This window comes from Chryseobacterium gwangjuense (genome assembly GCF_021311115.1).
Lineage (GTDB): Bacteria > Bacteroidota > Bacteroidia > Flavobacteriales > Weeksellaceae > Chryseobacterium > Chryseobacterium gwangjuense.
Genome location: NZ_JAJTNP010000008.1, coordinates 57,672 through 115,342 on the forward strand (window position 1 = coordinate 57,672; position 57,671 = coordinate 115,342).

Consider the following 57,671-nt stretch of genomic DNA (forward strand, 5'->3'; position numbering starts at 1 on the left):
ATTTGCTGTACTTAATGTATCTGTAATGGTAGGATTTGCCACGGTAGGTACAATAGTCTCCGCATTATTATTGAGTGGACTCGGCGGTGAAGGAGCTGTAAAGGTAAATAACTCATTCAACGCCTGATCGGGAGTTTTTGATGCAAAGTAATTGATTCTTGCCTTCGTGATGTTATAGGTCGTTCTTCTCAGCAGATGATATGCATTGAAAAAACCTAAGGCAGATGTTTTAGGAGTTAGACTTGGCATTACAAAGATTTTAGTGAATCAAAGTTAACCAATTGTACTACATAATAGTACGCCTTATTCAATAAAATTATTAAATAGTTAACAATTCATTTATACAAAAGAAAAAATCCCATCTTAAGACAGGATTTTTCATATTTCAAACAATGAAAACAAATTATTTTACAATTCTCTTCATTGTATAAGTCACAGATTTATATACTGTAGGATCAGTTCTATCTTCAATAGCAAGATTCAAAGTAGTTTCGTTAAGAAGAGTTACTTTACCTTTATCCGGCTCTACTGTTCCCATATATTTTATTTGGATACTTTTATCTTCATTATAGATATAGGTAAATGTACGATCAGGAGACACAATACATTGTCCTGCGTTCACCGGATCATCATCACTATCTTTTCTTTTACCTGTAGAACCTTCGTTAAAAACCCATCTAGAGGCTTTTTCACAATCAGTATATGTGATCTCATCCGAAACCCCACCTCCTGAAGCAGGAATTGTTGTTCTTACCTCCTTAATCGGAGACCATGTTCCAGCCAAGGGAAACACTTGTTCAGAATTATCATCCTTACAAGCTGAGATAGACAATAATGATAAACCTGCAAATAGCAATGCTAATTTCTTCATATATCAAATTTTTCAAGGTCTAAAATTATGATTTTTTTTAAAAACTTCATCATTTTTTTTAGCTTTCGTAATTTAATTTTCAAATTATTAAAAATACCATTGTCAGAACCTTATATTTTAAGCCTTATATTTGTATAAAAACATGAGATGCCATTAGTTTCTATCATTACTCCATGCTATAATTCTTCCAGATTTTTGGAAGAAACCATTGCATCTGTAATGAACCAAATATTCACAGACTGGGAATGGCTGATTACCGACGACTGTTCTTCAGACAATTCTGTTGACATCATCAAAAAAACAAATGATACGAGAATCAAGCTCACCATTGCTGAAGAAAATGGGGGTGCAGGACACGCAAGAAATATATCCTTAAAAAAGGCATCGGGAAGATATATTACATTTCTCGACGCCGATGATTTTTGGGAACCGGAATTCCTCAACGAAATGGTTCGTTTTATGGAAAAGGAACAAGCAGAAATTGCTTACTCAAACTATGCAAGATGCAATGCAGAGCTTATTCCTCAGCTCGAGGATTTCAAAGCTGATAAAGAAGTTACTTTCCAAAATCTCTTAAAAACATGCAGGCTTTCCTTATTGTCTTCCATGTATGATGCTCAAAGAGTAGGAATAGAATTTTTCCCAGAAGGGAGCAAACGCGAAGATCATGTAATGTGGCTGAATTTATTAAAGAAAATTCATTCCGGAAAACCACTACCCAAAACCATGGCGAAATACAGAATGCATTCAGACAGTATCTCAAGAAAAAAACAAAACATTATAAAAGACCAATATCTCGTTTACAGGGAGCACATGCAATTTTCTACTTTAAGATCTTTGTATTATACCGCAAACTGGGCAATTAACGGATTTTTAAAATACTCTAAAATATTCAATTAATGGAATACTCAAAAGAGTTCAAAGCAGCAATCAGTAACTTTTCTTCTCTGGAAAAAGACAGATTAATTTTCAGATTATTAAAAAAAGATAAATTACTTTCAAAAAAATTATATTTTGAGCTTATTGATCCGGAAAACACAGATCAGAAGAGGGCTCAGATGGAAGAAAACATCAGTGAAAAACTAATCCTTTTAAGTAAATATTTACTAAATCATAAGTATTATCTGATGCATATCCGAAAAATAAGCAGCGAAATTACAGAGCATGTAAAGGTAACAACAGACAAATACGGAGAAGTTTCTTTGAATCTTTTTCTTATCAATGAAACTTTAGAAAACAATGACAAGCTGAATACGCAGAGATTTGACAATGTTTACAAACTTTACCTTTACCTCATCAACAAAATCATCAAAAGTTTTATCCTAACTAAAAAACTAGATGAAGATTACTGGATGGAAATTGACGAATATTTAAGGGAAATACAGCAAAAAATAGAAGACAATCATTATTTGAAAAAACTTTGTATCAACAATGGCTTAGACTTTAAATGGTTCGCCACAGAAAACATCCCCACAAACATTGATCAGATTGCAAAAAACCTTAAAAGCGAAGGTTTTTTACGATGATAGTATTTTCTTTATAATCAATTCCGTAGAGTTCGGTTTTTCCGTAACAAAATTGGCAGCGTTGTCCGACATTTCTTTTAAAATCTCTTGGTTAGCAATCAAAGAAAGCACAAACTGTGTAGCTACGTTTTCACTTTCAAATGATTTCCCTCCATTTGCCTGGATAAGATCATCTGCTTCAGGATTCTTTTTGTAATGATTCCCGAAAACTACAGGAATACCAAATGTTGCAGCCTCTAAAATATTGTGAAGTCCTGCATCATGAAAACCTCCACCAACAATGGCAATATCAGCATAAGAATACAATTTGGAAAGCAACCCAATACTGTCAATAATAAGAATTTGAGCGTCTGAATTTTTAAGCGCTAGAACGTCTTTAATTTCGCTGTAAAGAATTGACTCAGGGAAAATCTGCTTTAAATGATTTACCCTTTTTAAATCATGAGGAGCAATGATCAGTTTAATATCATTGTTTTTGGCAACGAGCATTTCAGCTATTTTCTCTTCTGCATGCCACGAACTTCCAAAAATAACGGCTTTTTCTCCCGCTATGAAATCTGTTATAAAATCTACATGATTGTTTCTATCTCTAAGCTGTTTCACTCTATCAAACCTCGTATCTCCCGTTACAGAAGAATTCATAAGACCTATACTTTTTGCTAAAACATACGAATGTTGATTTTGATGAAAAAACCAATCTACTGTGTTTTTAAGCTGTTTTACAAACCATTTTCCATACGTTGTAAAAAAAGCTTGTCTTTCGTAAAACAATGCCGAAATCACGTATATTTTTGCGTCTTTCGTCTTTAATTCATATAACAAATTATACCAAAAATCATATTTCACCGTAAAAAATAGTTTAACACTAAAAGCTGATACAAAATCTTTTACATCTTTCTTTCGATCAAACGGCAAATAACAAATCACATCGGCAATATGTTTTTTCTTAATCACATTTTCATATCCGGAAGGAGAGAAAAATGTCACTAAGATTTTATAGGTTGGAAATTCATTTTTTAGTTGCTCTAAAACCGGCAAACCCTGTTCATACTCTCCTAAACTGGCAGCATGCATCCAGATGACTTCATCAGACTCGCTGAAAGCAGACTTCACCTTCTGTAAAGATTCTTTCCGTCCTTCAACGCCTTTTTTAGTTTTATCATTAAACAATGAAAAAACCTTCATTCCGAAGATGAGTAAATTGATAAATATTGTATAGAAAAAGGACATCTGATTGTATTTTTAAACTTCTGTTCTATCGTTATTTGTTGAAGGAACCGAAACGACTAAAAATTCCAGTTCTTCTTCTGATTCATTAGAAATATAATGCTTTGATTCTGGCATAACTGAAATGCTTTCTCCTTCCTTTACAAACAATTTCTTTTCATTGATATAGAAAACTGCTTCTCCTTTCAAAATATAAAAAAACTGCTCTGCTTCTTTATGAAAATGTAGTTTTTCTGCTGTTCCGGAAGGCATTATTTCCTGTTTTACAGAAAGGTGTTGAGTATCTTTCTGAATCCAGCTATCACAGCCATTTCCCCAGATATAATGCTCAGAACTTTTTTTGGATTTTATCATTTGAAAATACCTATAAAAATAAATGAAACAATCAGGCTTCCAATTACCGCTAACAGAGCCATAGCCAATGGAACTCTCGGTTTCACATTCTCATCAAATGCATACCTGAACATATAATCCTGGCTGTTAAAAAAAATCAGCGTGATCAGGATATAGAGCCATCTTATAAAAATTTCCATGATCAGAAATTGGGCATCTTTATTTTCCTTCGTAATTTCTACAGGATAATTCGCCGATTCCGGATTTCTTAGTACAAAAGCAAATAAAACATAAAATGCCGTCGCAAAAACCGGCATTAAGAAAGAATATTTTTTATTTCCGAAGCCATCTGCTTTTCCGTCAAAATCAAAATGAACGGGAATGGTTTGCGGCAATGTTTTGTAATGTTTTATCGTAAACCACCACAAAAAAACAAGCAATCCAAAATTGAAAACATCAAAAATTATAAAGAGTGTATTTTCCATTTCAGATTATTTTAACATTATAAAATGCTTTTAATAACTCTTAATTTGTGAGTATGTTTGTTCAGTTCTTTATTGAAAATACCTGTGGAATCCAACGTATCTATTCTCACCTTTCCTGAAGCATGAATAATTTTCTGTCCATCAAGCATGATTCCCACATGAATAATTTTTCCTTCCGGATTTTCAAAAAACGCAAGATCTCCCGGCTGACTTTCTTCTACAAAACTCAACGTCTCCCCCACTTCTGCCTGTTGATAGGTATCTCTTGGAATTTTAATATTATGAACTTTATAGACAAGCTGCGTAAACCCAGAACAGTCTACCGCAAAAAAACTTTTGCCACCCCATAAATAAGGAACATTAAGGAATTCTTTAGCAGTTAGAGCAATACTTTCACGTACATCATGACTTCTGCGTGATGCCACAACAGGAAATTCCACTTCCGAACCCATAGACAAAAGAGTTTTACCATCATTCATCAAAACAGAAGAAAAATCCTCTGTAACCACCGTCACCTTTCTTTTAGCAAAATCTTCATCAGAAATCGGCTTGATTTGCTTGGTATCCATCCAGCCTTCATATTCGTCATAATGCATTTTTATTTTGGTCCAGTTTTTATTCACTTCCAAAATATCTGCACTTTCTCCGAAAAGTATTTCTGTAACAATTTCCGCTTTATCTGAGCCTTCTGCACGAACCGGTGCTACCGTAACAATACAAATTCCTTTATTCATTTTTTAAATTTAGAGATTGAGAAATTTAGGAATTAAGAAAATTACACGTTTTCTAATTTCTAAATCTCTGAATTTTTTACTCTTTTAATTACTTCCTGCGAAGCAAATTAACCCCATCACGCAAAGGTAAAATAAGATTCTCAAAATCTTCATCATTTGCGGCTAAATCATTAAGTTCTTTAATAACCTGAGTAGATTTTTGCTTAGGGTTTTCTTCTAAAACTTTTCCGTACCACAATACATTATCAAACATCACAACAGATCCTGATTTTGTCTTCGGTTTTATCAAACGGAAATATTCCGCGTAATTTTCTTTATCGGCATCTATAAATACAAGATCGAAAACCTCATCCGTTTCTCTTAAAAATTCTTTGGCATCCTGAAGTTTAAAATTAATTTGGCTTGAATATTCACTTTCTGCAAAGTATTTTCGGGGCAGATAAGCCAGATCTTCATTCACATCCAATGTGGTAATTTTCCCGTCTTTTGCCAAACCTTCCGTAAGACAAAGTGTAGCGTATCCGGTAAAAGTTCCGATTTCAAGAATATTTTTCGGCTGCATCATTTTAGAAACTATCGTCAATAATCTTCCCTGCTGATATCCCGAGATCATATGAGGCTGTGTTGTTTTCTGGAAGGTTTCCCTTCTCAGCTTTCTCAGAATTTCAGGTTCAGATGAAGCATGCATTTCTAAATACCTGTCCATTTCCGGATTTGTCTCTTCAAAAAAACTCATTCTATTTTTTTATTGAGTCAAATTTAGCTAAAAATATTTAGTCTTTATAAAGGGTACAGTAAAAAACACGAGGTAAAAAACCGTAAAAACACGGATGTTTTTTTGTTGGGTGAAACAATACCTTTGCAAAGAAGGTAAAAACACACACTTAAAATGAATACCGGAGAAAATCAAATTAGCAAGACTAAAGAACCAAAAGCACACATCATTAAAGTGCGTGCTTCAAAAAAAACTAAACCGGAAATATCCAATTCATTTTTACAACGAATTATTTCTTTATTAAAACAAGAAGATGTAGTTTAAAACAAAAAACTCCCGAAAATTCGGGAGTTTTTTGTTTATGCTATTATTATTTATTTCTTTGGAGTAATATCCATAAGCTTCATAAATTCATCAAGCTTAGGCATGATAATAATTTCCGTTCTTCTGTTTTCCGCTCTTCCTGAAACGCTCATATTCGTCGCTTTAGGATTGTATTCCGAACGTCCACCTGCTGTAATTCTTGCAGGATCAACTCCAAACTGAGTTTGTAAAATTTTCGCAACCGCAGTTCCTCTTAATGCAGAAAGATCCCAGTTGTCTCTTGGTAAATTTGCAGAACTTAACGCTGCATTGTCTGTATTACCTTCAATCAATACTGAATATTTATCATAATCATTGATTACTTTAGCTACTTTACCCAATACTTCCTGAGCTGCAGGAAGAATATTGTAATCACCTGTTTTATATAACATTTTATCTGAAAGGGAAATCATTACCACTCCTTTCAATACTTTTACCTGTACGTCCTCATCCGCTACATTATCCAATGTTCTTTTTAATTTGTTTGACAATGCAAGATTCAAGCTGTCATTCTTAGCATTACTAGAAATTAATTGCTTGATATAAGAATTAGAAGCATTGATCTCTCCTACCAATTTATCAATATTTGCAGAACTCTTTCCTGTATTTGACAAACAAGCATCCAAAGATGATTTCAATGCATCATGTTGGCTTTTTAATAAGTTATTTTCACCTGATAAAGCTGAGTTTTGAGATTTCAAATCCTGAATCTCGCGCTGTCTTTCTCCAATATTTTCAATACATTGTTTGTAATTGGAACTCAAAGCTTCATACTGCTTTTTACTAACGCAAGATGTCAATCCTAACACCATTGCAGAAACTGCTAAAATTTTAAAAATCTTCATAAATAATCATTTTTTAGACGAACCAAAGGTAGGAAAATTGAATTGAATTATAAGGATTATCTTTGCCTAAAAGAAATTCTCAACACAGCTATTGAAAAAGTCAGACTTAAATAAAGAACTGGAAAATCTCATTTGTTCACCCGAAAACCACTCCTACCTTTTAGCAGTGAGCGGAGGTGCTGATTCTATGGTTTTGACATATCTGTTTAATGAGTTACGCAATTTGGATTGTGAATTTCAGGTTGCGCATATTAATTATAAACTTCGTGGAAAAGATTCTGATCTGGATCAAAAAGTAGTTCAGGATTTTTGTGAAAAGAATGATATTAAATTTCATCTCTACTCAGTTTCGGAGAAAGATCAGCAACCGGAAAATTCGATTCAGCTTTGGGCGAGAGAACTGAGATACAATTTTTTTAAACAGATTCAACAAAAAGAAAAGCTGGAATTTTTAGTTACCGCTCATCATTTGAATGATCAGTTGGAAACTTTCATTATCAATCTTTCAAAAGCAGCAGGAATCAAAGGATTGAGCGGAATTCCTTCTAATGACAATAAAATCCTTCGTCCTTTTTTAAATTTCACCAAAGAAGAAATTTATCAGTTTGCTAAAGAAAATAATATTGAATATCGCGAAGATCTTTCTAATAAAAAGAGCGATTATTTAAGAAACAAAATTCGTCTTGAAATTACACCTCAATTATTAGAAACCAACGATCATTTTCTGGAGAATTTTAAAAAAAGTATTTCTTATTTAAACCAGACAAAAGATTTTGTACAGGAACAGATTAAAGAAATAGAAAACAGACTGACCCTATTTAACAACAGTCAAAAAATTTTATCAAAAGACCAGCTGAATAAGGAAAGTGATTTTGTAAAATTTGAAATTTTAAAAAAATATGGTTTTACTCGAGAAGAAGAAATTGCAAAATTTTTTAAAGCTGAAACCAACAGTTCTTTTTTTTCTAAGGAATACCAATTAATTGTCCACCGTGACGAATTGATTTTAAAACAAAAGACAGAAAATGAAGAACTCAATGAAGAAGATCATATTCTGCTGATAGAAAAATTTGATTTTTCTGAAAACCAAATTACCCTTCCGCTCAAAAATATAATTGAGAATATAGAGGAAATCAATAAGGGGTTTGAATGGAGTTTTGATGCCGAAAAGCTTCATTTTCCCCTACGATTGAGAAGACAGCAAGATGGTGATGAATTTTTCCCGACTGGTTTTTCGGGTAAAAAGAAAGTCTCTAAGTTTTTTAGGGACGAAAAATTATCTATTTTAGCGAGGCAAAAAATTTGGGTACTTACCGACAACGAAAATTCCGTTCTCGGAGTCATCCCACTCAGACAAGACCGACGAAACGCAAAGAATGAGAATACCAACAAAATTCTCAAAATTTTTAATGAAAAGTAATATGAAATTTAGAAATTGGTTTTTATTAATTCTGCTGTTTATAGCAACAGGAATTAATGCACAAATCAAAAACCCTGTAAAGTTTAAATTTACAATCAACGATTTAGGAAACAATCAATACGAAGCCGTTTTGAACGCTACGATGGAGAGCGGATGGCACATTTATTCCAAAGACATTCCTGAAGACACGGGAATTCCTACAGAGTATAAAGTTTCTGGAAAAAACATCGAACTGATCGGAAAATTTACGGAAGTTGGAAAAAAGCACGAAGAGTTCTCTGAAGCTTTTGGAGGAACCATTGTTTTTTATTCTAATTCTGCAGGTTTCAAACAAAAATTCAAATTAAAGGACGGAACAAAACCCGGAGATGTAGTTGCAGAAATTACTTATCAAACTTGTGACGACAGAGTTTGTCTGGCTCCAAATACCCTGGAATTTAATAAACAGGTTACCCCAACAGGCACAACTGAAGAGGCTTCGACTGATGAAAAGACAGATGCTACAAAGGATTCTGTAAAAGCTATTGAAACTGTTGTAGAAAACCCTGCTAAAGGAGAAATTACTGTAACGGAAACGTCAAAGCTAGACCCGAAACAATTAAAAATAGAGTCCATTGATTTTCAAAAGCCTTTAACGGATTGTGGAACAGGTACTACGAAAGTTGAAGAAAATTATTGGACCTACTTATTCTTAGGATTTATCGGGGGATTAATTGCTTTGTTGACACCATGTGTTTTCCCAATGATCCCGTTAACGGTTTCGTTCTTCACAAAGGGGAATAAAAACAAAGCAAAAGGAAAAAGAGATGCCTTAATCTATGGCTTTTTCATCTTGCTAATCTTTGTATTATTAAGTATTCCGTTCCATATTATTGACGGAATTGCAGGAAATATTTTCAATGAAATTTCTACCAGCGTTTGGCTGAATATTGCATTCTTTATTATATTCATCTTCTTCGCAGGAAGTTTCTTCGGATACTACGATATTACTTTACCTAGCTCAATTGCCAATAAATCTTCAAAAGCAGAAGAAGCGGGTGGAATTATCGGAATTTTCTTCATGGCATTGACGTTGGTAATCGTTTCTTTCTCTTGTACAGGACCTATTTTAGGAAGTTTATTGGGAAGTGCGGTAACCGGTTCTGCAAACGTTCCGATGCTCCTTACCTTTGCTTTAGCAGGTTTCGGATTAGCGTGGGCAATTATTTTCGGATTATTGGCATTATTCCCACAAGCTTTGCAAAGTCTTCCAAAATCTGGAGGCTGGATGAATACGGTAAAAGTAGTTTTAGGTTTTGTGGAATTGGCTTTAGCATTGAAATTCTTATCCAAAGCAGACTTAGTTTCTAAAACATTCTTATTGAAAAGAGAGCTTTTCATTGCAATATGGATTGTTATCGCATTAGGATTGGCTTTATATTTATTTGGATTAATAAGATTTCCACACGATGATAAAAAACCGAAGATTTCTATTACAAGAAAGATTTTAGGAGCTTTAGGTTTTGGTTTTGTGATTTATTTGGTTCAGGGATTAATTCCTTCTGAGCGTCCGAAACTTCAATTATTAAGCGGTATTTTACCTCCATTGAATGTAAGTTATTTTCACGATGAAAAAGATGGAATTCTGGGGATGCACCCGGAACATGATTTCTTTAAAGCTGTAGAATTAGCAAAAAAAGAGGACAAACCTATTTTAATTGACTTTACAGGTTATGGTTGTGAAAACTGTCGAAAGATGGAAGAATTCGTTTGGAGTGAAGCAGATATTTTACCAATCCTTCAGAATGATGTTGTTCTAGCTTCTCTGTATGTTGATGACAAGGAAGAACTTCCTGAAGATCAAAAAACTAAAATTGATTTAGGTGACGGGCAGGTGAAAAAAGTAAAGACAATCGGTGACAGATGGAGCTTGTTCCAACAGGTTAATTTTAATAATAATTCTCAACCGCATTATGTATTGATAACTCCGGACGGAAAGGTAATCAACACTCCGGTTTCAGGATATATGCCGAAAGAGGATTTCAAAAAATTCCTTGAATGCGGAGTAAATTATTACAAAAAGAATAAATAAAAAATTCAAAATATAACAAAGAACTCATGTCGAAAGGCGTGAGTTTTTTTATTGCCATTCTTCAACCAATTGATTCTTATTATTCAAATTAATTTTAATTATATTTGAATAATTAACAAAACTAAACACAATACTATGAGATATAAATTTATTTTCTCGTTACTTTTCATCTATTTCAGCAATACTCTTTCTTCACAGACTCCTTCTATACAATGGCAAAAATCTTATGGAGGCATTGGTTTTGATCAGGCTTATGATGTAGAACAGACTTCTGATGGAGGATATATTACCGTAGGATATACCTCTTCTCCTCCAAGCGGAGATGTTACTCTTTCTAAGGGAGGGAATGATGTATGGGTTATAAAAACTAATGCAACCGGAGGAATTCTGTGGCAAAAAACAATCGGAGGACAAGGCTATGATATGGCAAAAGCCGTAAAACAAACAACCGAAGGCGGATATATTATAGCAGGAATCACCAATTCCACAGACGGCGATGTCTCTGTAAACAAAGGCACAACAGACGTCTGGGTAGTAAAATTAGATTCTAAAGGAGATATCCTGTGGGAAAAATCTTATGGAGGATCTGGCGGAGACGACGCTTCTTCTATTTTTCAAACTCTTGATGGCGGGTATATTGTTGCAGGTCAATCATACTCTACTGACGGCGACATTACTGGACATCACGGAACCCTGAATCACGATGCTTGGATTATAAAAATAGATGCAGCAGGAAATTTACAATGGGAAAAATCTTTTGGAGGAACAAGTCAGGAGTTTGCACTATCTGTAAAACCTACTTCTGATGGAAATTTTATAATTGCAGGAGGATCTTCCTCTCCCAATGGAAACATTACCAGTGTTTTTGGTGGAGAAGATTGTTGGCTCATCAAAATAGATATTTTAGGAAATATTATCTGGCAAAAATCTTATGGAGGAAGTGCACATGAATATTTTGTAGAAGCTCAACAAACTTTCGATGGAGGATATATTGCCATTGCTACCACCCAGTCTTATGGCGGAAATATTTCAGGACAACACGGTCTATCCGATTATTGGGCAGTAAAATTTGATGCTGCCGGGAATATACAATGGCAAAAATGCTTAGGAGGAAGCGACACAGATACAGCAACCTCCATTTTTCAGGATTATGACGGAGGATATATTGTCGCAGGATTCACTTATTCTAATAATGGAGATCTATCAACACATATTGGACTTGCAGATTATTGGGTTATAAAACTTAATCCTTCAGGAAATATAATGTGGGAAAAAACTTTTGGAGGAACATTAAACGACTGGGCAAGAAAAATAAAACCCACCTCTGACGGAGGATTGATTGTAACAGGAGCTTCAAAATCTAATGATGGTGATGTATCCGGAAATCATGGCGACCACGATGTCTGGTTGGTAAAATTATCATCCTCAAAAACAACTTTAAATACCCATGAAAATAATAGTAAAAACAATATTTCAATTTACCCAAATCCTGCAAAAGATTTTGTCACAATAGATCATCTTCCAAACGAAGCAACAATAAGCATTCACGATATGTCCGGAAGAAAAATTTTCAGTAAAAAACATGCTGAAACCAAAGTTTCAATGAATACTTCTCAACTGACCAGCGGAACGTATATTATTCAGATTAACGATAAAGAGAAAATTATTTTATCTGAAAAACTGATTATTAAAAAATAAAGAACATTACAAATAAAACACTGAAAATCTATGAACTATAAATTTATTTCTTCATTACTTTTCATCTATTTCAGTAATCTCTTTTCCTCACAAGCTCCAGCTATGCAGTGGCAGAAGAATTACGGAGGAAGCCAGCCGGAAATGTTTCCTGATATTGCCTTAACCTCAGATGGCGGATATATCCTTGCAGGCAGTTCAGCCTCAACCAATGGAAATGTAACCGGAAATCATGGTTTAAATGATTTTTGGGTAGTAAGAACCAATTCCACAGGAGATATTCTCTGGCAAAAGTCTTTAGGGGGCTCAGCAGGAGATGCTGCTTCCTCAGTAAGACAAACCTCTGATGGAGGATATATTGTTGCCGGATCATCCAGTTCCAATAACGGAGATGTTACGGGAAATCATGGCAGCAGTGATTTTTGGATCGTAAAGTTAGATACTTCAGGAAACTTACAATGGCAAAAGTCGTTCGGAGGAAGCAATGAAGAAATCGCCCAAAGCATCCGACAAACAACAGACGGAGGATATATTGTAGCAGGTTATACTGCATCTTCTGATGGAGATGTTGCGTCCGGAAATGGAGGATATAGAGATTATTGGGTGATAAAACTCAATGCTACAGGAAATTTACAATGGGAGAAAACTTATGGCGGCGGAAGCGGCGATCAAGCGTATTCTATAGAACAGACCACCGATGGAGGGTATATTATTGGAGGGTATTCCAACTCAATCGATAATATTGTCACCGGAAATCACGGCAGCGATGATTATTGGATTGTAAAAATAAACGCCGCAGGAGTGCTTCAATGGCAAAAATCTTTAGGGGGTAGCGGTACAGATAGAGCTTTCTCTGTGAAACAAACTTCAGATGGAGGGTATATAGCTTTTGGACAGTCCATATCAACCAACGGAGATATTACCGGAAGCCATGGCAATGATGACTATTGGCTTGCAAAGCTAAGTTCTACAGGAATCTTACAATGGCAAAAGTCTTATGGTGGCTCTCTTTACGATCGCGGCAGAGATGTTTCCCAAACAGCTGATGGAGGATACATTATGACAGGAGTCTCATTTCCTCTAAATGTAGAAGGAACAACAAGCAATGGAGCTAATGATTATTTGATTGTCAAAACAGATGCTTCAGGAAATATGGAATGGCAGCAAACGTATGGCGGACTTCAGGATGATTACGGAACGTTTGTTAAACAAACTTTAGATGGTGGATATATACTTTGCGGATATTCAGACGCCATTACCAACAGTTCTTCAAACTATGATTACTGGATCATCAAGCTTGCAGGAAATCAATTAAGTACAGATGAAAATATTCTAAAAAATAATATTTCAATGTATCCCAACCCCGCAAAAGATTTTGTTACGATAGATCATCTTCCTAACGAAACAACGATAAGTATTCTTGATCTATCGGGAAGAAAGATTTTCAGTAAAAAATATACTGAACCCAAAGTTTCAATTCATACTTCTCAATTGACCAATGGAACATATATTATTCAGGTTGATGATCAAGAGAAAACCATTTTGTCTGAGAAGCTTATGATAAAAAAATAAATTCATATTTAAAGCTATACAAAACCTCATGAAATTAAAAATTCATGAGGTTTTTTTTATTAAAATACCATCTTCGTAAATAATTTAACAACAATTTAACAAATTAGGTATAAACTTTGTATTTGTTCAAATATAAAACGCAAGCACAGAACTTATTTCATCAACATTGTTTAACATCTAAAAATATTAATTATGGCTGAAGTAATTGCACAAGAGAAACAGGGAGGAAGCAGACAAAGAAAAAAAATGGTTAAAATTGATATGACTCCCATGGTAGACTTAGGGTTCTTATTGATTACCTTTTTTATGTTTACCACCAATTTTACAAAACCCAATGTGATGGATTTGGGATTACCCGCAAAAGATCCTGTTCATAAACCCAACGACAAAGTAATTGATGTTAAAAATCAGGTTACCTTTATTCTTGGAAAAGACAATCGGGTTTTTTATCATCAAAGCAGTAAAGAAGATTTAAATTCAAGTAATTTAAAAGAAACAAACTTCAACGGAATTAATATCTCAAAAATCATTTCTGAAGCGTACAATCATGCGCCGGTAAAAGAAAATTTCACGATTATTATTGAACCCACTGATGATGCTAACTACAAAAACTTTGTAGATGTTTTGGATAATATTGCCATTTCAAACAAAGAACGTTATGGAATCACCGATATAAAACCCTGGGAAAAGAAAGTTTATGAAGAATTAATTCAATAACATAAAAGGGCATTTTTGAAATGCTCTTTTTTTGTTTACATTTGATATATAATTTTTTTGATGAAAAACTTTTTAGCCGCAATCGCCATCTCCGTTTTAATTGTTTCATGTTCCAAAAAAGAAACAACACCCGTTTCAGCCAAGACAGATAGTACAAAAATTGTTGATTCCATCAATGCTGTAAGGACAAAAATAAATGACAGTATCCGAAACAAAAATCAATTCAAAGATTTTAGCGGAGAACATAAGTTTACTCATAATTTGATTCAAAACTCCGGAACGGTTGATTTTAAGAAAATTGACGGTGAAAGAGATCATTATACTGTTTCAGGGAATATTAAATCAGGGAAAAATTATGTTGAAATAAAAGGCTTTATAGCTGTTGTTTCTGACAAACACATGAATTTTACTGGGGAAATCACCCAAAGTATTTCTGAAAATGACAACGGAAAACCTTACACCAGAAAAGGAACAAAAACTTTTGCTTCCAAAGACGGCGGAAAAACTTACCTACTTCAGGATATGGTAAATGGTTCGGGATTTGTAGACTATATAGATATCCATTTTTAATTTTTTGAAATATGCTCAACTTTGAAAGAAAAGGAAACGGAAAAGAAACTTTAGTGCTTCTCCATGGATTCATGGAAAACATCTCGATATGGGATGATATGGAACCTCATCTGTCTGAAAATTTTTCACTTTTAAAAATAGATCTTCCGGGACACGGGCAATCAGAAATTGTAGCAGAAGTTCAGACCATGGAACTCATGGCAGAAGAAGTAAAAAAAGTATTGGATACACTGAATTTAACTAAAGTTCATTTATTGGGACATTCGATGGGAGGCTATACTTCTTTAGCTTTTGCCGAAAAATATCCTGAATATCTTACAAGTCTAACCTTGTTTTTTTCTACTTATTTTCCGGATGATGCCGAGAAAAAGGAACAACGCATAAAAAGCTACAGAATCATTAAAGACGCCTTCGCACATTATGCAAGAGCAGGAGTTCCGAATCTTTTCAACCCCAACGAAAGAGACACTCTGGAAGGAAAAATAGAAACCGCTTTAAAAATTGCTCTTTCCACGAATAACCTAGGAGCTTTAGCTTCTGTAAAAGGTATGGTAGAAAGAACCGACAAAAAACATGTTCTGGAAAATCTTGAGGCTAAAATTTTAGTTTTGGCAGGGAAACATGATAATGCTGTAAAAACTGAATTGATGATCAAGAATCTTCCGGACAGAACCAATATAAAATCTTATGTTCTTGATTGCGGGCACAACGGACATTGGGAAAAACCAAGCATCTGTGCAGAAATCATCAATACGGAACTTCTTCACCATTTACCAAAAAATTTGATCCTTTAAAAAACATCTATGAGAATTTGGATTTCATCAATACTGCTTCTTGCTGCATTGAGTTGCACAAAAGAAGCTACAACTTCCAGAAATACCGCTTCAAAAGACTCTGTTTCTACAACAGAAGCTCAAAAAGACAATCTGAAAACAGGTCAAGATAAACAAACTTTCAATTTTGTCACAGAACTTTGCGACAACAAAGGTCTATATGATGCCAGTAAATATTCCCAAGAAGAAATAGAGGGAACTTACAAACTTTGGTTTCAATACAGCGGTTTATTGCTTAGTAAACCATCCGTTTTTAAACCGGAAACCCTACAGGAAGTAAGAAGAGATAAAGATAAGATTTTAGCAAAGCTTGCTCAAGATTTTGCAGAAAAGAAAAAAGCGCTTGAAAGCTTAAAGGTCGTTAACGATCCTTATTGGCAAAATAGTAAAGCTCAGAAAATCCAGGAATTGATTCTTGAGTATGAATTTGATAAAACGGAAATTTTAGCATTCTCCGATCCTTCCATACTACTCAACAGCAAGTTTTCTAAAAATTGCGAAAATTTTGTACGAGCATTAAATTCTGATGAAGATGTAATGATCGACGAATGGAGAAAGCTGAGAATACAGATGAGTAAGAAGAACGGCAGTCCGGAAAGAGTGATGGATGAGTTCGAAAACAATTTACACGCTCAAAACAGAAATGAATATGCCATCGTTGACCTTATTACTTTTGGATGGGGAAATTGTGCCAATAATAACATAAAAAGAATAGAGCACGACGAAAAAATGATGAAGGCATTCAATTCTTTATTCATTAAAATTGATTCGAAATGTGACGAGCCTTAAATCACAGAGAAACTACAAAAAATAAAAGAACACCAAAATTTAAATAGATCCATGAGCTTATTCTCTGCTCCCAAAAAGAAACCCATAATCGGCTTAACTCTTTCCGGAGGCGGAATGCGTGGAATAGCCCATATTGCAGTTTTAAAAGCGTTGGAAGAATTTGATCTGAAACCTCAGATTATTTCAGGAACAAGTGCAGGATCCATTATTGCAGCATTTTATTCTTTAGGAAAAACACCGGATGAAATGATGGACATTGTAAAGCAAACCACATTTTTCTCCAGATCCTACTTAAGACTTTCAAAAAACGGAATTTTCAGCTCTAAATTTATTTTAAAACTTCTTGTCGATTATTTTCCTGAAGATGATTTTAAAGTCTTGAAAATCCCGGTATACGTTGCCGCAACAGAAATGACCCACGGAATTGTTGACTTTTTTTCAGAAGGTGAACTTTTCGGGCCACTATTGGCCTCTTCAAGCGTTCCTTTTGTTCTCCCTCCCGTTACCATAGGAGAAAAAATATATGTAGATGGTGGTGTACTGGATAATCTTCCTATAGAACCCATCATGGATAAATGCGATTTCCTGATTGCTTCGCATGTCAACTCTCTCAGCTACGACCCTCTTCCCAATATGAGTTTAATGAAAGAATTTGACAGGATTTTACACTTAGCCATTGCCAAGTCGGTCTATTCTAAAGCTGACTTTTGTGATATTTTTTTAGACCCTCCCAAAATGACCAAGTTCAGTTTATTCAATAAAAAGAATCTGGACGAGATGTTTCAGGAAGTATATGAATACACCTGTAAAGAATTGGAAGATAAAGGATACAAAAAAATACAGTCTTCTTTATAACTGTTCTCCTGCTACCCTGTTCTTAAACGTTTCAAGGGTATCCATCAAAGACTCCATCGATTTTCCTCCTGCTGCATTGATGTGCCCTCCCCCACTAAAATATTTTCTTGAGAACTGGTTTACATCAACATCATCTTTACTTCTGAAAGATATTTTGATAAAATCATCATACAGATCTTCCATAAAGAAAGCCGACATTCTTACGCCGACAATACTCAAACCGTAATTTACAAAACCTTCCGTATCTCCTTTCTGGAAACCATATTCCTGTAGCTCCTTTCTTGTAAGATATAAAACAGCAACTTTACCATCATTTACCACTTCTATTCTTCCTAAAATAAGCGCTAACAAATGAAGTCTTGAAACCGTATTCGTATCCCATGTATTGGAAGTGATTACTGACGGATCTGCTCCTTTCTCAATAAGGTTGGCTACAATTCTATGGGTAGTTGCACTTGTAGAACGAAAACGGAAACCTCCTGTATCAGTCATGATTCCTGTATAAAGACATTCTGCAATATCTTTGTTGACCAGATTTTCATCATTCATTGCTTCAATAAAATGATAAATCATCTGACACGTCGCAGGAATTACCGTATCTGAATACACAAAATCGAATTGTTCCGGTTGCTGGTGATGATCAATAAGAATTTTCTTCGCCTTAGATTTAGTCAGCCAATCTCCTAAAATCCCAATTCTGGATGGTGAGTTGAAATCCAGGCAGAAAATAACATCTGCTTCATTGATAAGATCAAAAGCTACCTTTCTCTTATATTCTGCAACGATATTCTTTTTGGCTTCCGGCATCCATTTCAGAAACTTCGGAAAATCATTCGGCACTACAACTTCAGCATGTATACCTTTTGCCTGCAAATAATGCTTTAGCCCCAAACTCGACCCAATAGCATCTCCATCAGGATTGTAATGCGTAATGATGACGATTTTATTTTGAGGAATAAGAAGTGAATTGATTTCTAAAATTTCTGCAGGTGTAAACATCTAAGTTTCTTTAAATTTGAGTTTCCAAAGATAGAGCTTTTAAATAAATCCTTAGTATTATTTTTAAATGTTACCAATTTCGCCTGTAACAGGACTTTTATAAAAATGGGAATAAAAAACCTTTATAATAATTTCAAAAAAAAGAGCTGAAAGTTTGTATCTTATAAAAAAATCTATATCTTTGCAACCTGAAAAATTAATAGATTAATTACGATTTAAACATATAGTAATGAGTAAAAGAACATTCCAGCCATCAGAAAGAAAGAGAAGAAACAAACACGGTTTCAGAGAAAGAATGTCTACGCCAAATGGAAGAAGAGTTTTGGCTGCAAGAAGAGCTAAAGGCAGAAAGAGTTTAACTGTAAGTGCTGCACGCGCTAAGAGATAATTCTTTAATTATCATATACAAATCATGCTTGAAAATAATCTTTTCAGGCATTTTTTGTTGTTAAATTTTACTAAAATTCAAGGTTCTTACATTTCTTTTTTCTATTTTTAAAAATTGAAAAAATTTCTAAAAATAGTATCCTAAAATAGCATTATGCCACATACAAATATATCCGGAGATAATATTATAAGTTTACAACATGCGAAGATTGCACAAAAAAACTTTACTGTTCTTTCTGACGTTAATCTCAACATCAAAAAAGGCAGATTTTGTTATCTTATCGGAAAAACAGGTTCAGGAAAAAGTTCATTGCTAAAAACTTTATACGGACATATTCCGTTAGCTTCAGGACACGGAGCGGTAGTTGGCTTTGATCTGGCTAAATTAAAAATGTCTGAAATTCCCAACCTAAGAAGAAAATTAGGAATCGTATTTCAGGATTTCCAATTATTGTCTGACAGAACGGTAGAAAAAAACCTGATATTCGTTCTGGAAGCAACAGGCTGGAACGACAAAACAAAAATGGAAGACCGTATTAATGAGGTTTTAGGCAGTGTAAACATGAAAAGCAAAAAGCATAAAATGCCTCATGAACTTTCAGGAGGAGAACAACAGCGTGTAGCTATTGCAAGAGCTTTATTAAACCATCCTGACCTAATTTTAGCAGATGAGCCTACAGGAAACCTTGATCCTGAAACTTCAAACGAAATTATGACCTTACTCAAGCAAGTAGCACTGGAAAACGGAGCAGCTGTAGTAATGGCAACACACGATTACCATATGATTCAAAACTTCCCTGGTGAAGCCATCAGATGTGAAGACGGAAAAGTTTCTGTATTGGATACGACGGAATTATTTGAATAATTATTTTTCACGAAAAACATGAAACTCCTTGGTGAGTTCAAGATATTGGTCCGAGTATTGTCTCGGACTTTTTTCTATAATAAATTCCAGTTCTTCAAGATTTTTTTCAGTTAAAGAAAACTCCAGAATCAGACGTTTTGTTTTTGAGCCTTCAATTCCTTTGATGTTAATCTTCCTATTTAAAAACAACTTGCTTTCTTTTGCCAGAGCAGTAAAAACCTCTCCGGCTTCTACAGGAATAATCACAGAGAAAATACCGCAAGCAGAAAGCAATGCTGAAGATTTTGAAATTAATTGCTGAAAATTCAGTTCAACGGTTTGCCTCGCTATTTTATCTTTTTCAGAATCTGATGTTTCAAAATATGGTGGATTTGAAATAATAAGGTCAAATTTTTCTTCCAACGTAAAACTTTTAAAATCCTGATGAATATTTTTTAACCTTGATCCAAAAGAAGAGCTTTCAAAATTAATTTTGGTAAGATCTGCAGCTTCTTCATTAATATCAATCCCTAAAAATATTGCATGAGGATTTCTTTGAGCCAACATAAGTGAAACCAGCCCCGTTCCTGTTCCAACTTCTAAAATACTACAAGCGTGATTTACACTAGCTAAAGCACCCAGCAAAACACCGTCTGTTCCTACACGGAAGACATTTTTTGACTGCTGGATTTCGAATTGTTTAAATTTAAAAGGCTTCACTATAAATTAGTCGGCAATGTAATGATGAATGTTGAACCTTTTCCTACTTCTGATTTCACAACAATTTCACCTTTATAATCTTCAATCATTTTTCTTACCATTGACAAACCTAATCCCATTCCGCTACTCTTTGAGGTAAAATTAGGTTCAAAAATTCTTTCGTACATATTCTCAGGAATCCCAACTCCATTATCCTGCACAGAAACCATCACTCTTCTTTGATGCTGCTCCACATCTACATTAATGATCATTTTCCTTTCATCACTCTGAGCCTGTTTTGCGTTGGTAACAAGATTGGTAATAATCCTTGACAGGTAAATCCTGTCCATACTAATCATGATGTTACTTTTATTGGAATGTATAAAAATACTGTCATCATTAAATACTCTAAGAATATCTTCGACCTCCTTATTCAGGTTAATAACTTCATTGTTTTTTTCAGGAAGTTTCGCAAATTCCGAAAACGCAGACGCAACCGTGGCAATCAAATCAATCTGATCCACCATGGTTTTACTCATTTGCTTTACCTTCTCTCCGATATTCGGATCTGCCGGATCAAACTTTCTTTCAAAATTCTGAATCGTCAGTTTCATCGGAGTTAATGGGTTTTTTACTTCATGTGCCACCTGCTTTGCCATTTCCCGCCATGCTTCTTCAGATGCTTTAAAACGAAGCCTCTCCTTTTGATCCTGAATCTGAAGAATCATCCTGTTATAAGCTCTGGCCAAAGCATTCAATTCATCATTTTTATAATATCGGATAGGCTGCATTTCATTTTCAAACAATGTAATACGGGTAATCATATCAGAAAACTTCGTAATATTTTTCGCCAGACTATTTGAAGTCACCCAGCTTATCCAAATACTGAAAAGAATAAGGAACACATCGACTAAAAGAATGTACTTAACATATTCATGAAGAACTTCTAAATCAGCCGATTCATTGTGATATAAAGGAATATATACAATTCCGATAGGTTCCAGTTCATTATTTTTCAACAATAAATAAGAAGACGTAAGCCCTGCATCTACCGACTGATCATAGCTTTTAATATCAACTCTAGCGTCCGTAGCTAAAATCTTATTCACAATATGCAAAGGCACTTTTTTCTGTTCAATAAGACTTTTATCCTTATTGGAAATCAAATAGTTTCCTTTTAAATCATAAATAATAATATCATGCTGATTAATATCTGCAATCTCGAAGATTTTACTTTCCAAAACAGTAGGAAGATCTCCCGTTTCAATACGTGTCCTGCTTACCGCATAATCCAAATACCGCATTACAGCATTGGTTTTATCCTGCATGTCGATCCGGCTTTGCTGCAAGGAATTATTCCTCAGCACAAAATAAGGCACCAAGGATGAAGCAACAACACTTAAAAGACACACCAATAAGAATCCGAAAAAAACACGATTTCTCAGGCTGTATCCTTTATATTTACTCAATGACATTCTGTTTATTAATTAATCTTGCAATATATTTTCCAATAATATCAAATTCTAAATTGACTTTGTCTCCTTCTTTAAGGTGTTTCATATTGGTAAACTCCCAAGTATATGGAATAATCGCCACAGAAAACTGTGTATCTTCACTTTTCGCAACCGTTAAGCTAATTCCATTTACCGTAATAGAACCCTGAGGAACAGTAACAAAACTTCCGTTATCCTCATACTTCATCGTTATAAAATAACTTCCGTCTTTATTTTCGATACTTACAACTTCACCCGTTTTATCAACATGCCCCTGAACAATATGACCATCTAATCTTCCATCCATTTTCATGCAACGCTCAAGGTTTACCACAGTTCCAACTTCCCATTTTCCAAGATTGGTTTTTTCCAATGTCTCGTTGATTGCAGTTACTACATATTTATCGTCCTCTATTTCCACAACCGTTAAGCAACATCCGTTATGAGCTAAGCTTTGGTCTATTTTTAATTCGTTCGTAAAAGGGCAAGTAAGCGTAAAATCTATATTACTTCCGTTTTCCTCAATTTTCTCAATAATCCCTACTGCTTCAATTATTCCTGTGAACATATTATTTTTTGCTAAATTTGTAAAATTATAATCTTCAAAGATAATCAAAATGAGCCCAAAAAACCATAAAGTACGAGTAGGAATTTCAATCGGTGATTTCAATGGCATTGGCCCGGAAATCATCATGAAGTCTCTGAAAGACAAAACCATTACAGATTTTTTCACTCCTGTAATTTTTGGTTCGGGAAAATTATTCACCTATCAGAAAAACATTTTTAAATTAAATTTAAATTTCAACTACATTACTGATGCTTCACAAGCTCATGCCGGAAAACTGAATATGGTAAACCTTGTGAAAGACAATGTAAATGTGGAACTGGGAGTTCCTACTGAAGAATCTACCAAAATGGCAATCGATTCTTTAGAAGCAGCTACTGAAGCTTTAATGAAAGGAGAAATTGATGTTTTGGTAACTGCACCGATCAACAAAGACGAAATGGTAAAAATGGGATTCAAGCATGCAGGTCACACTGGATATTTTGAAGAAAAGTTCAACAAAAAAGGACTGATGTTTTTAGTAACAGAAGATTTAAAAGTTGCCGTTTCAACTCACCATATCCCAATTGCACAGGTTGCTGAAAACATTTCTAAAGAAAAAATAAAAAAACAAATCAAAGTTTTAAATCAAACCTTAATTGAAGATTTTAATATTTCAAAACCTAAAATTGCAGTTTTAGGACTGAATCCTCATTCCGGAGACGGTGGCGTAATCGGAAATGAAGAAATTGAAATTATTTCTCCGGCAATCAAAGAACTTTCAGACAACGGAATTCTGACTTTTGGTCCTTTCCCAGCTGACAGTTTTTTTCAACCCAGCAAATACCAAAGCTTTGATGCTGTTTTAGCCATGTATCACGATCAAGGCTTAGCTCCATTTAAAACGTTGGCTTACGAAGAAGGGGTAAATTACACCGCTGGACTTCCATTCATCAGAACTTCTCCCGACCACGGAGTTGCCTATGACATTGCAGGGAAAAATATCGCAGATGAACAGAGCTTTACAGAAGCAATCTTTACAGCTATTAAAGTTTTCAAAAACAGAAGCGAATACAACGAACTGATGACCAACCGCATGCAACCTCGAAGAATGTCTATGGATAATGGAATAGACGAAGATTTGCCTGAGGAAACTGAAGCATAAATCTTTAAAGAAGATTTTAAATTAATTTGTTACAGAATTTATTTGTTATTATAAAAAAAATGCATATTTTTGCACACTCATTTTATGGACAAGTTAAGAAACTATGATGTAAGCTTTTCCGGTCTTAAAACTGGCAAGCACGAGTTCAAGTTTGAGATAGATAAAGAGTTCTTTCAATTATTTGACACTGAACAGGATTTTACAAATCCTAAAATCACAGTAGATGTTTTATTAGACAAACACTCTACTTTTTTAGAATTTGAGATTAAAGTAAGCGGAACAGTTGAATTGGTATGTGATATTACAAATGAAAATTTTGATTATCCTATTGAAAACCAAATCAAGGTTCTGGTAAAGTTTGGAGAAGAATATGATGACAGCGAAGAAGATGTAATCACTATTCCTACCAACGATCATGCTTTTAATATTTCTCATCTGATTTACGAAAATGTAGCTCTTTCAATTCCTATGAAAAAGCTATCACCAAACGTAACAGACGAAGATTTAGAAATTCTGGAAAAATTCAGTCCGAAAGAAATTGAAGAAGAACATGAAAGCGATCCAAGATGGGACGCACTAAAAAATTTAAAGAATAAAAATTAAATAGTTTAATGATGAGATGGTGAATCTCATCGCTCATCAATTAAAAAAGTTATTACAAAATGGCACATCCAAAGAGAAGACAGTCGTCTACAAGAAGAGATAAGAGAAGAACTCACTATAAAGCTGTAGTTCCTCAATTAGCAAAAGATGCAACAACAGGAGAGCTTCACCTATACCACAGAGCTCACTGGCATGAAGGAAAATTATACTACAGAGGAAAAGTAGTATTAGAAAAAGAAGTAGCAACTACTGAAGAAAACTAAGAGTCGCTTTTCACTGAAAAACACTCGTTTTAATACAAAAACCGCCCGATTTTGATAAAATTTGGCGGTTTTTTGTTGTTTTTTATGTTTTTTTGGTATCTTTGAACCAAAATCAAATATCAAATTTATGGACATTAAAGACATACAAAATCTTATCAAGTTTGTATCTAAGGCAGAGGTTTCTGAAGTGAAGTACAAGACTAAAGATTTCGAAATCACTATTAAAACTCCATTAGCTGGAAGTGAAGTTGCTTATGCTCAACCTGCTGTTTACCACACCGCTCCTCAGCAAGTAGCTGCTGCACCTGCTCAAGTTGCAACTCCTGCTGCACCTGCTGAAAAAGCTGAAGCAGCATCAGACGACAGCAAATATGTAACAATCAAGTCTCCAATGATCGGTACTTTCTACAGAAAGCCATCTCCAGATAAAGACGTGTTCGTAAATGTAGGTGACGAAGTTTCTAACGGAAAAGTTGTTTGTGTAATCGAAGCAATGAAGTTATTCAACCAAATCGAATCTGAGGTAAGCGGAAAAATCGTTAAGATTTTAGTTGATGATGCAACTCCTGTAGAATACGACCAACCATTATTCTTAGTAGATCCATCTTAAGGAATTTTAGATAATAGATTATAAATTTTAGATGAAAATTATTTCGTTTAAAAATTAATTTAAAATTCAAAAATTTAAAATTTAAAATTTCGGAGAGATGTTCAAAAAAATATTAATTGCCAATCGTGGCGAAATTGCAATGCGTATCTTACGTACTTGTAAAGAAATGGGGATCAAAACCGTTGCGGTTTATTCAACTGCTGATAAAGACAGTCTTCACGTAAGATTTGCTGATGAAGCTGTTTGTATCGGTCCTGCAATGAGTAAAGACTCATATCTGAAAATCCCTAACATTATTGCTGCAGCTGAAATTACAAACGCTGACGCTATTCACCCTGGTTATGGATTTTTATCTGAAAATGCTAATTTCTCAAGAATCTGCCAGAAAAACGGTATCAAATTCATCGGTGCTTCTCCTGAGCAAATTGAGAAAATGGGAGATAAAGCAAACGCTAAAGCTACGATGAAAGCAGCAGGTGTACCTTGTGTACCTGGTTCTGATGGTTTGATCGAATCTTACGAGCATGCTGTAAAAATCGCTGAAGAAACAGGCTACCCGGTTATGATTAAAGCAACTGCAGGTGGTGGTGGAAAAGGGATGAGAGCGGTTTGGAAAGCTGAAGACCTTAAAGATCACTGGGAATCTGCAATTCAGGAAGCTGTAGCTGCATTCGGAAACGGAGGTATGTACATGGAAAAACTGATTGAAGAGCCTAGACATATTGAAATTCAGGTTGCGGGTGACCAATTTGGTAAAGCTTGCCACCTTTCTGAAAGAGATTGTTCTGTACAAAGAAGAAATCAGAAATTGACGGAAGAAACACCTTCTCCTTTCATGACTGATGATCTTCGTGAAAAAATGGGTGAAGCAGCTGTAAAAGCAGCAGAATTCATCGCTTACGAAGGTGTAGGAACTATTGAATTCTTGGTTGATAAACATAGAAATTTCTATTTCATGGAAATGAACACCAGAATTCAGGTAGAACACCCAATTACTGAACAGGTTATCGATTATGACTTAATCAGAGAACAAATTCTTTTAGCGGCAGGAACTCCGATTTCAGGAATTAATTATTATCCAAAATTACATTCAATCGAATGTAGAATCAACGCGGAAGATCCTTACGCTGATTTCAGACCATCTCCGGGAAAAATCACAAGATTAAATATTCCAGGTGGACACGGAATCAGAGTAGATACTCACGTTTATTCTGGATACACTATTCCTTCTAACTACGATTCTATGATTGCAAAATTGATCACGACAGCTCAAACTCGTGAGGAAGCTATTGCAAAAATGAGACGTGCATTAGAAGAGTTCTATATTGAAGGAGTAAAAACAACTATTCCTTTCCATAGACAATTAATGGATAATGAAGATTATCTTGCAGGAAACTATACTACAAAATTCATGGAGGATTTTGTAATGGATAGAAAATATGAAAATCACTAAGATTTTTCACAATACACCTGAAACCGTCTCACTTGAGGCGGTTTTTTTATTGACTTTTATCATACTATAGAATATCACCATTTGATGATTTAATAGTATCTTAGATCAAAATAAAACAATGAAAAAAATATTCTTTCGATCCTACAGTGTGATACTTATGGCTTTGGCTTTGTCATGTTCAACCACAACAAATGACGAAATCATCAATGAAGAAACTGGAGAAAATTGGGAACATCTACAACTTCCTGTCAATGAACCTTCCCAACTATCCGGAACATACAATGCTTTAGGATATGGTTATAATGTGTTAGGTTCGTACGCAAATGAAAATTCTGTAGCATCTAAAATAATTGATACAGATAAATTTAAAATCGAACAAGCTCAACGTTTGTCAGAAGAAAATATCCTATCTCAGGAATATAAAGAAGAATATGGAGAAAACGCGGCTGCTTTTTCAAAAATGCTTTCAACAAAAGTATCAGCAACCGAGCAGTTTAGTGTATTTGGACAAACAATTCCTTTTACTACAGCCATTTTAAGCAATAAAAAATATGATCCAAACTATATCTACGGAAGCTACAATTTAATTATAAAACAAAAGAGATATAGAATCAACACAGATAGTGAACTTTTGAGTAATTACCTAACCGCTGATTTTTCTAAGGATATTGAAGAAAAAAGTCCTGAACAAATAGTTAAAACGTATGGTACTCATGTCGCGGTTGATATATATACCGGATCTGCCTTTGATATAATTTTCCAGGCAAAAACAACAAATTCTAATCGCGAAAGCGCTGCAAGAGCAGGTGTAAAAACAGCTGTAAATGGAATGAGTAATGGAACTGATGCTGCAGAAGCTTCAAAAAATTATGCTAAAAAATTATTTTACAAAACGAGAGGCGGAGACAAATCTTTAGCAACGGCTGGAATTTACAATCTTGAAAAAATAACTCCTGTACTTAATTATTCCAATTGGCAAAGCTCTTCTACAAAAGAGAATTCGGTATTGGTAGATTTTGGCAATAATGGACTAATTAGTATATATGATTTAGTAAAAGATCCGGCAAAGAAAGCTGAATTAAAAACTTATATAGATCAATATCTTAAGGAAAATCAAGTAAGTTTAGAATAATTATAGTTTAAAAACATCAATACATCCGCCATTTCATCAAAGGCGGATTTTTTTTACCTATATATTTTCATTGTAAGACTAAAAAAGATATAAAAACCAAAACCCAATCAGACTTTAACAAATATTTTCCTGTAATCAGAACTAAACCTTCACACTTCTACTGAATCTTGTCTATTTTCAGAATTATTTTACTTCAGTCGGATAATTTAGAATAATTAACTTTGTAAAAAACCAAAAATATATGTCAACAGCAGAAAAAAACTCACAGTATTTCATTGACCTTGAAAACCAATACGGAGCTCACAACTACCACCCTCTTCCCGTTGTTCTGGATAAAGGAGAAGGCGTTTTTGTCTGGGATGTAGAAGGCAAGAGATATTATGACTTCCTTTCAGCATACTCTGCTGTTAACCAAGGTCATTCTCACCCGAAAATTGTAAATGCTTTAGTTGAACAGGCGCAGAAATTAGCTTTAACTTCAAGAGCTTTTTATAATTCGAAATTAGGAGAATACGAACAAAAGATCACTACTCTATTTGGTTTCGATAAGGTTTTACCAATGAATTCCGGGGCAGAAGCTGTAGAAACAGCAGTAAAATTGGCGAGAAAATGGAGTTATGAAGTAAAAGGAATTTCAGAAAATGCAGCAAAAATCATTGTGTGTGAAAATAACTTCCACGGAAGAACAACAACAATTGTTTCTTTTTCCAATGACCCTGATGCCAATCAAAATTACGGACCTTTCACACCAGGATTTATTAAAATCCCATATAATGATATTGCCGCTTTAGAAGAGGTCTTAAACAGAGAAGCAGGAAATATTGCAGCGTTCTTGGTTGAACCTATTCAAGGAGAGGCAGGAGTTTATGTTCCGAATGACGGATTCTTGAAAAACGCTTCTGAATTGTGTAAACAACACAATGTTCTTTTCATAGCTGATGAAGTTCAGACTGGGATTGCAAGAACGGGAAGATTAATCGCTTGTCACCACGAAGATGTTCAGCCTGATATTTTGATCTTGGGGAAAGCACTTTCAGGAGGAATGTATCCGGTTTCAGCAGTTCTGGCAAACAACGAAATCATGAATGTAATAAAACCGGGACAACACGGTTCCACTTTCGGTGGAAATCCGATTGCTTGTGCAGTTGCTCTTGCAGCTTTGAATGTTGTTGAAGAAGAAAAATTATCTGAGAGAGCTGAAGAATTAGGACAATTATTCAGAGCTGAAATTGAGAAATTAATTGCAAAAACTGATCTGATTACCAAAGTAAGAGGAAAAGGTTTACTCAACGCAATTTTAATCAACGATACTCCGGACAGTTCTACAGCCTGGAATATCTGTGTACAATTAAAAGAAAATGGGTTATTGGCTAAACCAACCCATGGAAATATCATCAGATTAGCACCTCCTTTGGTAATTACTGAAGAGCAGTTACTAGATTGTGTAAAAATTATTGAGAAAACAATTACAGAATTTCAAAAATAAGTTAGAAAAACAGGATTTTTAAAAAAAATAGCACTCATTTTCAGAGTGTTATTTTTTTATTATAAAATTCATACAAACGATTGATTAACTTTTAGCAACTTTTATTATCTAACACATACTAATTAGTTGTTGAAAATGAAGAACCCGAAAATAAGCGCCCTTCTTATTACGTATAATGAAGAAAGGAATATAGAAGAAGCATTAAAATCTATAGCTTTTGCAGATGAAATTATTGTTTTAGACTCTTACAGCACAGACAAAACAATAGAAATTATTAAAACTCAATTTCCGGAAGTAAAAGTATATCAAAATAAATTTGAAGACTTTACCAAGCAAAGAAATCTATGTCTCTCCTATGCTAGTTTTGAATGGATTTTATTTTTAGATGCAGACGAAAGGGTAACTCCTTCACTCAAAGCTGAAATTTTGCAGGAAATACAGGACCCGGAAGCAAAAGATGCTTATTATTTTAAACGAAAATTCTTCTTCATGGGAGAACCTGTTCATTATTCGGGAACACAAAATGACAAAAACATCCGCCTTTTTAAAAAATCGGTAGGAAACTATGATGAAAACAAAAGAGTACATGAAGGTCTTCAAAATTTGAATAATCCGGGAGTTCTTAAAAATTATCTTTTACATTTCTCTTTCGATTCTTATCAGGCCTACTATCATAAAGTAATCCATTATGCTCAACTAAAGGCAAAAGATTTACGTGAGAAAAATGTGCCTTATCTGTTGATTAAACAAATCTCAAAAAGCATTTTCAACTTTTTTAAAATGTATATTTTAAAACTGGGAATACTAGATGGTAAAAAGGGAATTATCCTCTCCTATCTGAGTGCTTTAAGCTCTTTTAAGACCTATGAATTTTTAAAAGAAGAATACATCTAAGTCTTAATATTTATAAAATTTCCGAATCTGAAAATAAACTGTATTTTTGTATAAAACATAAGTACAGAATGAAGCTATCCGTAGCATTTATCACCTTCAATGAAGATCGGATTATCGAAAAAAACCTCAGCGCAATTCATGATCTTGCTGACGAAATTATTGTAGTAGATAGTTTCTCGACGGACCATACTGTAGAAATCTGTAAAAAATTTTCAAAAGTAAAATTTGTACAAAAGAAGTTTGAAGGATTCGGAAAGCAGAAAAATTATGCAATAAGTCTTTGTAATGCCGATTGGATTCTTTTCTTAGATGCTGATGAAATTCCTGATCAACAGGCACAGCAATCGATAAAAAAAATCGTCGAAGCTGAAGTGGCTCCATTCAACGTATATGAAATAGGGTTCAATAATATTTTCTTAGGAAAAGCTTTGAAATATGGAGGTTGGGGAAATATAAAGAGAGAAAGACTATTCAGGAAAAATGCCGGGAAATATTCTGAAGATATTGTTCATGAAGCATTCATTACTTCAGAAAAGAAAGGAAAAATAGAAGGTAAGATCAACCATTATACGTACAAAGACATATACCACCACATCGAAAAGTCTAACAAATACACTTCGATGATGGCAGAAAAAATGTACGACAACGGGAAAAGATCAAATGCAGCCAAAATCATCTTTAAACCGATGTATCAGTTCATCAAGTCTTATTTCATCCGTTTAGGCTTCTTAGATGGCTTGGTTGGATATTACGCAGCAGCAACAGCAGCTTTCTATACCTTTTTGAAATACAAAAAACTTCACGAAATTTCCAAATTCGGTAAGGCATGTTAACAAACGCTGTAAAAGGACTACTCGGTTTATCAAAAAGAAAAGCCGTTCGTATCTTGATGTATCATCAGGTTTTGCCTAAAAACATAGCTTCTAAAAACGACCTTATCGTAACTACAGAGAATTTAGAGAAGCAATTTATTTATATAAAAAACAACTTCACCACTCTATTTTTCAAAGAACTTGACAAAGAGAACAACATCCCGAATAAAATTATCCTGACCTTTGATGACGGTTATTACAACAACCTTGAATATTTAGTTCCCCTGTTAGAAAAATATCAGTTAAAAGCTACCATCTTCATTCTTACAGAATACATTCAGAACGGAGAAAATTCTTCAGAAAAACATTTCATGAGTTTTGATGAAATTAGAAATTTAAACCCTGAACTCATAGAAATTGCACTTCATAGCCATTCTCATAAAAACTATTCTGAAATGTCTGTGGAGAATGCACGAGAAGATCTCAAAAAAAACATTGAAATTCTAAAGGAAAATGCCATAAAATTCTCTCATGTATTGGCCTATCCTTATGGAAAGTTCCCAAAAGAAAAAAATAAAAAAAGAGCATTTTTTGAAATGCTTGAACAATCAGGAATTACTGCCGCCTTAAGAATTGGCAACGAGATAGAATCTTTTCCTTGGAAAAATAAATTTGAAATCAAACGTATTGATATAAAATACGGAGACAGCATTCAGAAATTCAAATGGAAACTTCGACTTGGAAAACTAAAGCTTTAAATTAATAATTCCTTGTATATATTTTCATACGATTCGACCATTTTAAGATAACTGAATTCTAAAGCTCTTGCTTTTAATCTGGTTTGGAAAACTTCTTTATCTTCATTGAATGTGGAAATTCCGTTCAGATAAACCTCATTCATCTTTTCAGCAGAAAAATCTTCAAAATAAAAAGCTAAATCACCTCCAATTTCAGGAAGACTTGTCAACGCGCTTAGAAAAACAGGTTTCCCAAAATACATTGCCTCAACAGGAGGTATTCCGAAACCTTCTGCTAATGAAGGATGACAATAGGCTTCGCAGTGCTGAAGTAAAAAATACTTTTCTTCATTCTCCACATTTTCTAAAATATGTACGCGCTCAGTCAATCCTAATGTTTTAATTTTTTCAAGAAACTTTTCCTTGTACTCTGACTTTGCGGAACTCGTTATCAATACGAGATGTCTGTCATTTTTTGAAATTAAATCTAACAGGACATTCTGATTTTTTTTAGGAAAAAGAACGCCAATATTCAGGATAAACTTCTCATGAATAAAAGGATAATCTTGGGGAGCTGTAAAATTTACTTTTTCAGGAAACATTAAACCATTGTAAACGACCTCTATTTTTACATTTTCTTTTAATTGAAATAAATGTTTATTCTTTATAAAATCATCCTTCACAAATTCGGAAATACAAACAATGGCATCCGCATTTCCAATATTCTTTTGTACGAGACGTTTGCTTTTTTCTACTTTTCTTGCCGAGCTCTTATCGTGTAAAAAATTAAGATCATGCAAGGTCACAACTTTTTTTTGACTTTTTTTAAGGTTGTGAAAATATTCTGAAAGCTGATGCGTTGTGTGAATAAGGGCATAAGAAGACGTAGATACCGGAATCTTTTTTTGCCAGAATTTCCAGTTTATGGTATTAAATTTGGATTGTGTAGCCGGAATATTAGCTTTTGGCCCATAAAATGTATAATTAAAAGCAGATATTTTTTGATCTAATCCTTTTATCAGTGATATACAAACGTTTGCAATTCCAGATTTTGGATATTTTAATCGTTCAACATCTATCAGAACATTTTTTTTCATTGAGAAACTAGGGGTTTAGTCCAAAAGTATAAATTTAAAATTTAAAATCTTTATTTTTGTGGTATGAAAATTTGTTTGATTAGTTTTGATTTTTGGCATTATGACGAGCATATCGTCAATAAGCTCAAAGAAAAAGGCATAGAGGCATACCATATTAACATTGGAGCTTTCACTCACAAAAATTTTGGAGCAAGAGTAAAAAATACCTTTAGCAAAGTTTTCTTAGGTAAAAATCTTAAGCATGAAAAAAGACAGAATTTCATCATAGAATCGTTGCACAAAATAGGAAAACAAGATCAGATTCTTGTTATTAATCCTGAAGCGATTGAAGAAAGAGTACATACCGAAATTCGTAAACATGCGGAAAGAAATATCGCTTATCTTTACGACAGTATGTCCAGAAACCCTGCTGAACACATTCTCCACTTTTTTGATACTGTTTTTTCTTTTGATGACGAAGATGTCGCAAAGTTTGGGTTCAATAAAATTACCAATTATAATTATTTGGAATACTTTCCGGCTGAAAAGCAACACCCGCATCTTGATCTGTTTTACATCACTTCTTATGACAAAAAACGATTAGAAAAACTCAATCTACTTATTAATAAGATTGATTCGTTGCGTATAAAGTTCAAAACCATTATTGCCGGTAAAAAAAGCTGGAAGAACCAGATTTTTCAAATTATTGATAAAAAAAACATTCATATTTTAAAATTTAGAAGAAAAAACATCCCGCAACAATCATTACCCAAACTGTATAAAGGCTGTAAAGTCATTCTCGATTTACAACGTCATAATCAAATGGGATTAAGCTTCCGTATTTTTGAAGCGATGGCATTGGAAAAAAAATTCATCACTGATAATCAAAATATTAGAAATTACGACTTTTATAACCCGGAAAACATTTTGATATTGAATGAAGATTACAGCAATGTGAAAAAATCTTTTTTTGAATCTGATTATCAGAAACTTCCTCAGGAGATTTATCAAAAGTATACATTGGATAATTGGGTAAATACTGTTTTCAAACTGAATGAATCATGAAAATATCTGTAGCATTATGTACATTTAATGGTGAAAAATACCTTCAGCAACAGATTGATTCAATCCTACATCAAACCGTTAAAGTAGACGAAATCGTCGTGTGTGATGACGGATCCAACGATGCAACACTACAAATTCTAAAAGAATATCACGCCCAGTTCCCTGAAATCTTCAGAATTTATTCTAATGAAAAAAATCTGCGCAGTGTAAAAAACTTCGAGAAAGCAATTTCATTATGTACAGGTGAAATCATTTTTCTAAGTGATCAGGATGATATCTGGGAAGAGGTAAAAGTAGAAATGTATGTTGATCATTTTAAGCAGCATCCTAAAATTGATGTTATTTGTTCAAATGGTTATCTAATAGATGATAGCAACAATACTCTTGAAAAATATACCGTTTGGGATGTTCCACAAATTTTAAATAGTAGCAATTTAGATTATTTTAAAATTTTCTGTACCATAGGAAATTTTGCAACCGGTGCATCGATGGCCATAAAAAAATCTTTTGTTGAAAAAGTTTTGCCTTTTCCATTAATTGACGGATTCCATCATGATGAATGGATTGCCGTAATCGCTTCAGAAGAAAATAGATTCGATTTTATCAACGATAAGCTTTTTAGGTATCGAATCCACAGCGAACAGCAGGTTGGCGGAATATCATATCCAAAAGATGAAAAGTCAAAGGAGAAGATGATTCAAAAATTTGATGTGAACAGGGAGCCAAAAAGCTTCAGGGAATATAAAATTAAGCTCAGAACATTCAATGATAAGGAGAAAAAATTCAGAGAATATCTTCAAAATAATCCTAATACGACCATTGAACGATTGCTGGCTTATATTCAAACTCAACACGCTCTTTTAAAAAGAAAAATCAAGTCTGAAAAACCTCTTTTATCTTTCATCTTCAATTTTCTATACCGATGAAAAAGATCCTCATCATCATGCATAATTATGCAGAAATTCCCATCCTGATCAAAAAGAATCTGGATGATTTAGGCTATGAAAATGTTGATTTCATTTTTTTTGCTGAGGAAAAGTTCAGGTACAAAAATATGGCTCAAAAAGTCAAAAATCTTTACCGTAAAACGATTTTAAAGGATAAAAGCTACAAGGATCAGCTTCGTAAAGAGTTTATTGAAAGAACATTACTAGAAAAGGCAGAGAAGCTTCCTCATTATGATACCATTTTGATGTTGAATACTGATTTCTTTTCAGATGAATTCATTTGCATTATAAAAACAAAAGCCAAAAAGCTGGTCGGAAACCATTGGGACGGTCTTAACAGAACACCGGCAATTTACTCAAAAATTAAATTCTTTGATGCTTTTTATGTTTTTGACAAGAGCGATGTGGATGAAAAAAATAACATCTACTTTCTAACCAATTTCTTTTTTAATTTTAATGAAAATAAGAACGAGGAAACCATAAAGCAGGATGTTTTTTACCTAGGAACTTATGTTGAAGAACGTTTCAACGTTTTAAAGAATATCTCAAAAACCTTTACGTTGAAAAACATATCTCAGAAAATTCTTTTATTTACCTGGAACAAACGAGATGCTGAAGGTGAAATTACATTTACCAATCAGTTTTTATCGTATGAAGAAAATATGAATCATGTAAAAAGCTCCAAAGCGCTTTTAGATTTAAAATTAAAAGAACACAACGGACTATCTTTCAGGTTTTTTGAAGCTTTGAAATATCATAAAAAACTGATTACAGATAATACGGATGTAAAAAACTATGATTTTTATAAAAAAGAAAATATCTTTATCATAGGAGAAGATGACGAAGATGGATTAAAAAACTTTGTTGAAAGTCCTTATCAGGAAATACCTTCTGAAATTAAAAATAAATATAGTTTTGAAAACTGGTTTAAGACCCTAATTTCTTAAAGCATGAGTGAAAAAATTTCTATTATCATTCCTTATTATCACGGTGAAGATTATATTCATGAGACACTGAAAAGTGTTTATGACCAAACGTATCCGGATTTTGAAATCATCATTGTGAATGATGGTTCTGATAGAGCCGTTTTAGATTCTATTGAAAACAATGAGGCATTTAGAAATTTGACAATCATTCACCAGGAAAATCAGGGACAGTCTTCTGCCCGCAATCACGGCGTAAAGCATGCCTCAGGAAAATATATCCTTTTTCTGGATTGTGATGATATCATAGAAAAATCATTTTTAGAGAAAACGCATCAGATTCTTTCTAAAAACCCAGCAATAAGAATTTGCTACACCAAAGGAAAATTCTTTGAAAAAACAGATAAAGAATGGGTTTTACAGCCTTTTAACACTTTTGATTTCTTAATTGAAAACTGCATTCCGATTACTGCACTTATTTACAAAGAGGATTTTGAACAAACGGGTGGTTTTGATACCCAGCTCAGCTATTATGAAGACTGGGATTTTTGGATCTCTTTAATTGAAAAAGGAATAAAACCCTATAAAATTGATGAGTTTTTGTTTTTCTACAGAATTAGAAATACTACAAATTCCCTGACCAATACCAGTATAGACAACAGCTCGAAATTATCTGACAATTTCTTCAAAATCTACCAAAAGCATTATACTTTTTACCAACAAAACGGACTGGATTTTCACAACATTATGAGCTTAATCCGTGAGAATAAAAAGTATAAAGCCAAATATTATAATGAATGGTACAGAAAATTGATGTACCAATTTTTTAAACCTAAAAAATACCAGAAGATTTATAAGAATTAATCTTCAAATCCTAAGTATGTAAGCATTTTTTTGATGTTCTCTTCCTGAGTTTCTATAGAGAATTTTGAAAGCGGCAACAGGCTATTTTCGTGTAAAGTCTGCCATAACTCTTCATTATCGTAAAGTTCCAGAATTTTATCTGCAAAATTCTGAGGGTTTTCATCAGAAATCAATGCAGTTTTTCTGTCTTCCAGGCTCATTCCTTCAGCTCCGATTCCTGTGGTAATTACAGGTAATTTAAATTCTAAAGCTTGACCGATTTTTCCTTTTACTCCGGCTCCGTAACGAAGTGGCGCTACAAAAACTCTGGCATTTTCGAACCAATGATCAACCGATTTCTGGAATCCTAAAATCTGGAATTTCTCTGAATGATATTGCTGTTTCAAATCTTCGGGAAAATCAGGACCTAAAATAAAAATCTTAACCTCCTTATTCTTTTCCCATACCAAAGGCATAATCTCATTATGCAGAAACTTTACAGCATCGATATTCGGTAAGTGATTATATCCTCCAATAAAAAGAAGCCCATCTCTCTTTGAAAAATCAACCGGTTTTGGAGTTGCAGCCTGATGAATATTGCTTACTGTAAATATTTTATCATAGTTTACTCCATTCTTCGAAACTGCATTTTTCTCTTCATCGCTAATAGACACAACAGCATCTACGGTATTCATTCCAAAATATTCTTTCTCTCTGAAAAAATTAATGAGTTTTGTTCTGTCTTTTGTGACCTCGATATATTTATTCTCACGCTCCATTCTTAAATAATGAAGATCTACCATATCATACACCAGTTTCTTTCCGGAAATAAGATGCTTGATATCTTGATACCAATAATCAAAACCTATGGGTCTGAACAGCCAGATAATATCCACAGAATTAATCGCTTCTTTTACCTGATCTACGACTCTTACAATTTTATCTTTTACCGTAACGTAATCCATACACACTTCCACGCCTATTCCTCTAAAGAATTTTACATAAGCGAGATCAGTCACCTCATCGAAATGCCTTACTGCTAAAGTGATTTTGTGATTGTTTTTTTGAAGAATTTTAATAATTTCTAAAAATCTTCTCGATCCGGAATCCTGATCGGGTTTTGGCATATTTTCTTCTAAAAAGAGGAAACCCGGTTTCTTAAAGTGTCTGTTATAATTAATTTCTCTGTTGGGAAGAAACATTTCATCCGTAAAATACTGATCCCATTTTTTACGGAATACTTCCCTGTTTTGTTGAAGCAAAAGCTCTTTTCCCGAATTATCTTTTCCGGTGTAAGAAACATTCTCAAAGTGCAGAATTTCAGAATTAGGCTGATAATAAATGTCCAAATGTTGCTCATATTTTAATCTCTGGCAAAGATCCGTTTCTTCATAATAAGCAGGTAAAAAAGCTTCATCCAAAATATTAAGATTTCCTTTCGCATTCATTCTGTGAAACAATAAACTACAGCCTGAACAATAATCTACTTTTCGTAAGTAATTGTATTTCGGAGTATCAATCGCTTCTCTTCTGCCAATGTTAATAATTTCAGAGTTTTTGAAAATAAGACATCCTGCTTCCTGTAAAGTATTGTCTGCAAAAATCATCTTGGAACCAACGGCACCCACATTCTTTTTGGACGTAAAAACGTCTAAAAGACTTGACAAGTAATTTTCCTGAACCTCAACATCATTATTAAGAAGGTAAACGTATTTGCCTTTTGCAGCCTGAATTCCTTTATTTACATTTCTTAAAAACCCTAAATTCTCTTCATTATCAATCACTCGAATTCCTTCTATTTTTCTTAGGAAGTCAAGCGTTTCATCAGTACTTTTATCATTAATGATGATGATTTCTTTTGAAATATGGCGATCAAACTGATCCAATGTATAAAGGCAGTTTAAAGTATACCTGATTTGGTTGTAAACCGGAATAATAATAGAAACTTCCGGATTTTCATCTTTAATGAAACTAAATGTATAATTTTTGAAAAAATCTAAATCAAAATGATTGATCTTAATTTTTCTTTTGTTTTTGATAAAATTACGATCCTTGATTTTATTTTTAAAAAATCTTTTAATTCCCATTTTTAATTTATTATTTTGCTTTCCCCTATTATTTAGGAAAACGAAATTAAGCATTTATTGTAAATTATGAGAGACAAAAGAGATATTATTAAGGTCGGCTACCTCTTATCCTACGATTATAAATTTATTTTCAATTCGTTGAAACAAGTCTATGATTTTTCGGATAAAATATACATCTGCTACGATAAAGACGGAAAAACGTGGGCAGGAAATGACTTTACAATTCCTCAACATGTCTTTGATGATCTTAAAAATCTCGATCACAGCAATAAAATTACGTTTTACAGCGATACTTTTTATGTAGAAGGAATGTCTACGATTGATCTGGATACGAGACAAAGAAATATGCTGGCTAAGCAAATGGGTGAAGGAGGATGGCATCTGCAAATCGACAGTGATGAATATCCTGTAGATTTTGAGAAACTGACTTCTTTTCTGAAAAAGCACAAGTATCTTCTGAATAAACCAGAAAAAACACCTGTTAATTTTTTCGTCAATTTTGTTACATTGTTTAAACAAACCGAAGACGGCTTTTTCGTAATTTCTCCATATACTGAGGCGTGTTTCCTTATTACCAATGTTCCGGTATACGTGAATGCAAGACTTCCAAAAAATGAGTATTACCTAAGATTAAATTTTAATAACATTCATCAATCATGGGCAAGAAGCACAGAAGAAATTCATCAGAAAGTAAATAACTGGGGACACAACAATGATTTCGACACTCAGGATTTCTTGAATAGATGGGACAATTTAAATGTTGATAATTATACCGACTTTAAAAACTTTCATCCTTTAGCTCCGGATCATTGGAAGGAACTGATATTTGTAAAAGCTAAAAATACCGAAGATTTTATTAAAAACTTTGAAGCGAATCACCCACAAAAGGAAATTAAACTCCCTCTAAAGTTTAAAAAGAGAGTTAAGCTTTATTTAAAATCATTGTTTTAATTAGAGTTGATAAAAACCTCTTCAAATTTTTTCATCACGGTTACAGGATTGAAATGCTGAGAATAGCAATCCCAATTGGTTTCAACATTGGGTGTAAATGTATTGAGTATTGTTAGTAAGTCTTTCTCATTGCTATATAAAATAGCTTTGTCTCCCAAAATTTCAAGATGAGATTTTTCATCAGAACCGGACCATGTGATGATCGGTTTATTTTTAATGGAAAACTCGCCTACTGCAATCCCAAAGCTTTCGCCTTGTACTCTGGCGTGCAAGTAAGCATCGGAAGTATTGATAAATTTGACTTTTCTTTCCACATCCGTAGTCGGAGGTAAAAAAATAATATTTTTATAGGGTCTGAAGATATTTCTTTTAACGAAATCTTCCGTCCCCATAAAAATGAAGTACAAGTTTTTATTTTTTCTGGCTGCTTTTTTTACAGCATTTTTTACAAAATCTATATCAAACGTTTCCGAACCGCCGTATCTGGCAAAGACTATTGCATCTTTGGGAATGTTCAATTCATTTCGCAAATCGCCACTTACTTCAGGGAGCTCAACAATATGAGGAACAAATGGAATTTCCCCATTGCTCATGGTCTTTGCTAACCATTCTGACACATATGCATATACATTCCCATAAGGTTCATTATACTTAAAAACAGCATGAATTACCGTTTTAATAATATCTACAGGAGCATCATTTTCCTTTTCACCCGATTTAATAGCATAATAAATATCCGCTTTTGATTTTTTAATAAAATCATCTCGGTCAGCAATATCTTTATAGCCATACACTTTGAAACGTTTTTCAAAACGTTCAATAGCTTCGGGAACATTATTCGGACTGTCTTGAGGAAAAAGAATCAGAGACTCATTGTTAAGAATTTCTTCATTGTAATGAGCATAATCAAAAAGCGCATTGGATGTGCCTCTGTAACACAACTGATTCTCGTGGAAAATAATTTTCATTAAAGGAAATTAATAATTAGCTTCTGTCATACTCATCCTCAATTCTCACAATATCATCCTCACCAAAATAAGTACCGGTTTGTACTTCAATGAAAACAACAGGTTTGTCAGAAAGATTCATCATTCTATGCTTTGCTCCCAGTGGAATAAAAATGCTTTCACCGTATTTCAGGCTAATCTCTTTATCGTCCAGAACTACCGTAGCATCTCCTTCAATAATCGTCCATTGCTCTTGTCTTTTATGGTGATATTGGTAAGATAATTTTTGTCCGGGATTTACTTCAATTCTTTTTAATTTGTAATTCGGCTCATCTGCTAATACAAAATATTTTCCCCAAGGTCTTTCGCCAATTTCTAACATAGTTTAAGAATTCATTATTTATACAAAAATAGAAATTATGATTGATGGAAGCAACCAATTTATAAAAAGCTTATTCAAACACATAAAATTGAGTAAATTTGCACCAAAATTTTAATTAAAATGGAGAAAGTAAGAGTACGTTTTGCTCCAAGTCCGACAGGACCTTTGCATTTAGGAGGCGTAAGAACGGCATTATATGATTACCTTTTTGCTAAAAACCAAGGTGGTGAATTTGTCTTAAGAATTGAAGATACAGATACCGCAAGATACGTGGAAGGAGCAGAAGAATACATCGAAGAAGCACTTGAATGGTGCGGAATCATTGCTGACGAAAGCCCTAAAAAAGGAGGAAAATACGCTCCATACAGACAATCTGAAAGAAGAGATATTTACGACAGATACACAGAGCAAATCTTAAAAACAGATTATGCTTACATCGCTTTTGATACAGCAGAAGAGCTTGATGCCATTCGTGCAGAATATGAAGCAAAAGGAGATGTTTTCTCTTACGACAACAAAACAAGAAACCGTTTAAAAAACAGTCTTGCACTTTCTGAAGAAGAAGTTCAAAAATTACTGGATGCAAAAACACCGTATGTAGTAAGATTCAAAATGCCTGTTGACAGGATATTAAATCTCGAAGACATCATCCGTGGGAAATCATCTGTAAACACCAATACACTGGACGACAAAGTTTTGGTAAAAAACGACGGAATGCCGACTTATCATTTTGCCAACATCATCGATGATCACGAAATGGAAATTTCTCATGTGATCCGTGGTGAAGAATGGTTACCATCTTTAGGTCTACATACTTTATTATATGAAGCAATGGAATGGGAAGCACCTCAATTTGCGCACCTTTCATTGATTTTAAAACCGGAAGGAAAAGGAAAACTAAGCAAAAGAGACGGTGACAAATTCGGATTCCCGGTTTTCCCATTAAATTTCACAGATCCTGCAACAGGAAATATTTCTAAAGGTTACAGAGAAAGCGGATATCTTCCTGAGGCTTTTATCAATATGGTTGCACTTTTAGGCTGGTCTCCTGCAGATGATAAAGAAATTTTATCTCTTGAGGAAATGGCAAAAGAATTTGATTTAAATAAAGTTCACAAAGCCGGAGCAAGATTCAGTAAAGAAAAAGCGGAATGGTTCAACCATCAGTATATTCAGAAGACATCTGATGAAACATTATTGAATATCCTGAAGAATTCAGATCTGAACATCACTCTTTCTGATGAAAAATTATTAAAAGTGATTCACCTGATGAAAGAAAGAGCGACTTTCCCGAAAGACATCTACGAAAACGGGAAGTTCTTCTTCGAAGCTCCAACTTCTTATGATGAAAAAGCATCTAAAAAAGCCTGGAACGATGAAACTTCTGCAGTTTTAGGAGAATTAGCTTCAAATTTAGAAGGAGCAGAGTTCAATGCTGAAAATTTAAAGCAGGTTGTTCACGATTTCGCTGAAAATAAAGGCTTAGGAATGGGTAAAGTAATGATGCCGTTGCGTTTATCATTAGTAGGAGAACTGAAAGGTCCTGACGTTCCAGACATCATGGAACTTCTTGGAAAAGAGGAAACTACCTCTAGAATAAGCAATGCTATAAATAATTTTAAATAAAATTACCATAATTTTTCATACATTTGAAAGATTTAATTTACTTCAAGAAATGGAATATTTAAGTTTCGAACTTCCTATAAAAGAATTAATGGATCAATACCAAACTTGTTCATTAGTAGGAGAAGAAAGTGGTGTTGATGTAAAATTAGCATGCAGCCAGATAGAGGATAAAATCATAGAAAAGAAAAAAGAAATCTATGGAAATCTTACTCCTTGGCAGAGAGTACAACTATCTCGTCACCCTGATCGCCCTTATACATTAGATTATATCAATGGAATGGTAGACAAAGGGAGTTTTTTAGAACTTCACGGAGACAGAAATTTTGCTGATGATCCTGCAATGATTGGTGGTATCGCTACCCTTGACGGTCAGAAAGTAATGATTATAGGGACTCAAAAAGGTAGAACTACTAAAGAAAGACAATACAGAAGATTCGGAATGCCGAATCCTGAAGGATATAGAAAAGCTTTAAGATTGATGAAGCTTGCTGAAAAATTCCAGATTCCTGTAGTTACTTTGGTAGATACACCGGGAGCTTACCCAGGATTAGAAGCTGAAGAAAGAGGACAAGGTGAAGCTATTGCAAGAAACATCTTCGAAATGGTGCAGCTTAAAACTCCTATTTTCACTTATATCATTGGTGAAGGAGCAAGTGGTGGTGCATTAGGAATTGGTGTTGGGAATAAAGTATATATGCTTGAAAACACTTGGTATACAGTAATCGCACCTGAAAGCTGTTCTTCAATTCTTTGGAGAAACTGGGATCACAAAGAAGATGCTGCAAACGCATTGAATCTTACTCCAAAAGATGCTTTAAGAGAGAAATTCATTGATGGTATTATTGAAGAACCTCTTGGAGGAGCACATTACGATACAGAAACGACTTTCTTAAACTTGAAAAATTCGATTTTACAGAATATCAAAGCGTTCTCAAAATTCACAGGACAGGAACTTGAAACCCAAAGGCAAGACAAGTTCATTGCAATGGGACAATTCAAAGGTTAAAATACAAAAAAGGTTAAGAAAATTTTTCTTAACCTTTTTTTATTATATTGTTCTTTCTTATTCTTTTACTCTCCTACATTTAAAGCAATCTCAATATCTTTCTCTATTTTCTTAGAGGTAGTATATGGTGAATCACACACTTTTGTAGATAACTGATAATCTCCTTTATCTACCATAACATAGTTTTCACTTCTTGCAGGAATGATTAAACTATAGTTTTTCTTGCCGCTTATTTTCATCTCCATATTACATTTCGATTTATTTTTAACATTCACATACGCCTCTTTATCACTAACATCATTATTAAAAAGATGCGTCAATAAGGCCGCTGTTTTCTTTCCGTGTTCGTCTGGTCCCGATTTTTTACTCGTCCCACCTACACTTGCATAATTCACAGTTCTTGTAGGAGCAGTAGATTTAAGACTTGTATTGGAAGCTAAAGGTTTACTGAAATTATCTGCTTTAGGGGTAACTTTATCTTTTCCTACAGAAGCCATCATAGGCTTAGATTCGGAAGGAGAAGGAGTAGCCATAATAATATCCATCAATTTTCTTTTGAAATAGTCGGTCTTAGCGTGATTAGGATTCTGTTTTAGAAAACCTGCAACTACCCTCGCTTCACTACTATTTTCGGCATCGGCCTCTGTATAGATAATTGCCGTTTCTTTTTCCACAACCGCTTTAGCCTTTTTCTTTTTTTGAGAAAAACCTAAAGAAAAAACACTTAAAAGTATAAGAAGAAATATCTTTTTCATTAACTGAGTATTTAAAAAATTATTAAATAATTATAATAACGTGAAAAGTCATTTTTTAGTTTATCATTAAAATCATTATCTTTGCACTGCTCAAAAATAAACTAAAAATTAATACTAATCTAAAATAAAAAAATAATAGATATTATGTCTTATACACCAGCTGCTGCAGACGTAGCAAAATTGAGAAACCAAACAGGTGCAGGTATGATGGACTGCAAAAAAGCTTTAGTAGAAGCTGAAGGAGATTTCGAAAAAGCGGTAGATATCCTTAGAAAAAAAGGACAGAAAGTTGCTGCTAACAGAGCTGACAGAGAGTCTACTGAAGGAGCAGTAATCGCAAGAGTAAACGAAGATAACACGTTAGGTGCTATTATCTCTTTGAACTGTGAAACTGACTTCGTTGGTAAAAACGAAGCTTTCATCGAGCTAGCTTACGAATTAGCTGAAATGGCAATCTTTGCTGCTACTAAGGAAGAATTATTAGCTACAGATTTCCACGGAATGACTGTTGCTGATAAATTAATCGAGCAAACAGGGGTTATCGGTGAAAAAATTGAAATCGGTACATTCGAAAGAATCGAAGGTCCTTTCTTAGGAGCTTACATCCACGCTGGAAACAAAATTGCTGCTATCACTTCTCTTTCTGCAAAAGTAGACGGAGCTGATGAAGTTGCTAAATCGGTTTCTATGCAGGCTGCTGCGATGAACCCAATCGCTCTTGACGAAACTAGAGTTTCTCAGGAAACTATCGACAAAGAATTAGAGATCGAAAGACACAAACTTACTGAAGAAGGTAAGCCTGCAAACATTATCGACAATATCTTGAAAGGTAAAATGCAGAGATTCTACAAAGACAATACTTTGGTACACCAAGATTTCATCAAAGACAGCTCTATTTCAGTTGCTGACTATGTAAAATCTGTAAACGCAGATCTAAAAGTAACAGGATTTGTAAGAGTAAGTTTATAATTTACCCTTTAAATTTTAAATATAATCCCGGTGAAGTTTTTCATCGGGATTTTTTATTTCACAATTATTAGATTTTATAGTTTATTAAAAAATCATTAAATATTCAATAATATCAACCATCAAACAAATCAAGCTTTAAAATTTATGTAAAAAATTGATTTTTAATACTTACATTTGCATCCTTTATTGAAAAAAATGAAAAAAATTCTATTAACCATTTGTACATTTCTTTGTTTATTATTCAATGCACAGCTTGATACAGATCATTGGTTTGCTCCAATGGCTTCAAAAGCAGGAACTATTGGTTTAAATGGTTATCTGTATTTATCAACTAACGAAACCACTCCTTTTTCAGTACAAATTTTCAATGACAACACCCTTTTCACCACTGTACAGGTAAGCAAAGGAAGCCCTGCACAAGTATCTATTCCAAATGATTTCCTGATTGCTACTAATCAATCTTCACTATTTACACCCAATTCTATGGGAATGTATGTAAAGGGGTCAAAAAAATTCTTTGCCAACTATCGATTTTCTTTACAAAGCCATGCTGAAATCATCACTTCAAAAGGATTAGCAGGTTTAGGAACAAAATTCTACGCCGGAGTAGTTCCTAATACAGCTACAGCAAGTTATGTAAACGCTACTATTGGAGTGACTGCTACTGAGGATAATACTTCCGTGGTAATTTCCGGATACAATCCGAATGTCGTTTTTTCTGACGGCAGCTCATCTCCTACCAAAACATTTACACTCAATAAAGGACAGTCTTATGTTTTAGATGCTTTAAGCACAGACTCACAATATAATTTAGATGGTTTAGTCGGTGCCAAAATAGAAGCAACCAAACCTATTTCTGTGACCAACGGAAATTTCAACGGAATATATACTAATTTGAATTTCTCCAACAATGATATTCTTATGGACCAGGCTGTTCCTGTTGACAGATTAGGAAAAGATTTTGTCGTAGTAAAAGGAAATGGAAACGTTGCTTATCAAATGGAAACTGCTCTTATCATTGCTACTGAAGATAACACTCAGTTTTCTTTAAATGGCGCAAGTTCAGGGATTACTCTAAATGCAGGACAATATTTCATGGTTCCAAGCAGCAATTATATCAATCAGGGTAACGGAAACTACAATATGGGGATTTCTACCAATAAAAACGTTTATGTTTATCAATTGTTAGCAGGAATTACAGGAAGTCCTTCAGTAAACGAATATGCTACCGGTGGAATGAATTTTATTCCGCCATTAAGCTGCTTCATGCCTAATAAAGTTGATGAAATAGGCTTTATCAACCAAATCGGTTCTCAGACCTTCAATACAAAACTTAGCATTATCACCCAAACAGGAGCAACAGTAACTTTAAACAGCGGACCTATTGCAGCGGTCAACGGACCTTATCCAGTAACAGGAAATCCGAATTGGGTAACCTATTCCATTCCAAATGTTACAGGAAATATTACGGTAAACTCTACAAAATCTGTAACGGCAGGAATTGCCGCAGGAAGCGGTGCAGTAGGATATGGCGGATATTTCGCAGGATTCTCATCTGTTCCTGTTATTTCAAAAACAGGAGATTGTTATTTAGGAATTTTATTACAGGTTGACAACAGCTACGACAGCTACCAATGGTATCTGAATGGAAATATTATTCCCGGAGCAACTTCTTATTCTATCAATCCGGAATTATATGGTGCAGGAAATTACACTTGCTTAGTGACAAAAAACAATTGTGAATCTAAGCTTACAACTCCATACAATTATACGCTTTGTCCTCCAATTACTACTACGACATATACTATCGGATCTTGCAATACAAAGGTTATTACTCCCGCTTTTACCAATTCTACTCAAACCATTGTTCCGGCGAATACGGCAATTATCTTAGTCCCAACTTCAGGAACCGCAACAGTAAATCCTACAACAGGACAAATCACTTACACTCCTAATGCTGGATTAACAACTGACACCACAGATTCTTTCATCTATTATATACAAGGAAACGGCAACCCTGCAGATTTTGAATATTTTAAGATCATTATAAACATTGATGTATTGCAAGTAAATAACGCTTCATTATCTTCTTGTGCAGACACAAACGGAAACGGAGCTTTTAATCTTACTACAACCAGCGTATCCCCTGATTCCGGAATCACCATTACTTATTTTACCAATTCTAATTTAACCGGTCCAATTACAACTCCTGCAACGTATACAGGTCCTGCAGGAACGGTATACGCTAACGTAATTTCGCAATACGGGTGTTCAAAAGTCGCACAAATTACTTTAACAACAACCCCTTCTCCGAATATTAATACGGCTAATTTCAATGCAACTTTATGTGACGACAATTTTGACGGAATTATCAATGTAAATTTTGCTAATGTCACCACTCAAATCGTTAACAACTCAACAAGTTTTAATGTAAGATATTATTTAGTTCAGGCAGACGCAAACGCAGGAAACGCCAACTCATTACCTACAAACTGGACATACACTGCCAACACTACAGTTTATGTAAGAGTAGATGCACTTACCGGAACCTGTACAACAGTTTTCGGCCAAATTAATTTTAAAATTGGTAATAAAATTACTTTACTAAACAACAACATCAGTGTTGATGTTTGTGATGACAATCTTGACGGTTCTCAGACAGCCAATCTGAATGATTATAAAAATCAATTTACAGCAGATCCAGCTGTAACCTTAACCTTCCACGCAAGCTTAACTGATGCACAAACTGGCATCAATGCTATCCCGACTTCACAAGTCATTACTTCTACCAATACCTTTTATATTAGATTTCAAAGTCCTACAGAATGTCCGAATACAGCAATCTTAAACGTAAGATTAAAATCTCCAAAAAAATCGGGTACACTTACCGACCAGACTATTTGTTCAAATGAAAAGGCAACGCTTGATGCTGGTACAGGTTTCACATCTTATCTTTGGAGTACAGGTGCAACCACTCAGACGATTACGGTGGGACCAGGTAGTTATTATGTAGATTTAGGATTTAATGGTTGTGTTTATCGTCAGACCGTACAAGTAACTACAGCACAAGCTCCTACAATTACAAGAATTGAAACTTCAGGACCTACAGCAACTATTTTTGCTTCGGGAGGCACACCTCCTTATCAGTATTCTTTAAACGGAATTGATTACCAAGCCTCTAACACTTTCACAGGTTTATCGAGAGGTCCACATAAAGCCTATGTATTGGGAATGGACGGATGTCAACCTACAATAAAAGATTTTTTAATTATAAATCTTATTAACGCGATTACACCAAACGGAGATGGTCATAATGATGTATTAAACTATTCAGATTTAAAAATTAAACAAAATGTTTCCATAGAAGTAGTAGACAGATACGGAGCTCCTGTTTATAAATCTTCTGATAACAATTATATCTGGGACGGAAAATCAGGAGGAAGAACACTTTCTACAGGAACTTACTGGTATATTTTAAAATGGACTGAACCTGATACTAAATTACCTGTTTCGTATTCCGGATGGATATTGATTAAAAACAGAGAATAATTTTTCTACTATATTGAACATAAAACGGTCTCAAATGAAGCCGTTTTATTTTTTAGAATACAAAATCAGAGAAAGAAAGCCTTCTATAGGTATTAAAAACAAACATCTTGAATATCAGTTTTTTTTCATTTTCCACATATATTTCAATAAAACTTCAAAATTTATTTTTTAACTTTTATTATTTATAAACAATATTCAAAATATTGTATTAATTTTGTAGAAATCCTAATTCTAACAAAAATGAAAAGATTTCTACTATCTTTCGTATTATTGTTTTTTACATTTAATACCATCTTTGCACAAAAAGATACGGAACACTGGATAGCTCCGTTCTATTATTCTCAACAATATACACAGGCAGTATATTTATCCACAGATTCCGTAACTCCTTTTGATGTTAAAATATACACAGGAGGTAGCTTTGGAACTTTGCTAGGTACTGTTACCATTAGTAAAAGTAGTCCAAAAACTTACTCGATTCCTCGTACTAATATTGCAACAAATAGTACCCTGGAAGCTTTTACTCCTATTGATAAAGGGTTATATATAAATGGTACCAAACCATTTTTCTGTAGCTTGAGAATGGTAAGTAGCACGACTCATGCTGAAATTGTCACAAGTAAAGGAAAAGCAGGTATAGGAAAAGAGTTTTATGTAGCTTCAACTCCTTCTACAGCTACTTCTAATAACTTTACGGCAGCTGTTATGGCAACAGAAAACAATACAACTGTAACCGCAACTTGGACAGGTTTTGTATCATTTTTTGGAGGTTCTCCAGCAGGAAACACACAGACTTTCACTTTAAATAAAGGACAGTCTTTTATCTTTGCAGGGAATGCAGGAGCAGATGCACCTTTTACAGGAGCGAAAATTGTTTCTGACAAGCCTATTACATTGACTAACGGAAACGTTAACGGTAACTTCGGTAACAATACAGGTTCCGGATCTGATGCAATTCTAGATCAATCTGTTCCGACTGAAAGACTTGGAAGTACATTTGCAATGGTAAGAACGAGATCTACTACATCTGATCTCGAAGGAGCTATAGTTGTTGCCGTTGAAAACGACACCAAAATATTCATCAACGGATCGACCACTCCAATCGCTACACTAAACCAAGGCCAATGGTATAGAATTGCAGGAGACAACTATGTTCTACAGGGAACAAACGGTCATTACAATATGTTTGTATCTACTTCAAAAAAAGTATATCTATATCAATTAGTGTCTGTTCTTGACAGCAGTGCAACGTGCGGATTTAATTACATCCCCCCACTAAACTGTTTTTTACCAAGAAAGATTGATGAAATTGCTTTAGTGAACGAAATGCCTCTTGGAACAAATGATGCCAGTACTGTACCTGCAAATCAGCTTATAAAATTGAACATCTTAACAGAAGCAGGTGCTACTGTTACTTATACCGTAACGCCTGCAGGAGGAGCACCAGGAGCTCCGATCACTCCAACAGCCATACAAGGGCCTTATCCTCTTACAGGAAATACAGCTTGGGTTACCTATGGTATTGAAGGGGTAACAGGTACTATTAAGATTGAATCCAATAAAGCAGTAACTGCAGGAATCAACGGAGGATATAGCACATCAGGCTATGGAGGTTATTTTGCCGGATTCTCTTCGATTCCAGTTATTTCAAAACAAACAGGAGAATGTGCTCCGGGAATCATTCTGGAAGTAGATCCGGGTTATGATTCTTACCAATGGTACTTAAACGGTAATATTATTCCGGGAGCAACTTCAAATACTTACGCTCCATTAGTAGGAGGTAACTATACTGTAAGAGTAACAATGGGAGGTTGCCAACCTGTAACAACAATTGCTTACAAAGTTTTCTCATGTTTAAAAGAGACAACGAAATCAGATGAGACTTGTGGTACCAAAATCATACAGCCAACATTCACTTCTTCAACACAGACTCCGGTTGCAAGTACTGTAAAAATTATCACAGCACCAACTCATGGTACAGCGGTCGTAAATGCAAACGGAACTATCACTTACACTCCAAATGCTGGTTTTGCTGGCTCAGATGTAATTGTTTATAAATTCTGTGGAAATGATCCTGAATTTGTAGATTGTGAACAAGTAACTCACACCATAAAAATTGTACCTCTTGTTCCAAAAGAACCTACAATGACTTCTTGTCAATATGATACAGATCCTACAGCATTGTTTGATCTTACCACTGCAAATGTTATTGATTACACATCTCCTTATACGAAAAAGTACTACCCTACTTTGAATGATTTAAATACAAATAATAATGAAATCACCGATCCTAAAAAATATGCTTCAGCAGGTGGTTATGTTTATGTAAAAATAACAGCTGAAGGAGGATGTCTTGCAACTACAAAAATTAAATTAGTTCCAATTCCTATTAAGAGATCTCCACTTTTGGTTGATAAATTTATTTGTATTGATGACAGAACATCTCTGAATGCAGGAGCAGGATATGACAGCTACCAATGGAGCACAGGAGCAACAACACCTTCTATCCAGGGTATACCTGTAGGAGAATACACTGTGGTTCTTGAAAACAAAGGATGTTTCTTAATGCAAACTGTACATGTTAAAAAGGCTCAAGACCCTGTAATTACTAAAATAGAAATTACCAACAATACAGCTACTGTAATTGTAAGCGGAGGTACTGCTCCTTTCAAATATGCAGTAGATGGAATTACGACATGGCAAGATTCAAATGTATTTACAAACTTGTCTAGAGGACAGCATACTTTCTATGTAAAAGATGCTTATAACTGTACGCCAATTTCTGTAGAAGTAACTGTTCCGAACCTAATCAATGCGATTACTCCGAATGGGGATAACGTAAATGATGTTATCGATTACAGTGAATTAGCCTATAAAGAAAATCTTAGCTTCGTTATCTATGACAGATATGGTAACAAGATTTTCACAGGAGATAAGTTCAACAACTACCGTTGGGATGGAAAAGGATCAGGTAAAAAAATTGTAACGGGTACTTACTGGTATCATATCAATTGGAATGAACCGAATGCTGCTAAAACACCAATACAATATAACGGCTGGATACTTGTAAAAAACAGAGAATAATTAAAAAAACTTATATCTTATTAAACCACGTTTTTAAAAAAACGTGGTTTTTTTATTGTTTTAATATTGAATATTGTTATTTTTTATCAATATGTATTAAATATTATTTTAATTTTGTAAAAATCCTAATTCCACAAAAACTATGAAAAGACTTTTACTCTCTTTCGTATTATTGTTTTTTACATTTAATACCGTCTTCGCTCAAAAAGACACAGATCACTGGATAGCTCCTTACTTTGCTTCCACAACCTATACACAAGCTGTATATCTATCTACTGATTCTACCACTCCTTTTGATGTTAAAATATACACCGGAGATAATTTTGGAACTTTACTAGGAACTGTTACCATCAGTAAGGGCAATCCTATAACTTACCCTATTCAATCTTCTGATATTGCTACAAACATTGCAAATGAAGCACAAACCACTCTTACTAAAGGCATCTACCTTCAGGGAACTAAAGCTTTTTTCTGTACCCTAAGAATGGTAGCCAGTACCACCCATGCAGAGATTGTCACCAGTAAAGGTAAAGCCGGAATTGGTAACGAGTTTTATGTAGCGAACACCCCTTCACAATATTCAACCACGGGTAACAATTTTACAGCCGGGATATTAGCTACAGAAGACAACACGAACATAACTGTAAGCTGGGCGGGAACTCCATTATTTTTTGGAATTAATGCGCCTACAGGAAATACCATTACTTTTAAATTAGACAAAGGAGAGTCTTATATCTTCGCAGGCACTGGTTCTCCAGCTACAAATATGTCTTCGTTTATTGGCGCAAAAATAGTTTCCGACAAGCCTGTTTCTTTAACCAATGGAAACGTAAACGGAAACTTCGGAACAGTTACAAGTTCTTCCGGATCAGATGCTATTCTTGACCAGTCAGTTCCTACAAGCAGATTAGGGAATACATTTGCAATGGTAAAATCGGTTACCACCACTGATGATCTAGAAGGTGCTATTGTAGTTGCTACCAAAAACAATACACAGGTTTTTGTAAATGGATCCGGTACAGCCCTGACAACTCTGAACGCAGGAGAATGGTACAGAATAACCTTATCCAGCTTTGTCCCACAAGGAACTTCCGGACATTATAATATGTTTATTTCCACTACTGAAAACGTTTATGTTTATCAATTAGTAGCCACTACGAATAATGCGACCTGTGGTTTTAATTATATTCCGCCATTAAACTGTTTTTTACCTAAATCCATTGATGAAATTGCAAAAATCAACGAGATGCCTCTTGGTCCAGGCGGAACAAGCCAAGTTATTCCGGTAGGGTCACCCTCATCGCCTACAACTCTTAAATTAAACATCTTAACCGAAGCGGGAGCAACAGTTACGTATAGCATTAATGGGGGAACTCCTATAACACCAGCTGCAGCTGACGGACCTTATCCACTTACCGGAAATGCTACATGGGTTACCTATGGAATTACAGGCATTGCAGGCAATGTGGCCATACAATCGAACAAAGCAGTTACCGCCGGTATCAATGGAGGATACAGCACTTCAGGATATGGAGGATATTTCGCAGGATTCTCTTCAGTACCGGTTATTACAAAAAAATCTGGTGAATGCGCACCAGGTATTGTTTTGGAAGTAAATGCCGGCTACGATACCTACCAATGGTATTTAAATGGTAATATTATCCCGGGAGCAACTTCAAATACTTATGCTCCACTAGTAGGAGGCAACTACACAGTGAAAGTAACTGTGGGAGGATGTTTAACAGCAGCTACAACTCCAATTTTCAAAGTGTTCTCATGTTTAAAAGAGACTACTAAATCAGATGAAACTTGTGGTCCTAAAATCATACAGCCAACATTCACGTCTTCAACACAAACCCCTGTTGCAAGTACTGTGAAAATTATCATAGCACCAACAAATGGTACAGCGGTCGTAAACGCAAACGGAACGATTACCTATAGTCCAAATATTGGTTTTGCAGGTACAGATGTAATTGTTTATAAGTTCTGTGGAAATGCTCCTGAATTTGTAGATTGCGAGCAGGTAACCCACACCATAAAAATTGTACCTCTTGTTGGAAAAGAGCCTACTCTCACAGCATGTCAGTATGACACCGACCCAACTGCATTGTTTGATCTTACCACTGCAAATGTGACCGACTACCCCGCTCCTTCTGTAAAGAGATATTATCCAACCTTGAATGACATGAACACCAATAATAATGAGATTACTGATCCTAAAAAATATGCTTCAGCAGGTGGCTTTGTTTATGTTAAGATAGCAGCTGAAGGAGGATGTAACGGAACTGCAAAAATTAAATTAGTTCCAGTTCCTATAAAAAGATCTCCTCTTTTGGTTGATAAATTCATTTGTATTGATGACAGAACATCACTGAATGCAGGAACAGGATATGACAGTTACCAATGGAGTACAGGAGCTACAACACCTTCTATTCAAGGATTGGCAGTAGGAGAATATTCTGTAGTTCTTGAACACAACGGATGCTTCTTAAAACAAACTGTCCATGTTAAAAAAGCTCAGGATCCTGTTATTACCAAAATAGAAATTACCAACAATACAGCTACTGTAATTGTAAGCGGAGGCGTTGCTCCTTTCAAATATGCAGTAGACGGAATTACGACATGGCAAGATTCAAATGTATTTACAAACTTGTCTAGGGGGCAGCATACTTTCTATGTAAAAGATGCTTATGACTGTACGCCAATTTCTGTAGAAGTAACGGTTCCAAACTTAATCAATGCAATCACTCCGAATGGTGATAATGTAAATGACTATATTGACTATAGCGCATTAGCTTACAAAGAGAATCTTGCATTCGTGATCTATGACAGATATGGTAATAAGATTTTCACTGGTGATAAATTCAACAACTACCGTTGGGATGGAAAAGGATCCGGGAAAAAAATTGTAACAGGTACTTACTGGTATCATATCAATTGGAATGAACCGAATGCTGCTAAAACTCCAATACAATATAGCGGTTGGATACTTGTAAAAAATAGAGAATAATTTTTTTAATTATATTTCGAAGCCACAATTTTAAAAGATTGTGGCTTTTTTATTATTTCTTTATCATATTTTATTATATTTTTTACAAAACATATCAAATATTCTTTTAATTTTGCAAAAATCCTAATTCTAACATTTATGAAAAAATTTCTACTCAGCTTGGTATTGATTCTCTTTTCAATCAATACTTTGTTTGCGCAGAGAGATACCGAACACTGGATAGCGCCATATTTTGACGTTTCAAGCAGTAGCTATAATAATAGACTTTATCTCTCAACGGATTCTACAACCCCTTTTGTTGTAACTATTTACAACAACAATGTTGCTCTAGGAACTGTTACGATCAGTAAAGGAGCTCCAGACACGTATCTTTTACCTGCCAACACGATTGTTGCTACAGCAGAATCCGATGCCTATTCGGTGATCAGCAAGGGAGTGTATTTGAAGGGGACAAAACCATTTTATTGCTCTTTAAGAAGTGCAATAAGTTCTCACGGAGAAATTGTTACCTCAAAAGGTAAAGCAGGTATTGGAACTATATTTTATGCTGCGGCGACACCCATTACCAGCAGTGGGTATAATTTTACGACAGCAGTAATGGCTACCGAAAATAGCACGAAAGTAACGGTATCTGGTTATGACCCTAATATACAGTTCACAAATCAAACAGCTCCCCCTTTAACGACTACTTTTGTTTTAAACAAAGGGCAATCTTTTATTTTTACAGGAAAAGGAGGTACAGCACCTAATAACACTGGTTTTATTGGTTCAAAAATTGTTTCAGACAAACCCGTTACAGTAACCAACGGGAACTCTAATGGGAATTTTGGAACCAGTGCCAATAGTGGTTCTGACCTTATTCTAGATCAGTCTGTACCAACAAGTAGACTTGGTAACACCTTTGCTATGGTTAAAACGAGATCTACGGCTCCCGCTAACAATATGGAAGGGGCAATTGTGGTTGCCACAGAAAATAACACGGAACTTTATGTAAATGGTGGAACAACACCTCTTGCCACTCTAAATGAAGGAGATTGGTACAGAATTAACGAAACCAATTACGTAAACCAAGGAAGTGGGCATTCTAATATGTTTATCAGTACTACAAAAAATGTATATGTTTATCAATTGGTTGGTGTAGGAACTGAGGATAATACCGGAGGATACAACTATATACCTCCTTTGAACTGCTTTTTACCTCGTAAGATTGACGAGATTGGAAAAATAAACGAAATGCCTGTAACTGGGCCAAGTACTGTGTATAGTGGTTTAATTGTAAAACTGAACATCCTTACCGAAGCTGGTGCAGCTGTTTCGTATACTGTAAACGGAGGAGCACCAACGACACCAACTGCCGCACAAGGTCCATTTCCGCTTACCGGAAATGCAAACTGGGTAACGTATGCTATTACAGGTATTACAGGAAATGTATCAGTTACTTCTGACAAAGCCGTAACTGCAGGATTGAACGGAGGGTATAGCACAGCAGGATATGGAGGATACTTCGCAGGATTCTCTTCAATTCCTCTTATTTCAAAAACAATCGGAGATTGTATTCCTGGTATTATTCTTGAAGTTGATGATAGCTATGATAGCTACCAGTGGTTTTTAAATGGTAACCCAATTACAGGAGCTAATTCAAACTCATATACTCCTACAATTGGAGGTAATTACACTGTAAAAGTTACCATAGGCAGTTGTGCACCTGAAACAACTCCGATCTTTAAAGTATTCTCTTGTTTAACAAAGTCTACTAAAGCGATGAGTGTTTGTGATATTTCTCAGATAGTTGTTCCGGAATTCACAGTTTCAACACAAACCTATAACCCAAGCTCGGTAACTATTGTTACACCGCCTACAAATGGTATTGCAACAATAAATCCGGTAACAGGAGTTATCAATTATACTCCAAACGTAAACTTCGTAGGAACTGATACTATTGTATATAAATTCTGTGGAAATGCACCTGAATTTGTAGATTGTGAAGAAGTAACATTAACATTCACTGTTTCAGAACTTCCTATTGTAACAAATGCTACATTGAGAACTTGTTTCTTAGAAACGAATACAGCTACAGGTCAGTTCAATCTTACCATAGCTCCTGTAACAACACAAGCAGGGGTAACTAAAAAATACTACCCTTCTACAACGGATGCTGTAAACGGAACCAATGAAATTTTAACTCCGGACAACTATGTAGCACCAAGTGGTGTAGCATATGTAAAAGTTACCAACGGTAACGGTTGTTACAGAATTGCTCAAGTTACACTTATTGTATTCCCTCCTACTACATCATCGGTATTAACCGAGAAAGTTATCTGTATCGAGGATAAAACAACACTAGATGCAGGTCCTAATTTCGATGGTTACCAATGGAGCACAGGAGCAACAACGCAAACCATATCTGATGTTACGGTAGGTACATATTGGGTAAGATTAAAAACTGGAGAATGCTGGACTAAACAAACGGTAAAAGTATATCCTGCACAACAACCGGTAATTTCAAGCATTGATATCGCTACCAATACAGTTACTGTATTTGCAACAGGAGGAACTGCTCCATATAAATACTCTATGGATAATATCAACTGGCAAGATTCTAATGTCTTTACAGATGTACCTAGAGGAGCTGGAATGGTATATGTAAAAGATGCATACGATTGTAATCCTATCTCTGTAGAAATTACGATTCCTAATATCATTAACGTA

Annotated in this window: 53 protein-coding genes (2 of these 53 cut by a window edge); 36 read left to right on the forward strand and 17 right to left on the reverse strand. The window is 34.5% G+C overall.

From position 1 onward, the window contains the following. Positions 1-249: the beginning of a DUF1800 family protein gene (locus tag LV842_RS15515; RefSeq protein ID WP_233112341.1), read on the reverse strand. The gene continues 1,386 nt to the left of window position 1, outside the view; only the first 249 of its 1,635 coding nucleotides appear in the window; its start codon is at positions 247-249; the stop codon falls past the left edge of the window. A 154-nt stretch (positions 250-403) separates the two neighbouring features. Continuing rightward, complete coding sequence (locus tag LV842_RS15520) at positions 404-871, reverse strand: lipocalin-like domain-containing protein (protein WP_233112342.1); 468 nt, start codon at positions 869-871, stop codon at positions 404-406. 147 nt (positions 872-1,018) lie between these two features. On the opposite strand from LV842_RS15520, the gene LV842_RS15525 reads away from it, so the two are divergent. Together LV842_RS15525 and LV842_RS15530 are read left to right on the forward strand one after the other, a co-directional pair. Continuing rightward, complete coding sequence (locus LV842_RS15525; RefSeq protein ID WP_233112343.1) at positions 1,019-1,771, forward strand: glycosyltransferase family 2 protein; 753 nt, start codon at positions 1,019-1,021, stop codon at positions 1,769-1,771. Continuing rightward, positions 1,771-2,397 (forward strand): deoxyuridine 5'-triphosphate nucleotidohydrolase, encoded by a 627-nt coding sequence (locus LV842_RS15530; RefSeq protein ID WP_233112344.1) that lies wholly within the window; start codon positions 1,771-1,773, stop codon positions 2,395-2,397. Before LV842_RS15525 ends, LV842_RS15530 begins: the two co-directional genes overlap by 1 nt. On the opposite strand, the gene LV842_RS15535 is transcribed toward LV842_RS15530, so the two are convergent. The 5 genes from LV842_RS15535 to LV842_RS15555 form a co-directional block, all read right to left on the reverse strand. Next, positions 2,389-3,627, reverse strand: coding sequence for a 3-deoxy-D-manno-octulosonic acid transferase (locus tag LV842_RS15535; RefSeq protein WP_233112345.1), 1,239 nt, complete (start codon positions 3,625-3,627; stop codon positions 2,389-2,391). The genes LV842_RS15530 and LV842_RS15535 overlap by 9 nt on opposite strands. Before the next feature lie 12 nt (positions 3,628-3,639). Next, entirely contained in the window at positions 3,640-3,978 is a 339-nt protein-coding gene (locus tag LV842_RS15540; RefSeq protein WP_233112346.1) for a cupin domain-containing protein, read from the reverse strand. Further along, positions 3,975-4,442, reverse strand: coding sequence for a DUF1648 domain-containing protein (locus tag LV842_RS15545; protein WP_233112347.1), 468 nt, complete (start codon positions 4,440-4,442; stop codon positions 3,975-3,977). The genes LV842_RS15540 and LV842_RS15545 overlap by 4 nt, the downstream gene beginning before the upstream one ends. 17 nt (positions 4,443-4,459) lie before the next feature. Beyond that, the gene (locus LV842_RS15550; protein ID WP_233112348.1) at positions 4,460-5,176 is read right to left on the reverse strand and encodes a C40 family peptidase; all 717 of its coding nucleotides are present in this window, start codon (positions 5,174-5,176) and stop codon (positions 4,460-4,462) included. Positions 5,177-5,264: 88 nt separating this feature from the next. After that, complete coding sequence (locus LV842_RS15555) at positions 5,265-5,912, reverse strand: O-methyltransferase (protein WP_233112349.1); 648 nt, start codon at positions 5,910-5,912, stop codon at positions 5,265-5,267. Positions 5,913-6,065: 153 nt separating this feature from the next. On the opposite strand from LV842_RS15555, the gene LV842_RS15560 reads away from it, so the two are divergent. Continuing rightward, positions 6,066-6,215, forward strand: a complete 150-nt coding sequence (locus LV842_RS15560) for a hypothetical protein (RefSeq protein WP_233112350.1) — start codon at positions 6,066-6,068, stop codon at positions 6,213-6,215. Positions 6,216-6,265: 50 nt separating this feature from the next. On the opposite strand, the gene LV842_RS15565 is transcribed toward LV842_RS15560, so the two are convergent. After that, positions 6,266-7,099 carry an OmpA family protein gene (locus LV842_RS15565; RefSeq protein ID WP_233112351.1) on the reverse strand — a complete coding sequence of 278 codons (834 nt, stop codon included), beginning with the start codon at positions 7,097-7,099 and terminating at the stop codon, positions 6,266-6,268. A gap of 91 nt (positions 7,100-7,190) precedes the next feature. On the opposite strand from LV842_RS15565, the gene tilS reads away from it, so the two are divergent. The 9 genes from tilS (at position 7,191) to LV842_RS15610 (ending at position 17,621) form a co-directional block, all read left to right on the forward strand. Beyond that, entirely contained in the window at positions 7,191-8,519 is a 1,329-nt protein-coding gene (gene tilS, locus LV842_RS15570) for a tRNA lysidine(34) synthetase TilS (protein ID WP_233112352.1), read from the forward strand. Between the two features lies 1 nt (position 8,520). Beyond that, the gene (locus LV842_RS15575; protein WP_233112353.1) at positions 8,521-10,590 is read left to right on the forward strand and encodes a protein-disulfide reductase DsbD family protein; all 2,070 of its coding nucleotides are present in this window, start codon (positions 8,521-8,523) and stop codon (positions 10,588-10,590) included. A 135-nt stretch (positions 10,591-10,725) separates the two neighbouring features. Further along, positions 10,726-12,288 carry a T9SS type A sorting domain-containing protein gene (locus LV842_RS15580; protein WP_233112354.1) on the forward strand — a complete coding sequence of 521 codons (1,563 nt, stop codon included), beginning with the start codon at positions 10,726-10,728 and terminating at the stop codon, positions 12,286-12,288. 30 nt (positions 12,289-12,318) lie between these two features. Next, entirely contained in the window at positions 12,319-13,857 is a 1,539-nt protein-coding gene (locus LV842_RS15585) for a T9SS type A sorting domain-containing protein (protein WP_233112355.1), read from the forward strand. Between the two features lie 192 nt (positions 13,858-14,049). Beyond that, a complete protein-coding gene (locus LV842_RS15590) occupies positions 14,050-14,574 on the forward strand; it encodes an ExbD/TolR family protein (RefSeq protein ID WP_233112356.1) in 525 nt (174 codons plus the stop codon). A gap of 60 nt (positions 14,575-14,634) precedes the next feature. Continuing rightward, positions 14,635-15,144, forward strand: coding sequence for a hypothetical protein (locus tag LV842_RS15595; RefSeq protein ID WP_233112357.1), 510 nt, complete (start codon positions 14,635-14,637; stop codon positions 15,142-15,144). An 11-nt stretch (positions 15,145-15,155) separates the two neighbouring features. Further along, positions 15,156-15,938, forward strand: coding sequence for an alpha/beta fold hydrolase (locus LV842_RS15600; protein WP_233112358.1), 783 nt, complete (start codon positions 15,156-15,158; stop codon positions 15,936-15,938). A 9-nt stretch (positions 15,939-15,947) separates the two neighbouring features. Then, positions 15,948-16,766: a hypothetical protein gene (locus LV842_RS15605; RefSeq protein ID WP_233112359.1), complete on the forward strand. Its 819-nt coding sequence runs from the start codon at positions 15,948-15,950 to the stop codon at positions 16,764-16,766. A gap of 51 nt (positions 16,767-16,817) precedes the next feature. Beyond that, complete coding sequence (locus tag LV842_RS15610) at positions 16,818-17,621, forward strand: patatin-like phospholipase family protein (protein WP_233112360.1); 804 nt, start codon at positions 16,818-16,820, stop codon at positions 17,619-17,621. Here LV842_RS15610 and LV842_RS15615 read toward each other — a convergent pair. Then, positions 17,616-18,620, reverse strand: coding sequence for a DHH family phosphoesterase (locus tag LV842_RS15615; protein WP_233112361.1), 1,005 nt, complete (start codon positions 18,618-18,620; stop codon positions 17,616-17,618). The genes LV842_RS15610 and LV842_RS15615 overlap by 6 nt on opposite strands. Positions 18,621-18,849: 229 nt before the next feature. On the opposite strand from LV842_RS15615, the gene rpmH reads away from it, so the two are divergent. Next, the gene (rpmH, locus tag LV842_RS15620; RefSeq protein WP_039365072.1) at positions 18,850-19,008 is read left to right on the forward strand and encodes a 50S ribosomal protein L34; all 159 of its coding nucleotides are present in this window, start codon (positions 18,850-18,852) and stop codon (positions 19,006-19,008) included. Positions 19,009-19,161: 153 nt separating this feature from the next. Further along, positions 19,162-19,872 (forward strand): cell division ATP-binding protein FtsE, encoded by a 711-nt coding sequence (locus LV842_RS15625; protein ID WP_233112362.1) that lies wholly within the window; start codon positions 19,162-19,164, stop codon positions 19,870-19,872. Here the strand turns inward: LV842_RS15625 and LV842_RS15630 are convergent, their stop codons facing one another. Genes LV842_RS15630 through LV842_RS15640 form a run of 3 tightly spaced genes read right to left on the reverse strand, consistent with a single transcriptional unit; the run spans position 19,873 to position 22,611 of the window. After that, a complete protein-coding gene (locus tag LV842_RS15630) occupies positions 19,873-20,571 on the reverse strand; it encodes a tRNA1(Val) (adenine(37)-N6)-methyltransferase (RefSeq protein ID WP_233112363.1) in 699 nt (232 codons plus the stop codon). It abuts the gene before it with no gap. Then, the gene (locus LV842_RS15635; RefSeq protein ID WP_233112364.1) at positions 20,571-22,025 is read right to left on the reverse strand and encodes a sensor histidine kinase; all 1,455 of its coding nucleotides are present in this window, start codon (positions 22,023-22,025) and stop codon (positions 20,571-20,573) included. The genes LV842_RS15630 and LV842_RS15635 overlap by 1 nt, the downstream gene beginning before the upstream one ends. Then, the gene (locus tag LV842_RS15640; RefSeq protein WP_233112365.1) at positions 22,012-22,611 is read right to left on the reverse strand and encodes a riboflavin synthase; all 600 of its coding nucleotides are present in this window, start codon (positions 22,609-22,611) and stop codon (positions 22,012-22,014) included. Before LV842_RS15640 ends, LV842_RS15635 begins: the two co-directional genes overlap by 14 nt. A 49-nt stretch (positions 22,612-22,660) precedes the next feature. On the opposite strand from LV842_RS15640, the gene pdxA reads away from it, so the two are divergent. From pdxA to LV842_RS15690, 10 genes are all read left to right on the forward strand, one after another. Then, on the forward strand, positions 22,661-23,752 hold the full coding sequence (gene pdxA / locus LV842_RS15645; RefSeq protein WP_233112366.1) for a 4-hydroxythreonine-4-phosphate dehydrogenase PdxA: 1,092 nt from the start codon (positions 22,661-22,663) through the stop codon (positions 23,750-23,752). Positions 23,753-23,836: 84 nt separating this feature from the next. Then, the gene (locus LV842_RS15650; RefSeq protein ID WP_233112367.1) at positions 23,837-24,355 is read left to right on the forward strand and encodes a YceD family protein; all 519 of its coding nucleotides are present in this window, start codon (positions 23,837-23,839) and stop codon (positions 24,353-24,355) included. Between the two features lie 59 nt (positions 24,356-24,414). After that, complete coding sequence (gene rpmF, locus LV842_RS15655; RefSeq protein WP_007843326.1) at positions 24,415-24,618, forward strand: 50S ribosomal protein L32; 204 nt, start codon at positions 24,415-24,417, stop codon at positions 24,616-24,618. A gap of 127 nt (positions 24,619-24,745) precedes the next feature. Continuing rightward, positions 24,746-25,228, forward strand: coding sequence for an acetyl-CoA carboxylase biotin carboxyl carrier protein (gene accB, locus LV842_RS15660; protein ID WP_233112368.1), 483 nt, complete (start codon positions 24,746-24,748; stop codon positions 25,226-25,228). 97 nt (positions 25,229-25,325) lie between these two features. Continuing rightward, entirely contained in the window at positions 25,326-26,681 is a 1,356-nt protein-coding gene (gene accC / locus LV842_RS15665) for an acetyl-CoA carboxylase biotin carboxylase subunit (protein WP_233112369.1), read from the forward strand. A 118-nt stretch (positions 26,682-26,799) separates the two neighbouring features. Continuing rightward, a complete protein-coding gene (locus tag LV842_RS15670) occupies positions 26,800-27,813 on the forward strand; it encodes an MAC/perforin domain-containing protein (protein ID WP_233112370.1) in 1,014 nt (337 codons plus the stop codon). Positions 27,814-28,054: 241 nt separating this feature from the next. After that, positions 28,055-29,299: an ornithine--oxo-acid transaminase gene (gene rocD, locus LV842_RS15675; RefSeq protein WP_233112371.1), complete on the forward strand. Its 1,245-nt coding sequence runs from the start codon at positions 28,055-28,057 to the stop codon at positions 29,297-29,299. Between the two features lie 135 nt (positions 29,300-29,434). Continuing rightward, positions 29,435-30,193, forward strand: a complete 759-nt coding sequence (locus tag LV842_RS15680; protein WP_233112372.1) for a glycosyltransferase family 2 protein — start codon at positions 29,435-29,437, stop codon at positions 30,191-30,193. Positions 30,194-30,261: 68 nt separating this feature from the next. Continuing rightward, positions 30,262-31,026 (forward strand): glycosyltransferase family 2 protein, encoded by a 765-nt coding sequence (locus LV842_RS15685; RefSeq protein ID WP_233112373.1) that lies wholly within the window; start codon positions 30,262-30,264, stop codon positions 31,024-31,026. Beyond that, positions 31,020-31,763 carry a polysaccharide deacetylase family protein gene (locus LV842_RS15690; RefSeq protein WP_233112374.1) on the forward strand — a complete coding sequence of 248 codons (744 nt, stop codon included), beginning with the start codon at positions 31,020-31,022 and terminating at the stop codon, positions 31,761-31,763. Before LV842_RS15685 ends, LV842_RS15690 begins: the two co-directional genes overlap by 7 nt. On the opposite strand, the gene LV842_RS15695 is transcribed toward LV842_RS15690, so the two are convergent. Continuing rightward, positions 31,760-32,839 (reverse strand): glycosyltransferase family 4 protein, encoded by a 1,080-nt coding sequence (locus LV842_RS15695; RefSeq protein WP_233112375.1) that lies wholly within the window; start codon positions 32,837-32,839, stop codon positions 31,760-31,762. The genes LV842_RS15690 and LV842_RS15695 overlap by 4 nt on opposite strands. A gap of 63 nt (positions 32,840-32,902) precedes the next feature. On the opposite strand from LV842_RS15695, the gene LV842_RS15700 reads away from it, so the two are divergent. The 4 genes from LV842_RS15700 to LV842_RS15715 are packed head-to-tail and all read left to right on the forward strand — an operon-like array spanning position 32,903 to position 36,617. After that, positions 32,903-33,883 carry a glycosyltransferase family protein gene (locus LV842_RS15700; RefSeq protein ID WP_233112376.1) on the forward strand — a complete coding sequence of 327 codons (981 nt, stop codon included), beginning with the start codon at positions 32,903-32,905 and terminating at the stop codon, positions 33,881-33,883. Continuing rightward, positions 33,880-34,809: a glycosyltransferase family 2 protein gene (locus LV842_RS15705; RefSeq protein ID WP_233112377.1), complete on the forward strand. Its 930-nt coding sequence runs from the start codon at positions 33,880-33,882 to the stop codon at positions 34,807-34,809. Before LV842_RS15700 ends, LV842_RS15705 begins: the two co-directional genes overlap by 4 nt. Continuing rightward, on the forward strand, positions 34,806-35,777 hold the full coding sequence (locus LV842_RS15710; RefSeq protein ID WP_233112378.1) for a hypothetical protein: 972 nt from the start codon (positions 34,806-34,808) through the stop codon (positions 35,775-35,777). The genes LV842_RS15705 and LV842_RS15710 overlap by 4 nt, the downstream gene beginning before the upstream one ends. Before the next feature lie 3 nt (positions 35,778-35,780). Then, positions 35,781-36,617 (forward strand): glycosyltransferase family 2 protein, encoded by an 837-nt coding sequence (locus tag LV842_RS15715; RefSeq protein ID WP_233112379.1) that lies wholly within the window; start codon positions 35,781-35,783, stop codon positions 36,615-36,617. On the opposite strand, the gene LV842_RS15720 is transcribed toward LV842_RS15715, so the two are convergent. After that, positions 36,614-38,683 carry a glycosyltransferase gene (locus LV842_RS15720; RefSeq protein WP_233112380.1) on the reverse strand — a complete coding sequence of 690 codons (2,070 nt, stop codon included), beginning with the start codon at positions 38,681-38,683 and terminating at the stop codon, positions 36,614-36,616. The genes LV842_RS15715 and LV842_RS15720 overlap by 4 nt on opposite strands. 66 nt (positions 38,684-38,749) lie before the next feature. Here LV842_RS15720 and LV842_RS15725 point away from each other — a divergent pair, with 66 nt between their 5' ends. Beyond that, a complete protein-coding gene (locus tag LV842_RS15725; protein WP_233112381.1) occupies positions 38,750-39,634 on the forward strand; it encodes a hypothetical protein in 885 nt (294 codons plus the stop codon). On the opposite strand, the gene LV842_RS15730 is transcribed toward LV842_RS15725, so the two are convergent. Beyond that, entirely contained in the window at positions 39,631-40,602 is a 972-nt protein-coding gene (locus LV842_RS15730) for a hypothetical protein (protein WP_233112382.1), read from the reverse strand. The two genes, LV842_RS15725 and LV842_RS15730, sit on opposite strands and share 4 nt — an antisense overlap. Positions 40,603-40,618: 16 nt before the next feature. Continuing rightward, positions 40,619-40,963 (reverse strand): phosphomannose isomerase type II C-terminal cupin domain, encoded by a 345-nt coding sequence (locus LV842_RS15735; protein WP_233112383.1) that lies wholly within the window; start codon positions 40,961-40,963, stop codon positions 40,619-40,621. A gap of 120 nt (positions 40,964-41,083) precedes the next feature. On the opposite strand from LV842_RS15735, the gene gltX reads away from it, so the two are divergent. Both gltX and LV842_RS15745 read left to right on the forward strand, forming a co-directional pair. Continuing rightward, complete coding sequence (gene gltX / locus LV842_RS15740; RefSeq protein ID WP_233112384.1) at positions 41,084-42,589, forward strand: glutamate--tRNA ligase; 1,506 nt, start codon at positions 41,084-41,086, stop codon at positions 42,587-42,589. 49 nt (positions 42,590-42,638) lie between these two features. Beyond that, a complete protein-coding gene (locus LV842_RS15745) occupies positions 42,639-43,595 on the forward strand; it encodes an acetyl-CoA carboxylase carboxyltransferase subunit alpha (protein WP_233112385.1) in 957 nt (318 codons plus the stop codon). 65 nt (positions 43,596-43,660) lie between these two features. Here LV842_RS15745 and LV842_RS15750 read toward each other — a convergent pair whose 3' ends face one another. After that, positions 43,661-44,350, reverse strand: a complete 690-nt coding sequence (locus LV842_RS15750) for a DUF6759 domain-containing protein (protein WP_233112386.1) — start codon at positions 44,348-44,350, stop codon at positions 43,661-43,663. A gap of 144 nt (positions 44,351-44,494) precedes the next feature. On the opposite strand from LV842_RS15750, the gene tsf reads away from it, so the two are divergent. The 5 genes from tsf to LV842_RS15775 all read left to right on the forward strand — a co-directional run. Further along, positions 44,495-45,319, forward strand: coding sequence for a translation elongation factor Ts (gene tsf, locus LV842_RS15755; protein WP_233112387.1), 825 nt, complete (start codon positions 44,495-44,497; stop codon positions 45,317-45,319). 195 nt (positions 45,320-45,514) lie between these two features. Further along, positions 45,515-48,868 (forward strand): T9SS type B sorting domain-containing protein, encoded by a 3,354-nt coding sequence (locus LV842_RS15760; protein ID WP_233112388.1) that lies wholly within the window; start codon positions 45,515-45,517, stop codon positions 48,866-48,868. Positions 48,869-49,108: 240 nt separating this feature from the next. Then, positions 49,109-51,952 (forward strand): T9SS type B sorting domain-containing protein, encoded by a 2,844-nt coding sequence (locus LV842_RS15765; protein WP_233112389.1) that lies wholly within the window; start codon positions 49,109-49,111, stop codon positions 51,950-51,952. Positions 51,953-52,094: 142 nt separating this feature from the next. Further along, positions 52,095-54,962, forward strand: coding sequence for a T9SS type B sorting domain-containing protein (locus tag LV842_RS15770; protein ID WP_233112390.1), 2,868 nt, complete (start codon positions 52,095-52,097; stop codon positions 54,960-54,962). Between the two features lie 138 nt (positions 54,963-55,100). Next, on the forward strand, positions 55,101-57,671 hold the 5' portion of the coding sequence (locus tag LV842_RS15775; RefSeq protein WP_233112391.1) for a T9SS type B sorting domain-containing protein. Its footprint extends 270 nt past the window's final position; only the first 2,571 of its 2,841 coding nucleotides appear in the window; its start codon is at positions 55,101-55,103; its stop codon lies off the right edge, out of view.

Bases quoted from the DNA above. Each gene is read 5' to 3' on its own strand.
- LV842_RS15765 (WP_233112389.1), top strand. From the start codon at position 49,109: ATGAAAAGATTTCTACTATCTTTCGTATTATTGTTTTTTACATTTAAT.
- LV842_RS15640 (WP_233112365.1), bottom strand. From the start codon at position 22,611: ATGTTCACAGGAATAATTGAAGCAGTAGGGATTATTGAGAAAATTGAG.
- LV842_RS15770 (WP_233112390.1), top strand. From the start codon at position 52,095: ATGAAAAGACTTTTACTCTCTTTCGTATTATTGTTTTTTACATTTAAT.
- LV842_RS15525 (WP_233112343.1), top strand. From the start codon at position 1,019: ATGCCATTAGTTTCTATCATTACTCCATGCTATAATTCTTCCAGATTT.
- LV842_RS15735 (WP_233112383.1), bottom strand. From the start codon at position 40,963: ATGTTAGAAATTGGCGAAAGACCTTGGGGAAAATATTTTGTATTAGCA.
- LV842_RS15750 (WP_233112386.1), bottom strand. From the start codon at position 44,350: ATGAAAAAGATATTTCTTCTTATACTTTTAAGTGTTTTTTCTTTAGGT.
- LV842_RS15545 (WP_233112347.1), bottom strand. From the start codon at position 4,442: ATGGAAAATACACTCTTTATAATTTTTGATGTTTTCAATTTTGGATTG.
- LV842_RS15580 (WP_233112354.1), top strand. From the start codon at position 10,726: ATGAGATATAAATTTATTTTCTCGTTACTTTTCATCTATTTCAGCAAT.
- LV842_RS15560 (WP_233112350.1), top strand. From the start codon at position 6,066: ATGAATACCGGAGAAAATCAAATTAGCAAGACTAAAGAACCAAAAGCA.
- LV842_RS15610 (WP_233112360.1), top strand. From the start codon at position 16,818: ATGAGCTTATTCTCTGCTCCCAAAAAGAAACCCATAATCGGCTTAACT.
- LV842_RS15690 (WP_233112374.1), top strand. From the start codon at position 31,020: ATGTTAACAAACGCTGTAAAAGGACTACTCGGTTTATCAAAAAGAAAA.
- pdxA (WP_233112366.1), top strand. From the start codon at position 22,661: ATGAGCCCAAAAAACCATAAAGTACGAGTAGGAATTTCAATCGGTGAT.
- LV842_RS15535 (WP_233112345.1), bottom strand. From the start codon at position 3,627: ATGTCCTTTTTCTATACAATATTTATCAATTTACTCATCTTCGGAATG.
- LV842_RS15530 (WP_233112344.1), top strand. From the start codon at position 1,771: ATGGAATACTCAAAAGAGTTCAAAGCAGCAATCAGTAACTTTTCTTCT.
- LV842_RS15680 (WP_233112372.1), top strand. From the start codon at position 29,435: ATGAAGAACCCGAAAATAAGCGCCCTTCTTATTACGTATAATGAAGAA.
- rpmH (WP_039365072.1), top strand. From the start codon at position 18,850: ATGAGTAAAAGAACATTCCAGCCATCAGAAAGAAAGAGAAGAAACAAA.
- LV842_RS15760 (WP_233112388.1), top strand. From the start codon at position 45,515: ATGAAAAAAATTCTATTAACCATTTGTACATTTCTTTGTTTATTATTC.
- rpmF (WP_007843326.1), top strand. From the start codon at position 24,415: ATGGCACATCCAAAGAGAAGACAGTCGTCTACAAGAAGAGATAAGAGA.
- LV842_RS15720 (WP_233112380.1), bottom strand. From the start codon at position 38,683: ATGGGAATTAAAAGATTTTTTAAAAATAAAATCAAGGATCGTAATTTT.
- LV842_RS15745 (WP_233112385.1), top strand. From the start codon at position 42,639: ATGGAATATTTAAGTTTCGAACTTCCTATAAAAGAATTAATGGATCAA.
- LV842_RS15695 (WP_233112375.1), bottom strand. From the start codon at position 32,839: ATGAAAAAAAATGTTCTGATAGATGTTGAACGATTAAAATATCCAAAA.
- LV842_RS15725 (WP_233112381.1), top strand. From the start codon at position 38,750: ATGAGAGACAAAAGAGATATTATTAAGGTCGGCTACCTCTTATCCTAC.
- accB (WP_233112368.1), top strand. From the start codon at position 24,746: ATGGACATTAAAGACATACAAAATCTTATCAAGTTTGTATCTAAGGCA.
- LV842_RS15585 (WP_233112355.1), top strand. From the start codon at position 12,319: ATGAACTATAAATTTATTTCTTCATTACTTTTCATCTATTTCAGTAAT.
- LV842_RS15685 (WP_233112373.1), top strand. From the start codon at position 30,262: ATGAAGCTATCCGTAGCATTTATCACCTTCAATGAAGATCGGATTATC.
- LV842_RS15635 (WP_233112364.1), bottom strand. From the start codon at position 22,025: ATGTCATTGAGTAAATATAAAGGATACAGCCTGAGAAATCGTGTTTTT.
- LV842_RS15730 (WP_233112382.1), bottom strand. From the start codon at position 40,602: ATGAAAATTATTTTCCACGAGAATCAGTTGTGTTACAGAGGCACATCC.
- LV842_RS15575 (WP_233112353.1), top strand. From the start codon at position 8,521: ATGAAATTTAGAAATTGGTTTTTATTAATTCTGCTGTTTATAGCAACA.
- gltX (WP_233112384.1), top strand. From the start codon at position 41,084: ATGGAGAAAGTAAGAGTACGTTTTGCTCCAAGTCCGACAGGACCTTTG.
- LV842_RS15710 (WP_233112378.1), top strand. From the start codon at position 34,806: ATGAAAAAGATCCTCATCATCATGCATAATTATGCAGAAATTCCCATC.
- LV842_RS15600 (WP_233112358.1), top strand. From the start codon at position 15,156: ATGCTCAACTTTGAAAGAAAAGGAAACGGAAAAGAAACTTTAGTGCTT.
- LV842_RS15615 (WP_233112361.1), bottom strand. From the start codon at position 18,620: ATGTTTACACCTGCAGAAATTTTAGAAATCAATTCACTTCTTATTCCT.
- LV842_RS15550 (WP_233112348.1), bottom strand. From the start codon at position 5,176: ATGAATAAAGGAATTTGTATTGTTACGGTAGCACCGGTTCGTGCAGAA.
- LV842_RS15700 (WP_233112376.1), top strand. From the start codon at position 32,903: ATGAAAATTTGTTTGATTAGTTTTGATTTTTGGCATTATGACGAGCAT.
- accC (WP_233112369.1), top strand. From the start codon at position 25,326: ATGTTCAAAAAAATATTAATTGCCAATCGTGGCGAAATTGCAATGCGT.
- LV842_RS15590 (WP_233112356.1), top strand. From the start codon at position 14,050: ATGGCTGAAGTAATTGCACAAGAGAAACAGGGAGGAAGCAGACAAAGA.
- LV842_RS15705 (WP_233112377.1), top strand. From the start codon at position 33,880: ATGAAAATATCTGTAGCATTATGTACATTTAATGGTGAAAAATACCTT.
- LV842_RS15605 (WP_233112359.1), top strand. From the start codon at position 15,948: ATGAGAATTTGGATTTCATCAATACTGCTTCTTGCTGCATTGAGTTGC.
- LV842_RS15625 (WP_233112362.1), top strand. From the start codon at position 19,162: ATGCCACATACAAATATATCCGGAGATAATATTATAAGTTTACAACAT.
- tsf (WP_233112387.1), top strand. From the start codon at position 44,495: ATGTCTTATACACCAGCTGCTGCAGACGTAGCAAAATTGAGAAACCAA.
- LV842_RS15540 (WP_233112346.1), bottom strand. From the start codon at position 3,978: ATGATAAAATCCAAAAAAAGTTCTGAGCATTATATCTGGGGAAATGGC.
- LV842_RS15595 (WP_233112357.1), top strand. From the start codon at position 14,635: ATGAAAAACTTTTTAGCCGCAATCGCCATCTCCGTTTTAATTGTTTCA.
- LV842_RS15670 (WP_233112370.1), top strand. From the start codon at position 26,800: ATGAAAAAAATATTCTTTCGATCCTACAGTGTGATACTTATGGCTTTG.
- LV842_RS15650 (WP_233112367.1), top strand. From the start codon at position 23,837: ATGGACAAGTTAAGAAACTATGATGTAAGCTTTTCCGGTCTTAAAACT.
- LV842_RS15520 (WP_233112342.1), bottom strand. From the start codon at position 871: ATGAAGAAATTAGCATTGCTATTTGCAGGTTTATCATTATTGTCTATC.
- LV842_RS15555 (WP_233112349.1), bottom strand. From the start codon at position 5,912: ATGAGTTTTTTTGAAGAGACAAATCCGGAAATGGACAGGTATTTAGAA.
- LV842_RS15565 (WP_233112351.1), bottom strand. From the start codon at position 7,099: ATGAAGATTTTTAAAATTTTAGCAGTTTCTGCAATGGTGTTAGGATTG.
- rocD (WP_233112371.1), top strand. From the start codon at position 28,055: ATGTCAACAGCAGAAAAAAACTCACAGTATTTCATTGACCTTGAAAAC.
- LV842_RS15715 (WP_233112379.1), top strand. From the start codon at position 35,781: ATGAGTGAAAAAATTTCTATTATCATTCCTTATTATCACGGTGAAGAT.